Below are 55,469 nucleotides of genomic sequence, written 5' to 3' on the forward strand. Positions count from 1 at the left end.
ATCGAGACTGTCTATGAAGACCCGGAAAGCCGGGTCTTCAAGGGCGGGGGGCGACGACGGATCCATCGCTCTCGACCGCCCGCATCGTCAGGCCTGACCGCGATTGAGGACTTCCAGGCCAATCTTGCCGAGAGCCAGTTCGCGCAGGGCGATGACCGTCGGCTTGTCCTTTTCGGGGTCGACCAGCGGCGTGGCGCCGTTGGCGAGCTGACGCGCCCGGTAGGTGGCCGCCAGGGTCATCTGGAAGCGGTTGGGAATTCTTTTCAGACAATCGTCGACGGTGATGCGGGCCATGGGGGAAAACCTCACTGCAGCAAGTGTTGAATCAGGGTGGCGTGGCGCTCGCCCTGGACGGCGTAGCGCAGACGAGAAGCACGGACGATAAGAAGCAATTCCTCGCTTGCCCGCTGCAACTCCTTGTTAATGATAGCATAGTCGAACTCACCCACATGCCGCATTTCGGCCTGGGCTGCGGCGAGACGACGGGCGATGACCTCGTCGCTATCGGTCCCCCGCCCGCGCAGGCGGCGCTCCAGTTCCTCCAGCGAGGGGGGCAGGATGAAAATCCCCACCGCTTCCGGGAAGAGGCTGCGCACCTGGCGCGCCCCCTGCCAATCGATTTCCAGCAGCACGTCCCGACCCGCGGCAAGCTCCGCCTGGATCCAGGATTTCGACGTGCCGTAGTAATTGCCGTGCACCTTGGCCCATTCAAGGAACTCCCCCCGCTCGACCATGGCCTTGAAGGCGTCCACATCGGTGAAGCGGTAGTCGCGGCCATCGACCTCGCCGGGACGGGGCGCCCGGGTGGTGGTGGAAACGGAGAGGCCCACGCCCGGATCGGCCTCCAGGAGGCCGCGCACCAGGGTGGTCTTTCCCGCCCCGGACGGTGCCGCGACGACGTAAAGGCTGCCGGCCATGCTCATTCCAGGTTCTGGATCTGCTCGCGCATTTGCTCGATGAGCAGTTTGAGTTCCATGGCAGCCTGGGAAACCTCGGTGAGGGCGGATTTCGATCCCAGGGTATTGGCTTCCCGGTTGAGTTCCTGCATGAGGAAATCGAGACGCTTGCCGCAGGCACCGCCCTGCTTGAGGATGCGATCCACCTCATCCAGGTGGGCAATCAGGCGGGAGAGTTCCTCGGCCACGTCGATGCGGGTGGCGAAGACGGCGACTTCCTGCAACACCCGGTCGTCGTTCGAAGCGCCCAGGGCCTCGTGCAGGCGTTGCTTGAGTTTTTCGGTAAACAGCGCCTGGGCTTCGGGTATGCGGGGGCCGACGGCGGCGACGATGTCGCGCATGCGGGCGACTCGTTCGGCGATCATGGTGGCGAGCTTGGCGCCTTCCCGGCCGCGGGTGGCGGTGAATTCCGCCAGAACGGCTTCGGCCAGCTCCAGAACCTGGGGAGCCATGGCGGCGAAATCGACGCTCTGGTCGCCGAAAATGCAGGGCCAGCGCAACACGTCGCTGACCGTGAGAGGAGCGGCATCGGGCAGACGGTCACGCACCCGGCGGCTCAGGTCGGCCAGGGTATCCACCAGGTCGCTCTTGAGCAGCAGTTGATCGCCGCGACCGGCGGAGCCGTTGTAAGCCAGGCGGCACTCGAGCTTGCCGCGGGCCAGCCGACTGACGAACAGCTCACGCAAGGGGATTTCGACAAAACGAAGTTCCTCGGCGACGCGGAAATGCAGGTCGAGAAAGCGGGAATTGACGCTCTTGAGCTCCAGTTGCAGCGTTCCCCGCTCGACGTCCCGGGTTTTTACGGCATAGCCGGTCATGCTGTAGATCATGGTATCGGGGAATCTCGGCTTTACAGGTCTGGCCCCAGACCCGAAAATGGCTGCAAAAGTGCATCATAACCGGGACTCTGATGGCCCAACAAGCCAACCACGCGCTGCCTAACGGTTTTCAGCTCGAGGAATACACCATTGAACGCCAGCTCTCCCTGGGCGGGTTTTCGATCGTCTATCTCGCGCAGGATCTCGAGGGGCGCCAGGTCGCGATCAAGGAATATCTTCCCAACAGCCTCGCCCTGCGCGGCGAGGGCGAGACCAAGCCCCAGATCTCCCCCGACCATCAGGCAGCCTTCCGCTACGGCATGAAGTGCTTTTTCGAGGAAGGCCGCGCCCTGGCCCGGCTTTCGCACCCCAACGTGATCCGGGTGTTGAATTTCTTCCGCGCCAACGAGACCGTGTACATGGTCATGGAATATGAGCACGGCCGCACCCTGCAGGAATTCATCCAGAAGCACCAGGGTCACATTTCGGAGCGTTTCATGCGCGGCCTGTTCACCCGCATGCTCAACGGCCTGCGCGAAGTGCATTCCAACAAGCTGCTGCACCTGGACTTGAAGCCCTCCAACGTCTACATGCGCACCGACAATTCGCCGGTCCTGATCGATTTCGGCGCGGCGCGTCAGACGCTCGCCTCGGACCAGCCCATGTTGAAGCCCATGTACACCCCCGGCTTCGCCTCGCCCGAACATTACGGTTCGCGCAAGGATCTGGGGCCCTGGAGCGACATCTACAGCGTGGGCGCCTCGATGTACGCCTGCCTGGCCGGCTGCGCGCCCCAGGCAGCGGACGACCGCATCAAGAAGGACTCCCTCACCCCGGCGATGGTGCGCTGGGACGGGCAGTACTCGGATCGGCTCCTGGAGATCATCGACTGGTGCCTCAACCTCAATCACCTCTACCGCCCGCAGAGCGTGTTCGCGCTCCAGAAGGCCCTGGTTGAGGAGATCACGCCCCCCACCGAAAGAAAAGCACCGGGATGGCTTAACCGCGTCGTCGGCAAAATCAAGGGAGCAGCGAAACGATGAGATTCACCATTTATCAGGAGTCGCGCCAGGGAGGCCGGGCAAACAACGAGGATCGCGTGGCTTACTGCTATTCCCGCGACGCGCTGCTCATGGTCGTGGCCGACGGCATGGGGGGGCACTTCTACGGTGAGATCGCCGCGCAGATCGCGGTCCAGACCATGACCGACAGCTTCCAGCAGGAAGCCCATCCCAACATCGGCGATCCCTTCCGCTTCCTGCAGAAGGCCATGACCAACGCCCACCACGCCATCCTCGACTACTCGGCCAAGCACCACCTCAGCGATTCGCCCCGCACCACTTGCGTCGCCTGCGTCATCCAGGACAGCGTGGCTTATTGGGCCCACGCCGGCGATTCCCGCCTTTTCGTCCTGCGCCGGGGCAAGGTTTTCGCCCAGACCCGCGATCATTCCCGCGTCCGGCTGCTGATCGAGGAAGGCGTCATCTCGGAGGCCCAAGCCGCAGTCCATCCGGAGCGCAACAAGATCTACAGTTGTCTCGGTGGCGGCCAGACTCCGGAAATCGAGTTTTCCCGCAAGACCCCCCTGGAGGACGGCGACATCGTTCTGCTGTGCTCCGACGGCCTGTGGGGTGTCACCTCCGGGGAAGCCATGGCGCTCACGCTCAAGGGCGCCAATCTGCTCCAGGCAGCCCCCATGATCATGGGACAGGCGGAGGTCAAGGGCGGTCCCACGGGGGACAATCTTTCCCTGGTGGCCGTACGCTGGGAGGAAACCTACGTCGAACCCTCGGCGAGTTCCGTGTCGACCCAGACCATGGCCATGGGCGAGGTCACCACCCGCCTGGACGAATTCGGACGCAACCCCGCCGCCAAGACCGACCTCACCGAGCACGAGATCGAGAGGGCCATCGAGGAAATCCGCCTGGCCATCGACAAATACACCCCCAAGAAATAGAGGCCCCCATGCGCCCCAGCCAGCGTCAGCCGGACCAACTGCGTCCCTTGCGCATTACCCGCCGCTTCACCCGCCATGCCGAGGGCTCCGTCCTGATCGAAATGGGCGACACCCGGGTCTTGTGTACCGCCAGCGTCGAGGAGTCGGTGCCCCCTTTCCTGCGCGGCAGGGGCCGGGGCTGGGTCACCGCCGAGTACGGCATGCTGCCCCGCTCGACCCATACCCGCAGCCCGCGGGAAGCGGCCAAGGGCAAGCAGAGCGGGCGCACCCAGGAAATCCAGCGCCTCGTCGGCCGCAGCCTGCGGGCGGTAATCGACCTGGAAGCCCTGGGCGAGCGGCAGATCACCCTGGACTGCGACGTGCTCCAGGCCGACGGCGGCACCCGCTGCGCCGCCATCACGGGCGCCTGGGTGGCCCTGCACGATGCCTGCGACGCCCTGGTCAAGGCAGGAAAGCTGGCGGCGAGCCCCCTGCGCGACCATGTCGCCGCGGTGTCGGTGGGGCTGTACGCGGGCACCGCGGTCCTCGACCTCGACTATCCGGAAGACTCGGATTGCGATACCGACATGAACGTCGTCATGACCGGCCGGGGGGGCCTGGTGGAGGTACAGGGCACCGCCGAAGGCGAACCCTTCACCCGCCCCCAGATGAATGTACTCCTCGATCTCGCCGAAGCCGGCATCCGGCGCCTGATCGCCGCCCAGGAAGCCGCCCTGGCCGCATGAAGCACCTCGTCCTCGCCTCCAACAACGGCAAGAAGCTCACAGAACTGCGGGCGCTTCTTGCCCCCCTGGGCATCGAGGTCACCCCCCAGGATGAACTGGGGGTTAGCGAAGCCGAGGAACCCCACGGCACCTTCGTCGAAAACGCGCTGGCCAAGGCGCGCCACGCTGCCCTCGCCACCGGCCTGCCGGCCCTGGCGGACGATTCCGGACTCTGCGTCGACGCCCTCGGCGGGGCGCCGGGGGTCATTTCCGCACGCTACGCGGGCGAGCCCAAATCCGACGCCCGCAACAACGAAAAGCTGCTCGCCGAACTCGCCGCCTTGCCCGGGGAGCAGGCGCGTGGCGCCCACTTCGCCTGTGTCCTCGTCCTCGTCCGGAGCGCGGATGACCCGCAGCCCCTCATCGCCGAGGGGGAGTGCCCGGGGCGCATCCTCGCCGCGCCCCGCGGCACGGGGGGCTTCGGTTACGACCCCCTGTTCTGGCTGCCCGAGCTGGGCAAGACCATGGCCGAGCTCGATGCCCAGGAAAAAAATGGCATCTCGCATCGCGCGCGGGCCATGGCCCGCCTGCTCGAACGCCTCGCCGACCGTCGCTGATGTCCCGCGTCATCCCCATCACCGCCGCGGCTCCAGCAGCGACGGGGAACCTGGAATTTCGCGTTTCCCCGCCCCTGGCCCTCTACGTCCATGTCCCCTGGTGCGTAAGGAAGTGCCCCTACTGTGACTTCAATTCCCACGAATCCCGGGAGCCCATACCCGAGGAAGCCTACCGCGCCGCCCTCGTCGCCGACCTGGAATCCGCCCTGCCCCTGGTCTGGGGCCGCCCCGTAGTCAGTATCTTCTTCGGCGGGGGCACCCCCAGTCTCTTGAGCCCGGATACGTTCGATCGTCTGCTGGCCGATCTGCGCATGCGCCTCCCGCTGCAAGGGGATGTGGAGGTTACCCTGGAGGCCAACCCCGGCACCGTGGAAGCTGGCCGTCTGGCCGGTTTCCGCGCCGCAGGGGTCAATCGCATTTCCCTGGGCATCCAGAGTTTCGACGACGCCTGCCTCAAGGCCCTGGGGCGCATTCACAGTGCCGCCGAGGCGAAGCAAGCGGTAGAAGCCGCTGCACGGCACTTCGACACCTTCAATCTCGACCTGATGTACGGATTGCCAGGACAATCACCCCCTGGTGCCTTGGAAGACCTCGAAACTGCGCTGAGTTTTGCGCCACCCCACCTGTCCTGCTACCAACTCACCCTGGAACCCAACACCGCCTTCGCCGCACGACCGCCAGCCGATCTCCCGCACGGCGATGCCTGCGCGGACATGCAGGAAGCCATCGAAGCACGGCTTGCCGCGGCCGGCTACGACCACTATGAAACCTCAGCCTTTGCGCAAACTCGCCATCACTGCCGTCACAACCTGAACTACTGGCATTTTGGCGACTACCTCGGGATCGGAGCAGGGGCTCATTCCAAGCTGACCCTTCACGACCGCGTCTTGCGACAGATGCGCTGGAAACATCCGGAGGCGTATCTGGAAAAAATATCGGCAGGGCAGCCCATTCAGGAAGAGACGGTGATTGCCGCGGACCAGTTGCCGATTGAATTCCTGATGAACGCCCTGCGCCTGGCCCAAGGTTTTACGGTGAGCCAGTACGAAGCCCGCACCGGCACCCCCTTCGCGCCCCTGCTATCCCAGGTTCGCCGCCTGACCGACGAGGGCCTGCTTTTTGTGGAGGGCGACCGGATTGCCCCCACCCCGCGCGGGCGCCGCTTTCTCAACGTTCTGCTGGAAAAATTCCTGCCCGACGCTTGAGAGCCCGGGAAACGCTCCGGGCGCTCCCCGGGGCTATTGCCCGCGGTGCCGCGTTCGTCCCCAGGCGAAGCCACGCCCGGACGCAATCCAGTCCTTCACCGTCGCGCCGCCGAGGTTGAGGATGCGCCGCTGCAGGATCATCCGGCGGTCATTGAGGCCCGCCGGGGGACCGAGGTTGGTGCAGCGGCGGTCGGAGCCGGCACGACGTTCGACAAAGTTCTGCATGGCTGATATTCCAAGATGGCGGTGGTGGCCCGAGGTCAGACGGAAGCAAGCGCGCCCCGCAACCCTACGCAGCGCAGCAAACTTCAGCAACAGGGGGATTTTACGAAGTGCGCCGAATGCCGTAAATGCCCAGCGGAGTCGAGCCCGCCATCAGGCCTCACGATGGCCATCGATGTAAAGCCAGCCGCTGGCGGTCTTGGCGAAGCGGCTGACTTCGTGCAGCCGATGTCCGCGCCCCGCCACCCGGTAGCGGGCGACGAATTCGACGGTAGCATGCTCTGCATCCTGCACCTCGTGGCGTCGCACCTCCAGGCCCAGCCATTTGGTCGCGCCGTCCTCGGCGAGGTCGAGGCTGGCCGGCCGGGTGTCCGGGTGCCAGGTGGACAGCAGGTAGTCGGCAAGCCCCAGCACGTAGGCGCTATAGCGGGCGCGCATCAAGGCCTCGGCCGTAGCGGCCGGGGTGCCGGCGTGGCAGGGGCCGCAGCAGGCGGTGTAGGGGCGGCCGCTGCCGCAGGGGCAGGGGTCGCCCTTGGCGCTCATTTTTCCTCTTTGACCTCGCCGCCCAGGGCGTCGACCAGTTGCGGCAGGAAGCGGGCGAGTTCGCCGGTCATCAGGGCGAAGTCGGCGTCGAACTGCTCGGCGGCGTTCTCGACGCTCTGCTCGGCCTCTTCCCTGAGCAGGTCGAGGAAGGTGAGGCGCTTGATTTCCAGCTTTTCGGTGAGCACGAAGGAAACGCGGTCGTTCCAGGTCAGCGCCAGGCGCGTGGGCAGCTTGCCGCCGGACAGATGGGATTTGATGTCCTCGCCTTCCAGGGGGTGGCGCACGTAGCGCACGGCGGCCTTTTCCTCGCCCACGGCCTTCAGCTCGCAGTCGCGGTCGATGGTGAAGCCGGCCGGGGCGTCGCCGCCAGCCAGCCAGTCGGCCATGGCGGAGGTGGGGGAGAGCTGGGTGTGGAGAAGCTGGAGGGGAAACTCGTCCAGGGACCAGCGCAGATGCTCGATGACCTCCTCGGCCTTGGCCGGGCTGCCGGCATCGACGCAGAACCAGCCGGCCTGGGGGTCGATCCAGACAAAGGTGGTGCGGCGCTTGGTGAAGGCCCGGGGCATCAGCTCCTCGGTGACGCGCTCCTTCAGCTCCCGCAATTGTTTGCGGCCAGGTTTGTAGCCCTGCTGCGCCTCGATGGCTTCGGCCCGTTCCTTGACCTCGTCGTTGATGACCGAGGAGGGCAGCAGACGCTGCTCGACGCGCAGGGCGATGAGCCACTGGCGATCGAGGGCATGGACGAGGGCGCCGTCACCGCGCGGGGAGACCCAGCCGCGACTCATGGCCTCGTGGCTGGGACAGCGCTGGAAGGGCCCGCGGGCGAGTTGTTCTTCGAGTTTGGCCAGTTCGATGCCCCAGGGCACCGGCAGGCGGTAGAGCTGCAGGTTCTTGAACCACATGGTCGGGTTTCTTAGAAGAGGTTGTTGACGACCCAGCGGTCCCGCTGGGCCAGGGTTTCCAGGCCCTTGAGGGCTTCGACCGTGGCGCCCTGCTGATGGGCATGGTCGAGGAAGGAGGCCAGGGCCTGTTCCAGGGGATAGTCGTATTGCCGCCACTCGGCGTCGAATTTGGCCCGGGTGGTGCGGGTCACCGTCAGGCGGCCGGACTTCATGGGCACCAGGCGGACGTTGGCGCCGTCGTGGCGGATGACGATGGCGGTGGTGCGGTGGGCATTCAGGACGATCATGGCAGACTCCTCAACGCTTCTTGAAAATCACGTCCCAGACGCCGTGACCAAGCCGCAACCCGCGGTTCTCGAACTTGGTCAGGGGCCGGTAGTCGGGGCGCGGCGCGAAACCTGTCCTGAGCTCAGTCGAAGGGCCTGTCCTGAGCTCAGTCGAAGGGCCATCGGCGCTGTTGACCAGGGTCGATTCGCCGGAGAGCACTTCCAGCATCTGGGCGCCGTATTCCTCCCAGTCCGTGGCGCAATGGAAGTAGCCGCCGGGCTTGAGACGCGAGGCCAGCAGCGCGACGAAGGGCGGCTGGATGAGGCGGCGCTTGTTGTGGCGCTTCTTGTGCCAGGGATCGGGAAAGAAGACGTGGACGCCGTCCAGGCTGCCCTCGGGCAGCATGTCGCGGACGACCTCGACGGCGTCGTGCTGGCAGATGCGCAGGTTGCCGAGGTCTTGGGTGGCGATGAGCTTGCACAGGGCGCCGACGCCGGGCACATGGACCTCGACGCCAAGGAAATCCCGGTCCGGGCAGGCGGCGGCGATCCTGGCGGTGGTCTCGCCCATGCCGAAGCCGATTTCGAGAATCTTCGGCGCCTGACGGCCGAAGACAGCGGTCAGATCGAGGGGGGCGGCAGCATAGGGAATGCCGATCCGGGGCATCATGTCCGCGTAGTAACGTTCCTGGGCCTCCGACATGCGGCCGGCCCGGCGCACAAAGCTACGGATATGGCCGTGATCCTCACCGGCGCGGCCGTCGGTGTAGATGCCTTCACTCATGAACCGATGAGCCCGCTGGTGGGGGAGGACGGATCGGCCGAGTAAAGCTTGCGCGGCATGCGCCCGGCCAGGAGGGCCTCGCGGCCAGCCTCGACGCCCTTCTTCATGGCGCTGGCCATGAGCACCGGATCCTTCGCATGGGCGATGGCGGTGTTCATGAGCACCCCGTCGCAGCCCAGTTCCATGGCGATGGCGGCGTCCGAGGCGGTGCCGACGCCGGCGTCCACGATGATGGGCACCTTGGCGTTGTCGATGAGGAGGCGCAGGTTCCAGGGGTTGAGGATGCCCATGCCGGAACCGATGAGGGAAGCCAGGGGCATCACCGCCACGCAGCCGATCTCTTCCAGCATCTTCGCCTGGATGGGGTCGTCGGAGCAGTAGACCATGACGTGAAAGCCGTCCTTGACCAGGGTTGCGGCGGCTTTCAGGGTCTCCGGCATGTTGGGGAAGAGGCTCTTGGGGTCGCCCAGGACTTCCAGTTTGCACAGGGGGTGGCCATCCAGCAGTTCCCGGGCCAGGCGCAGGGTGCGCACGGCGTCGTCGGCGGTGTAGCAGCCAGCGGTGTTGGGCAGGAGGGTGAAGCGCGACGGCGGCAGGGCGTCCAGCAGATTGGGCTGGGACGGGTCCTGGCCGATGTTGGTGCGGCGGATGGCGACGGTGACGATGGCGGCGCCGGAGGCATCGATGGCGGCCCGGGTCTCGGCGAAATCCCTGTACTTGCCGGTGCCGACTAGGAGGCGGGAGGCATAGGGGGTGCCGGCGATGGTGAGTTGATCCATGGCGATACTGAGAAGGGGAAAAGAGGGAAGGGAGAAGGGGTGGGGAATGCCTCCCCACACTTACCCTTCACAGAATATTCAAAATTCATCCACCGCCGACGGCGACGACGATTTCCAGGGCGTCACCATCGGCGAGCGGGGTCGTGTCATGCTGGCTCCGGGGCACGATCTCGCCATTTTTCTCGACGGCGATGCGCTTGCCGGCCAAACCAAGGGCGTCTACCAGCGCCGCGACGGTCAGGGCCTCGGCAAACCGGCGCACCGCGCCATTGACTGTCAGTTCGATCATCCGCCGGATTTTATCAGGCCCCGCGGCTTCCTCGGCGCGTTGGTGAAGAGGCGGTCGTAGAGCCAGTTGGGCATCAGGCGCAGGGCCTTGGCGACGAGGCCCATCTGCCAGGGGATGACGGTATAGCTGACGCCCCGGTCGATGGCCCGGATGAAGCGGCGGGCGGCCTCGTCGGCGGGGAGCAGGAAGGGCATGGAGTAGGGATTGACGGCGGTCATCGGGGTGGCGATGTAGCCCGGGGTGATGGTCACCACCGGGATGCCGTAAGGGCGCATTTCCAGGCGCAGGCTTTCCAGGTAGGCGATGGCGGCAGCCTTGGAGGCCGAATAGGCTTCCGCCCCCGGCAGCCCGCGGATGCCCGAAACCGAGGCGATTCCTGCCAGGCGACGCCGCCCACCGGCAGCCTTCATGGCGGGGATGAAGGGCGCGAAGGTGGCGGCCATGCCGAACACATTGGTATCCATGACCCGGCGGAAGACGGCCAGATCCTCGGCGTATTCGGTCAGGGTGCCCACCGACACGCCGGCGCAGGCGACAACGACGTCCGGAACGCCGTGGCGGCCCATGAAGTCCTCCGCTGCAGCAGCCAGAGCCGCTGCATCGGTGACGTCCAGGGCGTAACAGGCATGGCCGCCGCCGAGGCGCTGGTTCAGGGCTTGCAGAACCTCGCTGCGGCGCCCGGTGAGGCCGAGGCGGGCGCCCTGCCCCGCATAGCGCACGGCCAGGGCCTCGCCGATACCCGAGGAGGCACCGGTGAGGAAGACGGCTGCCGGCTTCATCGGGATGGGTCAGGGCCGGTGCGTCGCCGCGTCCGGATTATTCCAGGATCACTTCTTGTGGCCGCGGATTTCGGCGATCAGACGGTCGACGGTAGCCAGATTTTCAGCAGGCTGCCGCTCACCGACCAGATAGCGCCCCTGCACGCCCAAGGCCGGAACGCCCTGAATGCGATAGGCCTGGGCCATCTGGTCACCGCGCTTCACCTTGCTTTGCACGCCGAAGGAAGCGAAGGCGTCGGCGAATTTCTTGGGATCGACGCCCTTCTTGGCCACCCACTCGTTGATACCGCGCTCCTCGAAGAGGTTCTGGCGCTCGGCATGGATGGCCTTGAACACGTCGGCATCCAGACGGGCGAGGTCGCCGGTCGTCTCCAGCGCGTAGAAAAGGCGGGCGATATTGCTCCAGGCGGCGCGCCCGAAAGTGACGGGAACCTTGCGCACCACCACATCCGCAGCTTGCTTGGCGATCCAGGCGCTGAGGAGCGGGTGGAAGTCGCTGCAATGGGGGCAGCCGTAGCTGAAGAACTCGACGACCTCGATCTTGCCCGGGTTGTCGGTGGGCTGAGGCGGTTCGATCAGGACGTACTCCCGGCCCTGGCCCTGGGCAAAGGCAGGCAGGCTGGCGGCTAGGGCGCTTCCGAGCATGACGCGCACGGCGTCGCGGCGGGACAGGTTCATCATCACTCCTTGTTCTTGACGAGAGAGACTTCGATGCCCGACTTGGCAAGGTCGGAACGGATTTTGTTCACGTCCTCGGGACGGGCGAAGGGGCCGAGGCGGACACGGAAGTAGGTCTTGTCCTGGACCATGACCTGCTGCACCGTCGCCTCAAGGCCCATTAACGCGAGATTGGCTTTCTGGTTGTCCGCATCCTGGGCGGTACTGAAGGAACCGGCCTGGAGGAAGAGGGAAGGCTTGCTCTCCTTGGCGGCATCCTTCGCGGCGTCCTTGGGCTCTTCCTTCTTGACCTCGGGCGGTTTGGCGGCGGCCTTGTCCGGCACGGCCTCGGCCTTGCCGGGAAGGATGTCGTAGAACTGGAAGCGCTTCTCCGGCGGGGGGTCGCCCGGCTTGCCCGGCAGGGCAATGGGCTGGGCCGGCTTGCCGTCCGGCCCCACCGAAGCCTCGGGCCGGGGCGGCTGGGGCTTGGCGTTCTGGAAGGGCATGGGCGATTTGTTGAGGTACCAGACCACCCCGGCGGCGATGCCGACACCGAGGACCAGGCCGATGAACATGCCGACCAGGGTTCCTCCGCCAGACTTCCTGGCGACGGACTTGGTCCGCCGGGGCTTGGCGGCGCGGCTCATGCCGGCGCCCCGGGCCGGACGCGGCGGGCGGGGTTGGGGTGAATGACGTTCATGGACCATCCTTACATCGATTCGGGGCAGGAGACGCCCAGCAGCGCCATGCCGTTGCGGATCACCTGACGCACGGCGGCGGCCAGGGCCACCCGGGCATCGCGCAGGGCGGCATCGTCCACCAGCATGCGCTCGGCGTTGTACCAGCCGTGGAATTCGCCGGCCAGCTCCTTCAGGTAGAAGGCAATCTGGTGCGGGGCAAGCTCCTTGGCGGCCGCATCGATGATATCGGCAAACTCAGCCAGCTTGTTGGCGAGGGCCAGCTCCCTGGGATTTTCCAGGCGTGCCAGGTCGGCGCTGCCCAGATCGGCGAGATCGCCCCCCCACTGGGAGACGACGGAACAGATGCGGGCGTGGGCGTACTGGATGTAATAGACCGGGTTTTCGTTGGTCTGGCTCTTGGCGAGATCGAGATCGAAATCCAGATGCTGGTCGGATTTGCGCAGGGCGTAGAAGAAACGGCAGGCATCGTTGCCCACTTCGCCGCGCAGCTCGCGCAGGGTGACGAATTCACCCGAGCGCGTGGACATGGAGGCCTTCTGGCCGTTGCGGTAAAGCACGGCAAACTGGACCAGGGCCACGTGCAGCCGGGCGGGATCGAGTTCCAGGGCGGCGATGGCGCCCTTCACCCGGGGGATGTAGCCGTGGTGGTCGGCGCCCCAGATATTGATGATCTGATCGAAGCCCCGCTCGTACTTGTTCAGGTGGTAGGCGATGTCGGAGGCGAAATAGGTATAGAGGCCGTTCTCGCGCTGCACGACGCGGTCCTTCTCGTCGCCGAAGGCGGTGGACTTGAACCACTTGGCGCCGTCCTGCTCGTAGAGGTGCCCCTTCTTTTCCAGCAGATCGACGCAGCGGGCGACCAGTCCGGTGTCGTAGAGGGCCTTTTCGGAAAACCAGACGTCGAACTCGACGCCGAATTCTTCCAGGTCGTTGCGGCAGTCGGCCAGTTGTTCAGAAAGCGCGTGGCCATGGACGTAGGACCAGTCGGGACCGAGAAGCTCCTTGGCGCGGGCGATCAGGGCGTCGAGATGGAGTTCGCGCTGCTGTTTGGCCTCGTCATCCGCCCGGTCGGCGGCGGGCAGCCCGGGAGTGCCCGCCAGGACGGCCTCGCCAGGGCGCAGGAACTGGGTACCATGGGCCGATTGCATCTGGCGCGCCATGTCCCGCACGTAGTCGCCCTGGTAGGCATTGGGCGGAAAGGGAACGGCGACCCCCAGGAGATCGAGGTAGCGCAGCCAGGTGGACAGCCCCAGGATGTCCATCTGCCGGCCGGCGTCATTGACGTAATACTCGCGGGTCACGTCCCAGCCGGCGAAGGCCAGCAGGGCGGAAAGGGAAGCCCCGTAGGCGGCGCCGCGGCCGTGGCCGACGTGCAGCGGCCCGGTGGGGTTGGCCGAGACGAATTCCACCTGAATCTTGCGCCCGCCCCCTTGGGCCGAACGGCCGTAGGCGGCACCCGCGGCAAGAACGGCCTCCACCGCCGCCGTCTTGGCATCGGTTGCAAGGCGGAAATTGATGAAGCCGGCACCGGCGATTTCCGCCGCCTGAACCAGGGAAGTCGGCGGCAATTCGCGCACCAGTTGCTGGGCGATTTCCCGCGGGTTCTTCTTGAGGGCCTTGGCCAGCTGCATGGCCAGATTGGTGGCGAAATCCCCGTGGGAGGGATCCCGGGGGCGTTCCAGATGAATGGGGGTATCGGCGGCGGCCGGTGCCACGCTGGCCAGGGCCTGCCTGAGCAGTTCGGTCAGCTGGGTCTTGACGTCTTGAGCCATTGATTATTGGCGAAAAAGCAAAGGGGCGATTATACGATGCGCTTTTCCCCCCCGGCGATTCTGTGTACATTCGGGCGTCCTGATTCAACGCCCCGCCCGCCGTGCGCCTCTTTCGCCTCCTCAAGATCATCTCCGTCGCCAGCCGCTATGGCCTGGACGAGATGGTCCTCGAACACGAGCCCACGGGCTATCTCGTCCGCTTCACCAACGCCTTGCAATTCTGGCGCCGCCTCACTGCACCGCGGGCGGTGCGCCTGCGTCTGGCCCTGGAGTCCCTGGGGCCCATTTTCGTCAAGTTCGGCCAGGTGCTCTCCACCCGCCGCGACCTGATGCCGACGGACATCGCCGACGAACTGGCCAAGCTGCAGGACCGGGTGCCGCCCTTCGACTCCCAGCTCGCCCTGAAGGAAATCGAAAAGGCCTACGGCCGGCCCGCCAGCGAGGTCTTCGCCGAGTTCGACCCGACGCCCACCGCCTCCGCCTCCATCGCCCAGGTCCATTTCGCCCGCCTCAAGCCCGAAGATGGCGGCCACGAGGTGGCAGTCAAGATCCTGCGCCCCAACATGCTTTCGGTCATCGAGCACGACCTGGGCCTCATGGACACCCTGGCCCTGCTGCTGGAAAAGCTGTGGTCCGACGGCAAGCGCCTGAAACCCCGGGAAGTGGTCGCCGAGTTCGCCAAATACCTGCACGACGAACTGGACCTCATGCGGGAAGCGGCCAACGCTTCGCAACTGCGGCGCAATTTCACCGATTCGAACCTCCTCATCGTGCCCGAGGTGCATTGGGATTTCTGCACCTCCACGGTGATGGTCATGGAGCGCATGGTCGGCACGCCCATCTCGCAGACCGACCGCCTGCGGGAACAGGGCATCGACATGGAAAAGCTCTCCGCCGCCGGCGTCGAGATCTTCTTCACCCAGGTCTTCCGCGACGGTTTCTTCCATGCCGACATGCACCCCGGCAACATCTTCGTCGCCCCCGACGGCCGCTACATCGCCCTGGATTTCGGCATCGTCGGCACCCTCACCGACTCCGACAAGAACTATCTGGCCCAGAACTTCCTCGCCTTCTTCCGCCGCGACTACAAGCGGGTGGCCGAGGCCCACATCGAATCCGGCTGGGCCCCTAAGGACACCCGCGTCGACGAGTTCGAGGCCGCCATCCGCGCCGTCTGCGAGCCCATCTTCGACCGGCCCCTCAAGGAAATCTCCTTCGGCCGCGTGCTGCTGCGCCTGTTCCAGACCTCGCGCCGCTTCAACGTGGAAATCCAGCCGCAACTGGTGATGCTGCAGAAAACCCTGCTCAACATCGAGGGCCTGGGCCGCCAGCTGGACCCCGACCTCGATCTGTGGAAAACCGCCAAGCCTTTCCTCGAACGCTGGATGAGCGAGCAGGTGGGCTGGCGCGGGCTGTTGCGCACCTTCAAGCAGGAGGCGCCCTATCTGGCCCGCACCCTGCCCCAGCTGCCGCGCCTGGTGCACCAGGCCCTGGCCCAGCCGGCCAAGGCCGACCTGCAACCACAACTGGAAAAGCTCATCGCCGAGCAGCAGCGGCAGAACCGCTGGCTGACCATCATCGCCATTCTGCTGGCGGTGGTGGCGGGGGTGCTCCTGTCGCGGGTCGTAGGCTAGAAGAGGAACGGCTCCCGCGCCGGCGTCTGGCCGGCGACTTCCCGGGCCTGGCCGTCGGCGTCGAAGACCCGTACCTGGCGCGGGCGGAACCAGATGGCCTGGCCGATTTCCAGGTTCAGGGCCTCGTGGCGCTCCCGGGAGAGCTCCACTTCCACCACTTCGCTCTCGTGCAGCAGTTCGATACGCACCACCGGCCCGATGGGATGGACGTGGGAAACCGTCGCCGGCAGGGCGTTGTCCAGGGGCTGCTGCGAAAGGTCGATGTCGTGGGGACGCACGAAGGCGGTGGTGCCCTCGCCGGGGTTGCGCTCCACTGCGGCGAAGCCGCCCTGGACGCGGCTGTGGAAGACATTGACGTTGCCCAGGAACTGATAGACGAAGGGCGTCGCCGGCGCCGAATAGACCTCGTCCGGCGAGCCGATCTGCTCGATGCGGCCGTGGTTCATCACCACCACCCGGTCGGCGACTTCCAGGGCCTCCTCCTGGTCGTGGGTGACGAAAACCGAGGAGATGTGCATGTCGTCGTGGAGGCGCCGCAGCCAGCGGCGCAATTCCTTGCGTACCTTGGTGTCCAGGGCGCCGAAGGGCTCGTCGAGAAGCAGCACCTTGGGCTCGACGGCCAGCGCCCGGGCCAGGGCGATGCGCTGGCGTTGGCCGCCGGAAAGCTGCGACGGGTAGCGGTCGGCCAGCCAGTCGAGCTGGACGAGGCCGAGCAATTCCATGACCCGGCGCTTGATCTCCGCCTCGGCCGGACGCTCCTTGCGCGGCTTGACCCGCAGGCCGAAGGCCACGTTCTCGAACACCGTCATGTGGCGGAACAGGGCGTAGTGCTGGAAGACGAAACCGACGTTGCGCTCCCGGGCGTGCAGGTGGGTCGCCTCGGCACCGGAGAAGAGAATCTCGCCCTGATCGGCGGTCTCCATGCCGGCGATGATGCGCAGCAGGGTGGTCTTGCCGCAGCCGGAGGGGCCGAGCAGGGCGACCAGTTCACCGGTGGGGATGTCGAGATTGATGTTGTCGAGCGCCACGAAGTTGCCGAAGCGCTTGGAGATATTGCGGATTTCGATGCTCATGAGGTTTTCTCGCCGGGGAGTTCAGCGTTCAGCATGTCGGTCTCGGCCTTCATGCGCCATTCGACGACGGTCTTGGCCACCAGGGTGACCAGCGCCAGCAGGGCCAGGACCGAAGCGGCGGCGAAGGCGCCGATGGCGTTGTATTCGTTGTAGAGAATCTCGACGTGCAGGGGCAGCGTATTGGTCTCGCCGCGGATGTGACCGGACACCACGCTCACCGCACCGAATTCCCCCATGGCCCGGGCGTTGGAGAGGATCACGCCGTAGAGCAGGCCCCACTTGATGTTGGGCAGGGTCACCCGCCAGAACATCTGCCAGCCGGAGGCGCCGAGGGACACCGCCGCCTCTTCCTCGTCCTTGCCCTGGGACTGCATCAGGGGGATCAGTTCCCGGGCGATGAAGGGGAAGGTGATGAACAGGGTAGCGATGATCATCCCCGGCACGGCGAAGATGATCTTCACGTCGTGGTCGGCCAGCCAGGGGCCCATCCAGCCCTGGGCGCCGAAAATGAGGATGAAGATGAGGCCCGCCACCACCGGCGACACGGCAAAGGGCAGGTCGATCAGGGTAATGAGCAGGCTCTTGCCCTTGAAGTCGAATTTGGCGATGGCCCAGGCCGCCGCCACGCCGAAGAGGATGTTGAAGGGCAGCACCGCGAGGGCGATGACGACCGTGAGCCAGATGGCCGAGCGGGTTTCCGGCTCCTTGAGCGCCTCCAGATAGGCGGGCAGGCCCTGGGCCAGGGCCTCGACGAAGACCGCCACCAACGGCAGGCCGAGGAAGAAAAACAGGAAGCCGAGGCCGATGGTCAGCAGCGCAACACGCACCCAGGCCGGTTCCTGGGTGGCGCGGGTGAGCTTGTCGGTACTCATGCCGACACCCCTTGCGCCTTGCCGGCGGCCACTTCCAGGGGCTCGCTGTTGCGGTATCGATTCGCGGCCCACCATTGCAGCAGGTTGATGGTCAGCAGCAGCACGAAGGAAATGGCCAGCATCATCACCGCCAGCGCCGTGGCGCCCAGCACGTCGTACTGCTCCAGCTTGGAGATGATGAGCAGGGGCACGATTTCCGACACCAGGGGCAGGTTGCCGGCGATGAAGATGACCGAGCCGAATTCCCCCAAGGCCCGGGCGAAGGCCAGGGCGAAGCCGGTGAGCAGGGCCGGGCCGATAGCCGGGAAGATGACGCGGGCAAAGGTCTGCCAGCGGGAAGCGCCGAGGGAAGCAGCGGCTTCCTCGACCTCGGTCTCGATATCCTCGATCACCGGCTGCAGGGTACGCACGACGAAGGGCAGCGTGACGAAAGTCAGTGCCACGACGATGCCCAGGGGCGTGTAGGCCACCTTGAGGCCCAGGGGTTCGAGATGGCTGCCGAGCCAGCCGTTGCCGGCGTAGAGCGTGGCCAGGGTGATGCCGGCCACGGCGGTGGGCAGGGCGAAAGGCAGGTCGACGAGGGCATCGACGAAGCGCTTGCCGGGGAAGGAGTAGCGCACCAGCATCCAGGCCGTGATCAGCCCGAAGAAGGCGTTGATCGAGGCCGCCAGCAGCGAGGAGACGAAGGTGACGCGAAAGGCGGCCAGGGAGCGCTCACCCAGGGCGATGTCGAGAATCTGGCCCCAGCCGAGCTGGGAGGCTTTCAGCACCATGCCGCCCAGGGGCAACAGGACCAGCAGCGAAAGGTAGACGAGCGTGTAGCCCAGAGCGAGGCCGAAGCCGGGCAGGACGCGGCGGGAAGGAGAAGGCATGGGAGCGGTGGGGCTGAATGGGCCGCAGGGGGGGGAACAGGGCCGGGGGTGATCCCGGCCCGTCGATCCAGCGGCAGGCTTACTTGGCGACGTAGATCTGGTCGAAACTGCCGCCGTCCTTGAAATGGGCCGCGAAGGCCTTGTTGGCACCGCCGAAGACTTCATCCACGGTGAAGGTCTTCACCGGCGGAAAGAAGGGGGCGTACTTCTTCAGCAGCTCGGCATCCCGCGGCCGCAGATAGTTCTGGGCGGCGTTCTCCTGGCCTTCCTTGGACCACAGGTATTCCAGGTAGGCCTCGGCCTGCTTGCGGGTGCCCTTCTTGTCCACCACCTTCTCCACCACCGCCACCGGGAATTCGGTCTGCAGGGTCAGGCTTGGATAGACCACCTCGAAATTGCCCTTGCCGAATTCCTTGGCGATGAGTTCCGCTTCGCATTCGAAGGTGATGAGCACGTCACCCATGCCCCGTTGCATGAAGGTGGTGGTGGCATCCCGCCCGCCGGCGGCGAAGAGGGGCGCATTCTTGAGCAAATTGCCGAGGAACTCCTGGGCGCTCTTGTCGCTGCTGCCGGGCTGCTTCAACGCCCAGGCCCAGGCGGAGAGATAGGTGTTGCGGCCATTCCCCGTATTTTTGGGGTGGGGGATGATGATCTGCACACCGGGCGCCGCCAGGTCGCCCCAGTCCTTGAAGCCCTTGGGGTTGCCCTTCTTCACGATGAAGACCATGGCCGAGGTATAGGGCGAGGCGTTGTTGGGGAATTTCTTCGCCCAGTCCTTGGCCACCAGGCCCTTCTCGGCCAGGAACTCGATGTCGTTGGCCTGGTTCATGGTCACCACGTCGGCCTCCAGGCCATCCGCCACCGCGCGCACCTGCTTGCTGGAACCGCCGTGGGACTGCTTCAGTTCCAGGCTCTCGCCGGTCTTGGCCTTCCAGTGCTTCTGGAACAGCGGGTTGTAGTCCTTATACACGTCGCGGGCAACGTCGTAGGAGGCGTTGAGCAACACCGTATCGGCTGCGGCGCCGAAGGCGCTGCCAGCCAGGCACAGGGCAGCGAGCAATTTGGAAAAAGCGGACATGGCGAGCCTCAGGTCAGGAGAGACCAGAAACTTTAGCGGATGCTGTTATAACAACAAAGACAAAATAGTGATTTGGATATATCCGTTGCCATGGGTTGGGGCGGCCGGATGCCCCTGCCGCCCCCGCTTCACTTCTTCGTATAAATCCGGTCGAAGGTGCCGCCATCGGCGAAGTGCTGCTGTTGTGCCTTGCGCCAGCCGCCGAAGACGCCGTCGATAGTGATCAGCTTGAGCTTGGGAAAGCTGGCGGCGTAGCGGGCGGCCACCTTCGCATTGGTGGGTCGGTAGTAATGGCGGGCGGCGATCTCCTGCCCCTCCTCGGAATACAGGTAGTCCAGGTAGGCCTGGGCGGTGAGCCGGGTGCCGTGTTTATCTACCACCTTGTCCACCACCGCCACCGGCGGTTCGGCAAGGATGGACTGGCCGGGAGCGACGATCTCGAACTTGTCCTTGCCCAGTTCCTTTACCGCCAGCAGCGCCTCGTTCTCCCAGGCGATGAGCACGTCGCCCAGGCCTCGTTCGACGAAGGTCGTGGTGGCGCCCCGGGCGCCGGAATCGAGGACGGGCACGTTCTTGAACAGGGCAGTGACGAAGTCGAAAGCCTTCTGCTCGTTACCCCCCGGCTGCTTCAGGGCCCAGGCCCAGGCGGCCAGGTAGTTCCAGCGGGCGCCGCCGGAAGTCTTCGGGTTGGGGGTGATGACGCCGACACCGGGCTTGGCCAGATCGCCCCAATCCTTGATGCCCTTGGGGTTGCCCTTCCTCACCAGAAAGACGATGGTCGAGGTGTAGGGCGAGGCGTTGTTCGGAAAGCGGCTTTGCCAATTGGGCACCACCAACCCCTTGTCGGCCAGGGTGTCGATGTCGTAACCCAGGGCGAGGGTCACCACATCGGCTTCCAGCCCATCCCACACCGACCGCGCCTGCTTGCCGGACCCGCCGTGGGACTGCCTGATCTGCACGTTCTGGCCCGTCTTGGCTTGCCAGTGCTTGGCAAAAGCGGCGTTGAAATCCTTGTACAACTCCCGGGTCGGGTCGTAGGAGACGTTGAGGAGAGTGATGTCGGCAGCAGCCGGGCCGGCGAGGCCCAGGCCCAGGGCGAGTGCGGCGGCAATGCGGCGGCAATGCGGCGAAGGGAGCGGGGAAGCATGGCGTGAATTCCTGTCGTTGCGGGAAAGGCCACTGTACGTGGGCGGTTGGCCGGGCTGAACGAAGGAATTCTTCTTTGGATATATGGGATACAAGGGGCTACGGGGAAGTCTGCGGCAGGCGGCGTAGTCAATGTCGCCTTCCCCGAAGGAAAGAAAACTTTAGCGACAAACGCTAACGTGTATAAAAAATGACGATTTCTATTCACTTCGTCCGTGATCTGTATAAAAATGTCGATTCCTTAAACATGTCCAGACTGGCGTATATAGAAGATCCGTTTTTCTATACACGGCGGTTCTTTCCGATTGCCGTCATGCCCACTCTGCCGCCCCTGGAATCACTGAACCCTGCCCGCTTTGACACGGCGCCGATCCTGAAGCGGCTGGCCAGTGCCAGCCGGGCCTTGGCCGAGTTGAAGGGCGTGGCGGGGTCGATTCCGAACCAGAGCATCCTGATCAACACGCTGGGCTTGCAGGAAGCCAAGGACAGTTCGGAAATCGAGAACATCGTCACCACCCACGACGAGCTGTTCAAGGACGACGTGCTGCCGGAATCCTTTGCCAATCCGGCCGCCAAGGAAGTGCTGCGCTACCGGCAGGCGCTGCATCTCGGCTATCGCCTGGTCCGCGATACGGGCCTGATTACCGCCAACCACATTGTCGAGATGCAGGCCGAGCTGGAGCGTAACAACGCCGGTTTTCGCAAGCTACCCGGCACGGCGCTGAAAACCGCGGCAGGCGAAACGGTCTATACCCCGCCGCAGAACCCGGCGGAAATCGTCGCGCTGATGAGCGACCTGGAGCGCTTCATCAACGACGGCGAGCGTTTCCCGGCCGATCCGCTGATCCGCATGGCCCTCATCCACCACCAGTTCGAGAGCATCCACCCGTTCTACGACGGCAACGGCCGCACCGGGCGCATCCTGAATGTGCTTTATCTGGTCAAGGAAGGGCTGCTCGATGTGCCGGTTCTTTACCTCTCGCGCCATATCGTGCGCACCAAGGCGGATTACTACCGCCTGCTGCAGGCCGTGCGCGATGCCGATGCCTGGGAAGAATGGGTGCTGTACATGCTGGAAGCCGTGGAGCAGACCGCCGGCCAGACCATCCGGACGATCCACGCGATCAAGGCGGCGCTGTTTGACTACAAGCACCGCATCCGCGAGGAATACAAGTTCTACAGCCAGGACCTGATCAACAACCTGTTCATGCACCCCTACACCAAGATCGAGTTCGTCGAGCGCGACCTCGGCGTCTCCCGCCTGACCGCCAGCAAGTATCTGGATGCGCTGGTCGCCGGCGGCTTCGTGCAGAAAAACAAGATCGGGCGCAGCAACTACTACGTCAATCTGGCGCTGAATCAGATTCTGCTGGCCTAGTCGCAACGGCGACGCTGCCCGCTGATGGCTTGCCCCGTCGGTGCCTCACTCCCCGCCATTCCCCTTCTGAATCGCCGCCCGCAGGAATTCCTCCCCCACATCCGGGCATACCTTCTCGATGAAGGCATAGGCGTAGCTGCGTAGGTAGGTGCCACGGCGCACTGCAAGGCGGGTGGTGCTCTCCGGGAACAGGTGGGGGACGGGGATCAGGGTCAGGCCGCGGTCCTTGTCCGGGTCGTAGGCCATGGAGGCGATGATGCCGACGCCCAGGTCCAGGTCCACGTAGGTCTTGATCACGTCGGCGTCGATGGCGGAGAGCACGATGTCGGGCACCACGCCGGCGTCGGCGAAGGCCTTGTCGATGTGGGCGCGGCCGGTAAAGCCCTCGTGGTAGGTGATGATGGGGTATTCGCCCAGCACTTCCAGCGTCAGGTTCTCCACTGCCAGCAGGGGATGGCCCAGGGGAACGATGACGGCATGGTGCCAGGAGTAGAAGGGGAAGCTCGCCAGTTCGGGCACGTTATCCAGGGCTTCGGTGGCGATGCCGACATCCGCCTCGCCGGAAATCACCAGGTTGGCGATCTCGCTGGGGCTGCCCTGGTGCAGGGCGAGATGAACCTTGGGGTAATCGGTCTTGAACCACTTGATGATCCTGGGCAGGGCATAGCGCGCCTGGGTGTGGGTCGTCGCCACCGTGAAGTGCCCGGTCTCCCGGCTGGCGAAATGGTCGGCGATGCGGCGCAGGTTCTGGGTGTCGAGGAGGATGCGATCCACCACCCCGGCCAGCTCCTTGCCCGGCTCGGTCAGGCCCAGGAGGCGCTTGCCGCGGCGGACGAAAATCTCGATCCCCAGTTCGTCCTCCAGATCCTTGATGTGCTTGCTGACCCCGGGCTGAGAGGTATAGAGGGCGCTGGCCACTTCGGTCAGGTTGAAGTCCTGGCGCAGGGTTTCGCGGATGATGCGCAGTTGCTGGAAGTTCATCGCCATTTCCTTGATGCCGGGAGGCACGGGGCGTCAGCCCGCAAGGGCCTGCCAGGGGCGGCAGGCAAAGGCGCGAGTCTATGGGAGTCGCTTTATGCGCAGAAATACAATTTTGCGAAAAAGAAATTCACTTTTCTTATAAGCCACTCTCCCCCGAGGGCCGTGAGCGGGCTGTCACAGGGCCGTGGCGGCATGATGCAGCCGGCCCGCGGCCATCGCGCCGGTAAAGCTGAAATTGCCGGAGTCCGGATCGTAGATTTCCGCGCTGGACAGTCCTTCCCCCTGGGCGCCCAATCCGCCCACGATGAGGATGCGGCCATCGCCCAGGGGCGTCGCCGTGTGGTACGCGCGGGGAGCGCGTAGATTGCCCGCCGGGCTGAACTGACCCGTCGCGGGATCGTAGAGTTCGGCGGAGCGCAGGATCGCCGCATTGCTCCCGAATCCGCCGGCGACGAGGACGCGGCCGTCGTTGAGCAGGGTTGCCGTGGCCCGATCCCGGGCCGTCGCCATCGATCCCGTGGTGGAAAAGCTCATGCTTGCGGGGTCGAAGAGTTCGGCGCTGCGTTGCAGACCGCCTCCGCCATTGCGGGTGGAGCCCCCCGCCAGCAAGACTTTTCCATCGCCCAGAAGAACCGCGGCGTGGGCAAGGCGGGGCTGGAGCAGGGCGGAATCCAGCGGTAGAAATGTGCGGCTCTGGTGATCGTAGATTTCGGCGGAGCGCAAGGCGACATCCCCAGACCCCGGGTAGCCGCCGGCCACCAGCGCCCAGGGCCGGCGCTTGAGGGCCGTGAGGCTATGGCCGTTGCGGTTATCCATCATCGCCCCGGCGGTGCGGACGAACTCGTAGCGGAATTCGCTGGCGCACAGGGGATTGAGAAACTCGGCACCGGAGAGGGTGAAGTCATCGGGCTCGGCAGGATCGGCGCCGACGCCTCCCGCCAGCAGGACCGTGCCGCCGTACAGCGCCACCGCCCGGTGCCCGGCCCGCCGGGCAACCATGCCGGAGATGGCGCGAAAGCTTCCGCCGGCGAAGATTTCGGCGCTGTCGGTGTAGCGGCTCGAATTTCCCGCCGCGCTCAGTCCCCCAGCCACGATCACCCGCTCTTGCCCCAGGGCCACGGCGACATGACTGGCCCGCGCCGCCATCATGGCTCCGGTAGCGGCGAAGCGACCGGTGGCCGGATCGTAGATTTCCGCGCCGGCAAGAATATGTTCCGGAGCGCCGTCCTGGAAGACCGTTCCCCCGGTGATCAACACCCGCCGCGGGGGAAAGAGGTTGCGCAGCCCATCGATCTGCTTGCGATCTTCCAGCCAGGGCACCTGCCGCCGATCAGTCAGTTTCGTCGCCATGTCTTGATCTCCTTGTGTAGGTTGGGAACGCGCACCGCGGGGGCGGTCCGCAGACGATGCCAAAAAGATAGCGCCCGCGCAAGGCGGATCGCCGTCTTCCCCTCTCCCGCAGCAAGCCGAACCGGCCCGGGCTTTCGGTGGGCTTACCCCGGTTCGGCACCGCGCTCAGGCCGGACGCCGCAATCCGGGAGTGAGGTAAAGAACCGCCGCGGCGAGGGCGCCGATCGCTGCCGCGCAGGCGAAGGCGAAGCCGCCGCCGGCCCACTGCCACAGGCCGCCGATCAAAAGGCCGCTGGGCAGGGCGGCGGCGCCGGTGACCAGGTTGTACCAGCCGAAGGCGGTGCCCCGTTGCGCGCTGCCGGCCAACTGGCCGATGAGGGCACGCTCGGCGCCCTCGCCCACGCCGGCGAGAATGCCGTAGGCGATACCGGCGATCCACAGGCTGGTGAGGCTGCCGACGGTGGCCAGCCCGGCGAAGCCCGCGGCGAAGGCGAACCAGGCGAAGATCGTCATGGTGCGATGGCCCAGGCGGTCGGAGAGGCCGCCTCCCAGCCAGGCGGTCAGCGCCTTCATGGCGCTCATGGCAGCCCACAGGAGCAGCAGCCCGGCGACGCCGACTCCCAGTTCGTGGCCACGCAGGACGATGAAGGTCTCCGAGGCCCGGGCCAGGGTGAACAGGCCGATCACCGGCAGCACCCGGCGCAGGTCCGGCGACAGACCCCGCCACAGGAGCGGCGGTGCGACTGCCGCCGGGACGGTGGCATGGGGCGGGTCTTGCAGGCCGAAGAGCACCAGCAGGGCAACCAGGGTCCCAGGGATGGCGGAATAGAGAATCACCTCAGCCAGGGAAAGCGGCGTCCAGGCCAGACAGGCGGCGGCCAGCAGGGCGCCCGCCATGGCGCCGCCGTTATCCATGGCCCGGTGGAAGCCGTAGGCCAGGCCCCGCAGTTCGGCCGGCGTGGCGTCGGCCAGCAGGGCGTCCCGGGGGGCGGTGCGCAGGCCCTTGCCGATGCGGTCCACCCCGCGCAGGGCGGCCACCACGGGCCAACTGCCGGCGAGGCCGAAGAGCGGGCGCACGGCATTGGAGAGCAGGTAGCCCCCCACCACGTAGGGTTTGCGCCGCCCGCCCCAGAGGTCGGAATGGCGGCCGGCCCAGAGCTTGAGCAGGGCGGCGAGGGTTTCCGCCGTGCCTTCGATGATGCCCAGGGCCACCGGCCCGGCGCCGAGAACGGCGGCCAGCAGCACCGGGATGAGGGGTGTCACCATCTCGGAAGCCAGGTCATTGCAGAAGCTGATGGCCCCGAGGACCAGGACGGCCCGGGGCAGGCGGCGGGGATTCATGGGCGGCGCCCCGCGCCCCGCGCCTGCCACGCGGGAGGGGGGCCGGGGGAGGGGGCTCCGGAGCGGGGCGTGGCGATCACCGGGAGCCTGCCCGTCAAGCCCTTAGCGTTGCGCCATCAAGGCGCTCCAGCAGGCCTCGCAGGGCGTGGCGCACGGACTGGGCCCGCACCGCCTCGCGGTCACCCACGAAAAGGCAGGTCTGGGCTTCGCAGCCGCCGTCCTTTTGTGCCCAGGCGAAGCACACGGTGCCCACGGGCTTGTCTGGCGAGCCGCCACCGGGGCCGGCGATGCCGGTGATGGCCAGGGACCAGTCGGCGCCGCTTTTGTGCAGCACCCCCTGGGCCATGGCCCGGGCAGTGGCTTCCGACACGGCGCCATGGCGTTCCAGGGTGGTGGGCGGCACCCCCAGTTGCTCTTCCTTGGCGGCGTTGGAGTAGGTGACGAAGCCCCGGTCGAACCAGGCGGAACTGCCGGCGATGGCCGTCACCGCCTGGGCCACCCAGCCGCCGGTGCAGGATTCGGCGGTGGCCAGCCATTCGCCCCGTTGCAGCAGGCGGCGGCCGGCCTCGGCGGCCAGGGCTTCCAGGTCCGCCTGGGCGGCCATTCAAGACAAGCGACGCAAGGCGTCGCTGATAGCGCCCCTCGCCCCTCCTGCGAGAGAGGGGCTGGGGGTGAGGGTAAGGGGCATGGCGAATTCCTTCATGATTTGGGGCTGCCGTGGTCCGTGCCCGCTACAGCAGCCCCTCGAACAACTGCACCTCCACCGTATCCCCCGGCGCGACGTTGCCGGATTCCTCGGGCAGGACGATGAAGCAGTTGGCTTCCGACATGGAGCGCAGGACGCCGGACCCCTGGTAGGAGAAGGGCTTCACCTGCCAGCCGCCGTCCACCAGCGCCGCCCGTCCGCGCAGGAATTCGCGCCGCCCCGGAGCCTTCCTGATGGCTTCGCTGCAGGCCACCTTGAGCAGGGGGCGCTCGGGGAGCGGGTCCAGCCCGGCGAGACGCAACAGGGCGTCGAGGGCGAACTGGGTGTAGCTCACCATCACCGCCACCGGGTTGCCGGGGAGGCCGAAGAGCCAGGCGTCGCCCACCTTGCCGAAGGCCATGGGGCGGCCGGGCTTGATGTCCAGCTTCCAGAACTTCACTTCCCCCAGGCGGGCGAGAATTTCCCGCACGAAATCGGCCTCGCCCACCGAAACGCCGCCGCTGGTGATGATGGCGTCCGCCGCGCCGGCGGCTTCGCGCAGGGCGGCCTCCAGGTCTTCCGGCCGGTCGCGCACCACGCCCAGGTCGATGATTTCCGCCCCCAGTGCGCTGAGCAGCCCGAAGATCGTATAGCGGTTGCTGTCGTAAATCTGCCCCGGCGCCAGGGGCTGGCCGATGGAAGCGATTTCGTCGCCGGTGGAAAAGAAGGCCACCTTCAGGCGCCGGCGCACGGTCACCTCGGCAAAGCCCAGGGAGCCGATGAGGCCCAGTTCCGCTGCGCCGATGCGCTTGCCCGCCGCCACCGCCACCTGGCCCCGGGCCAGATCCTCGCCGGCGCGGCGGGTGTTGTTGCCCTTCTTCTGGCCGGCGGGGATGACCACCCGGCCGCCTTCGACCCGCACCGCTTCCTGCACTGCCACGGTGTCGGCCCCGGCCGGCAGCACCGCCCCGGTCATGATGCGCACCGCCTGCCCGGCGCCGACGATGCCGGAGAAGGCGTTCCCGGCGAAGGCCGTACCAACCACGGTGAGCGTGGTCTCGCCACTCGCTTCCAGGCAGTCGTGGCGCAGGGCGTAGCCGTCCATGGCCGAATTGTCGTGGGCCGGCACGTCGTGGGGGGCGACGATGTCCACGGCCAGGATGCGCCCCAGGGCCTCCCGCAGGGGCAGCACCTCGCGGCCGGTGACGGGGGCGACGGCGGCAAGCAGTTGGGCGCGGGCCTGGGCCGTGGTGAGGGAAACGGAGGGAGATGGCGTCATGGGGCTTCCTTGCGGGTGCACACCCGGCCGGCTTGCGGGCGAAGCGGGCTTAGAGGGTGGGGGAATCGTAAACAATCCTGGGGGGGTCGTGGGGGCGCAGAGGGGATCATAGCGGCTCGAAGTCGGCCTGAATGGCGGCACTGGCCCGCTCGCCCAGGCCGGCTTGGCGGGCAAAGCCGGACCACTGGTCGAGGGCGGCGCGGATATCGGTCAGCGCATCCCGGGGGCGGCGGACGCCGAAGCGGTCGGCTTCCGCCAGCAGATCGGCGCGGGTGATGCCGGCGAAGCGGCCATTGACGCTCATCAGGTGCTGGTAGGTCCATTCCCCTCGCGGGTTGTAGGCGTGGGTCACGTCGTAGGCGGGCGCCAGCTCCCAGTCACCGCCTTGGCGGAGGAGGAAGGCGAAGTTCTTGCTGTGGTCGTCGCAATTTCTCGCCATGACGTTGAAGGCCATGCGGCGGAAGACCTGGCCGACGGCCTCGTCGCCCAGACCGAGCCGGGCGACGGTCATGAAGAGCTGGGCGTAGGCATGGGTGGCGCGCTGCCGGTAATCGAGGTGGCGCAGGGCGCAGAGCGTCTGCACATGGTGCTTGAGGGTCTGGCCGTCGGCCCCGTCACGGTCGAAGCGGCGGGTCATGAAGTGGGCGCGCCCGCCCTCCAGGAGCAGCCGGCAGGGGGACATGTGGATGCCAGCGGCCTGCGCCATGAGGTGATAGGCGTATTCGATGCGGCCGTAGTCGGCACCGGCGCCCAGTTCGGCGTCCTGGCCCACGCCATCGAACTTGAGGAGCCAGTGCTCGAAGCCGGGGGCGGCGTCGAACTGGCCGCTGCGAATTTCCTCGCTCTGCGGGTTCCAGGCGACGACGGCCTTGGCGCGGGCCCCCCCGGCGCTGGTGCCGACCCGGATGATGTTGGCGAGGGCGGCCTGGGCCTGGACATCGCCGGAGAGTTCGCCCTGCACGATGCGGCGGGCGGCTTCGACCAGGTGTTTCATCTCCAGCGGTTCGGCGCTCTCGCGATGGGCTCCCCGGGACGGCTTGAACTCCAGCGCGCCCATGCCGCGCTTGCCCATGTAGGCCAGGCGATCGAGCGGGGTGATGGCCGATTTGTCCACGCCCCGGGCGCTCATCCAGGCGTCGATCAGGGCATTGCCGAAATCATCCGGGAGGGCATCGGCAAGCAGCCCCGGCAGGCGTTTGTAGCTGGGCTCGGCCAGCTCCGGGAAGGCGAAGCTCTGGCGGGTGTCGTCCAGGGGCATGGTCAGCGGAGCCACCTCGATGCCGCTTTTCGTCCAGGCCGGTTCGTAGGCGAACACGTAGCAGCCCAGGCGCGGATCGGGCGCCACGGCACCGACCCGCTGGCCCCAGAGCCGCACCTCGATGACCGGAGTGTCCATGGCTCAGCGCGGCAGGCGCGGGGTTGCCCGGAGGCGCGCCTTGGGCTTGCGCAGCAGGTCGAGAGGATTGACGCTGATTTCGGGGGCGAGCATGTCCAGTCCCTGCAAGTGATCGAGGGCCTTCAAGACGCGCAGCAGCGTCTCGACCGTGGACCCGCGGCCGGATTCCAGGTTGCGCAGGGCCTTCTCGGAAACGCCGGCCTTCTCTGCGGTGCTGCGCTGATCCAGGTTGCGGTTCAGGCGAAGGCGCCTGAGGCGCTCCCCCAGGAGTTCCTGAAGTTCCTTCGGGGCGAGGAAAGAGGAGGCTTTCATATAATCCATAAAACGGTACAAATAAGCCTATTGATCAGACAAACGATACTAATCGGTCAGTTTGTGCCGTTATAGCACACCAAAACAAGTAGGGCTCGCCCGGGGACGCTCTTCAGCGGTCGAAAGCGATGCGCCAAGGCAGTTCGCCTTCCAGGTAGGCCCGGGCCGCCGCCGAGCGGGGGCGGGCGAAGAAGGCGTTGGCGGCTTCGTGCTCCTGCACCCGGCCCTCGGCGATGAAGACGATGTCGTCGGCCAGCCGCGTGGCCTGTCCCAGGTTGTGGGTGGTCATGAGAATCTTGGTTCCGTCGGTGCGGATTTCGCGAATGATGCGCTCCACCGCCTCGGTGGCGCCGGGATCGAGGCTGGCGGTGGGTTCGTCGAGCATCAGGAAGCGCGGCCGGGTGGCCCAGGCCCGGGCCAGGGCCAGGCGCTGGCGCTCGCCGCCGGAGAGCAGACGGGCACTATCCCCCGCCCGCCCGCCGAGGCCGACCCGCTCCAGGACCGCCGTGGTGCGGCGGCGGATTTCCGCCTCCGGCAGGGCCTGGGGGCCCAGGGCGAAGGCGACGTTGGCGAAGACGGAGAGGCGCAACACCATGGGCTGCTGGAAGACCATGGCCAGACGCTCCGGCGGCCGCGCCGCGCCGCCCCAGTCGATGCGCCCGGTGCTGGGGGGCAGCAGCCCGGCCAGGAGGCGCAGGAGGACGGTCTTGCCGGCCCCGTTGGGGCCCAGGATGACGGTGATGCCTTCCCCCGCGAGATCGAGGTCGAGTCCTTCCAGGACCGTCTTCCCGTTGCTGCCGAAGCCGAGACCGTGCAGGGCGAGGGGAAACATCAGCCGTACCTCCGGGCCGCCCAGGAGCGCAGCCCGTGCGCCAGGGCGTTGAGCACCAGGATGAGGGTCATCAGGACGAGGCCCAGGGCGATGGACAGGGCGAGGTCACCCTTGCTGGTCTCCAGGGCGATGGCCGTGGTCATGACCCGGGTGAAACCGTCGATATTGCCGCCGACGATCATCACCGCCCCCACTTCCGACATGGCCCGCCCCACCCCGGCCAGGGTGGCGACGACCAGCGAGAAGCGGCAGTCGAGCAGCAGCAGCCGGGCCGAGGCCCAGCGCGAAAGCCCGATGAGGCGCATTTCCGGCGCGTACTCACGCCAGGCATCCTCGACGATCTGGCGGCTCACCGCGGCCACCAGGGGCATGACCAGGACGGTCTGGGCGACGATCATGGCCGGCGGTGAAAAGAGCAGCCCGAGGCTGCCGAAGGGCCCGGAACGGGAAAGCAGCAGATAGACGATCACCCCCACCACCACCGAGGGCAGGCCCATCAGGGCGTTGATGCCGACGATGACGGCCCCCCGGCCGGGAAAGCGGGACACCGCGAGCCAGGCCCCCAGAGGAAGCCCCAGCAGGGTACCGACGAGCACGGCGGAAAGGCTGACGCGCAGCGACAGCCCGACGATCCGCAGGAGTTGGGAATCGAGGGTGCCGAGGAGGGAAAACGCTTCGAGCAGGGTGGAGCCCATGGGGCGGGGAGGATAGCATCGGCGAGGGAGTGCGTCAGCGGGCGGCCGTTTGCCCGACCCGCGGATTGGGCTAGGATGCGGGCATGGAACGCTTCACCTTTTCCCTCGACGAATCCCTGGCCTCCCAGTTCGACGAACTGATCGCCCGCCGCGGCTACGGCAACCGCTCCGAAGCGGTGCGCGATCTGATCCGCGGCGCCATCGAAGCCGAGCACGGGAACAAGCCCGAGGGAACCTGCGTGGCCTGCCTGTCCTACGTCTATAACCACCACGAGCGGGAACTGGCCGAGCGCCTCACCGCGCTGCAACACGACCACCACGACCTCACCGTGGCTGCCATGCACAGCCATCTCGATCACGAAAACTGCCTGGAGACCTTGATCCTGCGCGGCCCCGCCGCCGAGGTGCGCACCTTCGCCGACCGCCTGATCGCCGAGCGGGGCGTGCGCCACGGCCGCCTCAACGTCATCGCCCTGGAAGCCGACCACGGCCACACCCACGGCGCCGGCCACCGCCATGTCCACTACCGTCCCGCCCGCTGACCGGCCGCCGCCTCCGGGCGGGGAGGAACTCGGGGAGCAGGCCTGGATCGAGGTCATCCGCAAGATGGACGAGGTCTATAACGACCTCCTCCAGTACGAAGTGGCCCTGGAAGAAAAGAACGCCGCCCTGGAGGAATCGCACCAGTTCATCGAGAGCGTCCTGGCTTCCATGTCGGACATCCTCATCGTCTGCGACCGCAACGGCACCATCGAGGAGGTCAATGCCTCCCTGCAGCACTTTTGCGGCAAACCCGCCGCCCATCTGGAGCGCACCCCCCTCTTCGACCTCTTCGCCGACGAGGGCGAACGGACCAAGGCCAAGGCCCTCTTCGCCCGCCAGGGGCAGGACGGCGTCCACGACGCCGAACTCTACCTGCGCTCCGGCGACGGCTCTTCGGTGCCCGTGTCGATCAATTGCACGCCGCGCATTTCCCAGACCGGCAAGCTCATGGGCATGGTGGTCACGGGGCGGCCGGTGGGGGAATTGCGCCGGGCCTATCAAGCCCTGCGCCAGGCCCACGAGGATCTCAAGCGCACCCAGAGCCAGCTCCTGCACGCCGAGAAGATGGTCTCCCTGGGCCGTCTGGTGGCCGGCGTGGCCCACGAGCTCAACAACCCCATCAGCTTCGTGCTGGGCAATGTGCTCTCCCTGCAACGCTACGCCGGGCGTCTGGCCCGCTATCTCGACGCCGTCCATGCTTCCCCCGCCGCCGCCGACCCCGCTCTGGCGGCGCAGCGCGCGGAACTGCGCATCGACCGCATCGCGCTCGACCTCGCCCCCCTCATCACCGGCATGATCGAAGGGGCCGAACGCACCCGGGACATCGTCGATGCCCTCAAGCGCTTTTCCGCCCTGGACAAATCGACCCCCGAGCGCGTCAGCCTCAACGACGTCGTCGAACGCTCGGTGCGCTGGGTGGCCCAGAGCGCCCCCACCCGCTTCACGGTCAGCGTCGACCTGCCCCCGGACCTCGGCTGCTCCGGCCACTCCGGCCAGTTGCAGCAGGTGGTCATGAATCTGGTGCAGAACGCCTGCGACGCCACCGCCGCCCGCAGCGCCGGACACCTGGCCGTGAGCGGCGAGCAGGACGGCCGCCAGGTGCGCCTCTGCTTCGCCGACGACGGCCCCGGCATTGCGGCGGAGCACCTGCCCCGCCTCTTTGAGCCCTTTTTCACCACCAAGCCCGTCGGCCAGGGCACCGGCCTGGGCCTTTCCATCAGTTACGGCATCGTCGAGCGCCACGGCGGCCACCTCGAAGCGGGCAATCGGCCCGAGGGCGGCGCGCTGTTCACCCTGACCCTGCCGGTGGAAACTCCCTGAGCATTGCGCAAAGGGAGTGATCGCCAGTTTCTGCCGTCATCCCGCTGTGCCGGACAGCGGATCCCCGATTGGCAAGGGTTTGGCTTTCTGGCACGCTCCTTGTATGAAGAGATTTCCCATTCTTCCTACAACGCCATGGAAACCCTGCCCAGCGACTGGCTGTCCCTGCTCATCCTGACCTTCGTGCTGGGCATGAAGCACGGCTTCGACGCCGACCACCTGGCCACCATCGACGGGCTCACCCGCCACAACAGCCGTGCCAACCCGGCCATGGCGCGCTATTGCGGCACCTTCTTTTCCCTGGGCCACGGCGCCGTGGTCGTCGCCATCGCCCTGGGCGTTTCCGCCCTGGCCGGCCGCTGGGAGGTGCCGCAGTGGTTCGGCACCCTGGGCGCGGTCATTTCCATCGCTTTCCTCTTCGCCCTGGGCAGCCTCAACCTGGCCGCCGTGTTGCAAGCCGAACCCCACGAAGTCGTCCAGCCGGTGGGTCTGAAGGGCCGCCTCCTGGGCCGCCTGCGCCACGCCGGCCATCCGCTCCTCATCGCCGGCGTGGGCGCCCTCTTCGCCCTTTCCTTCGACACGCTTTCGCAGGCGGCTTTCTTCGCGCTCACCGCCACCCAATTCGGCGGCTGGCAGCACGCGCTGGTCCTGGCGCTCCTCTTCCTCCTCGGCATGCTGATCACCGACGGCATCAACGGCCTGTGGATCGCCCGCCTCATCGCCCGGGCCGACCAGGTCGCCCTGGTCGCCTCCCGCGTCATGGGGCTCGTCGTTTCCGGCGTCAGCCTGCTGGTGGCGGCCTTCGGCCTGGCCAAACTGGCCCTGCCAGCGGTGGATGCCTGGAGCGACGGCAAGGAACTGATGTTCGGGGCCGCCCTGATGGCCATCATCGCCAGCAGTTTCTTGCTGGCGATCCGGCTGACCCGCCCTCCCCTCGCCCAGGGCCTCTGAGCGCCTGCGGAATCCGGTCGGTGTCGGCGGGTTAGCGCGACGCGGCCAAGTTCGCTTAGACTTCCCCCACTGCCCAACACCGGGATTTTCGGCGGGGGAACCGCGTGGCAAGCGAAGACAGCCTGCAGGAAGACGCGACGGCGCGCTGGGTCGGGGCCTTTGCCGACCTCGCCCGCACGGTTTTCGTGCCCACCGATACCCAGTTGCGCATCCTCCACTGGCCCCCCGCGGCGGAGGCCCTGCTGGGCTGGTCCGCCGAGCGGGCCGTCGGCTTCGGCCTGCCCTCGGTCCTCAGCCTGGCCCGCAGCACCCAGATCGACCTGCGCGCCGCCCTCGATGCCGGGGCCAATCTGGACGACATCCTGCTCCCGGCGCGCCGTCAGGGCGGCGGCCTCTGCCCGCTGCGGGCGGCGGCCCGGGTGGTGCGGGACGAGAACGGCAGCGTGCAGGGCATCGCCTGGTCCTTGCGCCCCGAGGCGTCCCGGGCGCAGGAACCCGAGCATGATCGCGCCGTCCTCGACCTGGCCCTGGCCCGCTGGAGCGCCGCGTTCGACAAACTCCCCTTCCCCGTCGCCCTGGTCGATACGGTGGGCAGCGTGCGCATGGCCAACCGCCAGGCCCACGACCTGCTGGGCATGAAGGTCGGCCGTCCCTGCTGCTCCACCCTGTGCGGCCCAGCCGGCGCCAACTGCCGCAACAGCCGGGCGACGCGCACCCTGGTTCCGGCCTACTGGGAGCTGGAATCCCGGGGCCGCCGCCTGGACATGAGCGCCCTCCCCCTGGCGGTCAATGACGAGAAGCCGGATTTCGTCGTCTGCTTCGGCACGCCGGCCGACCCCAACCTTTCCGCCGAGTTGCGCAAGTTCTACCGGGCGGTGGACGAGAACCTCGTCGGGGTGGTCATCACCGACCGCGATGCCCGCGTCGAGTACGCCAACCCCCGGGCCTGCGAAATCCTGGGCTGCTCTCCCGTGCAACTGGTCAACCGGGACGTGCGCAGCTTCTATGCCCCCCCCGCCCACGGCGTACCGGCCGAGGCCGGCCCCCTGCTCCAGGGCACCCTGGAAGTCCATATCCAGCGACAGGATGGAGAGATCCGCGCGGTACGGGCGGCGATTTCCGACATTCCGGGCGACGACGGCCATATCGCCAACTGGGTCATCCTTCTGGACGACATTTCCGAACGCCGCGCCCTGGAAGCGCGGGAACGCAATCTGCGCGAGCAGGTCGCCCATGTGGCCCGCCTGGCGGCGGTGGGCGAAATCGCCACCATGATCGCCCACGAGATCAACCAGCCCCTGTCCAATATCGCCAATTTCAGCCGGGGCCTGCTGCATCGCCTGGCCCGCGGCAAGGTCGAGGAGGAGGCGCTGACCGAAACCCTGGAGGAGGTGGTACGCCAGGTGGAGCGGGCCGATACCGTGGTACGCAACGTGCGCACCCTGGCCCGCCCGCGGGGCGCCCGCGCGGCACCGACGGACCTCAACCACCTGGTCAGCGCCAGCCTGCCGACCTTCCATCTGCTCGCCCGCAGCGCCGGTGTGCGCGTGCTTCTCGACCTGGCTCCGGAACTCCCCGGCCTGCGCGCCAACTGGAGCCAGATCGAGCAGGTGCTGGTCAATCTGGTCAAGAATGCGGTGGAGGCCTGCGAAGCCCTGCCGGCCAAGGAGCGTCTGGTGACCATCCGCTCCCGCCCCGGCAGCGGCCAGGGGATCGTGGTCGAAGTGGAAGACCCGGCCCCCATGCTGGCGCCGGAAGTTCTCAAGCGCATCGGCGAACCCTTCTTTACCACCAAGACCGACGGCCTTGGCCTGGGGCTTTCCATCAGCCGCACCCTGCTGGAAAATCACGGCAGCCGTCTTTCCGTCCTCCCTTTGTCCAATGGGGGCAAGGCTTTCCACTTCGAACTCGCTCCGCCCCATGAACTCGATTGAACCGCAAGCAATCCCCCTGCCCGTCCCCGTGGTCTACGTGGTCGATGACGACCCGGTGGCGCGCAAATCCGTGGGCTTCCTGGTCGGCATCCTGGAGGTCGAGGTCTGTGCCCTGGAATCGGCGGAGTCCTTTCTCGCGGCCTACCGCCCGGGCCTGCCGAGCTGCCTCATTCTCGACGTGCGCATGCCCGGCATGAGCGGCATGGAATTGCAGACCGAATTGCAGCGCCGCAATATCGACATCCCCATCATCTTCGTTTCCGGCCACGGCGACATTCCCATGGCCGTCCGCGCCATGCAGGCGGGTGCCCTCGATTTCCTGCCCAAACCCTACGGCGACCAGGATTTGCTCGAGCGCGTGCAGAAGGCCCTGCGCCTGGATCGGGAACGCAAGCAGCGACGCCGCCATCAGGCGGCCCTCCAGGCGCGCATAGCGCTGCTCACCCAGCGGGAACTCGACGTTCTGCGCCTGGTGGTGCGCGGCCAGACCAACAAGGAAATCGCCCAGGCGCTGGAAATCAGCGTCAAGACGGTGGAAACCCACCGGGCACGGGTGATGGAAAAAATGCGCGCCGACAGCCTCGCCGGACTCTGCGCCGCGGTGCAGGCCACCCAGGAAACCCCCCTCTGAGCGTTGCGTCTGCTTCCCGCGGGCAGGCCCGCAAGACGCACCGGCTCTGACTTCGTCAGCCCCCGCGTCCGCCCCGCCCGCTGCCGCGGGCATCCCGGGGGATGCGGATCGCGCCGGCCCCTCCCTGTGCGGAAATCGGGGTTAACCCGTACCCCGCCCCTGTCTTTCCCGAATTTTCCGCCGCATCCCGAGCGACTAGACTCTGGCCAAAATAAGGGATCGTGCCGCACCTCAGACCTTGGGCGCGATCCGAACAGAGGAGTAGCACACCATGGATATTCTCTTACTGGACTCCGATCAGGAGCGGCGCAAGCGCCTCCTGGAGGCCATCGACCTGCTGGGCTGCGTGCGGTCGATCCGCCTGTGCGGCACCCTCGCCGAAACCCGCACCATGGCCCGCCACGGCAGTTTCACCGTCGCTCTGGTCGGTCCCGAGGTGCCCGAGCACTCGCTGGCGGCCATCACCTTTCTGCGCGGCCTTTTGCCCTCGACGCTGCTGATCGCCTACGACGGCTTCGATCGCTACGACGCCAGCAAGCAGCAACGCATCCTGGATGCCGGCGCCAATGCCGTCTTCGACATCCGGTTTTCGGCCATGAAGATCGCCATGCTGCTTCGCCCCCTCTTGCAGGGATCGGTGGACGAAATGGAATCTACGGTGCAGTCCGTGGCTGCCTGAGGCAGTCCACACAGCCCCCACGGTTTGGTGTGCTCGGGCGGGTAGGGAACGCGCTTCCCCCCGCCCGGTTTTTTTGCCCCGACGGCGACGGCCGCGCGGAGGCCCGCCGGTCGCCTCACTCGCCCTGGGGCAGGAACCCGGTCAGCGCGTCGGCCTCCTGCGGGCGACCCAAGAGGTAGCCCTGCACAGAATCACAGCCGAGTTCCGTCAGCGCGGCCAGTTGCCTTTCGGTTTCCACCCCTTCGGCCATGGCCGTCATGTCCAGGGAGTGGGCCATGAGGATCACGGTGCGGGCGATTTCCAGATCGTTCACATTGTCCGGATCGTCCAGACCGTGGATGAAGGAGCGGTCAATCTTCAGGGTGGTGAGGGGCAGGCGCGAGAGGCGGGAGAGTGAGGAATAACCGGTGCCGAAGTCGTCCAGACTGCTGGCGATTCCCATGCCCTTGAGTTGCAGCAGGGTCGCGGCGACGGCATCCGGGCTGTGACCCATGGCGCTCTCGGTGACTTCGACGGTGATGGCCTTGGGGGACAGGTCGTAGTAGTGCAGGAGGCGCATGAGGGCCTCGCCGATGCCGGGGCCGTGGATGTGCAAGGGCGAGACGTTGAGCGCCACCGGCGGGGGCAGGCGCCTGACGGCACGCCAGGCCTTGATCTGGCGCATGGCAGCCTGGAAAACCCACTCGGTCAGGGGCAGGATGAGCCCCGATTCCTCGGCCAGGGGAATGAAGCGGCTGGGCGGCACTTCGCCCAGGACCGGTGAGTTCCAGCGCAGGAGCGCTTCCAGGCCGATGAGACTTCTGTCCGGCAGGCTGTACTGAGGCTGAAAGACGAGGCGCAGTTCATTGCCGTCCGAAAGCGCCTGGCGCAGGCCATTGATGAGCCCCAGGCGCTCCGCGGGGGCGCGGCGGATTTCGGCAGAGGAATAGCAATAGGTGTTGCGGCCGCTCTCCTTGGCCCGATACATGGCGGCATCGGCACTTTGCAGCAGCGCCCCGACGTCCTCGCCGTCGGCGGGATAGAAGGCGATGCCCATGCTCGCCGAGACGCGCTGGCTGAACCCCGTGGTGGAGAGCGGCGTATCGAGGGCCTGCCGGCAACGCTCGACCAGGGGCTCGATTTCGCCATCTCCGAGTTCGTCCACCAGGACGACGAATTCGTCGCCCCCCAGACGGGCCACCGTATCCTGCTCCCGCACGGCATGGGTCAGGCGCTCGGCCACGCTGCGCAGGACGTCGTCTCCGTACTCGTGCCCCAGGCTGTCGTTGATGTCCTTGAAATTGTCCAGGTCGATGAAGATGAGCGCAAAGCGGTGCTGATGGCGCTGGGCCCGCACCACCGCCCGCCGCACCCGGTCGTTGAACAGGGCGCGATTGGGGAGCCGGGTCACGAGGTCGTGCATGGCCTGGAATTCCAGATTGCGCCGGGCTTCGCGCAGACTGGTGATGTCGGAGAAGATGGCGACGTAGTTGCACAGATTGCCCTGCTCGTCGCGGATGGCATTGATGGTCAGCCATTCGGTGAAGAGTTGCCCCGCCTTGTTGCGGTTCTCCATCTCGCCCTGCCACAGCCCCGTGCGATTGAGCTGTTCCCACATGGCGCGGTAGAAATCGGCGTCGTTGCGCTCGCTGCGCAGGATACGGGGCGTCTGGCCGACGACTTCCGCCGGGCCGTAGCCGGTGATCTTGGTGAAGGCTTCGTTCACGGTCACGATGCGCTGCTGGGCATCGGTGATCATGACCGCCTCGGCGGCCCCGCTGATAACCCGGGCAGCAAGCCGCAACTGTTCGTCGGCGCGGCGCTTCTCCGTCACGTCCGTGATCTGGATGCACAGGGCGTAAACCTCGCCGGCACTGTCGTTGAGGGGAAAGCGCACCTGGTGCAGCCAGCGGGATCCACGCTGGGTGTCCACCAGTTCTTCGACCTCGACCAGTTCGCTGCGCCGCAGGGCGATGAGTTCCTCGTCCCGGAAGCGCTTGGCCAGGGGTCGCGAGAGTAGCTGAGTATCGCTGCGCCCGGCGCAGTCCTTTTCGCCTTCGGCGAAGAAGTAACTGCGGAACCCGGCATTGGCGTAGAGATACTTGCCCGACACATCCTTGATGGCAATGAGGAAGCGCGTGTGCTCCATGACCGCCCGCAGGCGGCTTTCGCTTTCATTGAGCAGCCGGGTGGCCCGCAGGACCTCGGTCTGTTCCAGGAGGATGACGATGGCCCCGGCCACACGGTCGTCGGGGCCGAAGATCAGGGTGATGCGCAGCAGGTACTCGTGGCCATCGCCGGAGACGTGGACTTCCTTGGGCTGGCGGCGGTCGACCGCCTCCAGCACCAGGGGCCCGAAGGCGGGCATGTCCTTGGGGAGCAGGAGATTGCCGATTTCCGTCCCGAGAATGCCGCGGTGCATCTTGAACTGGACTTCGGCGGCGGCGTTGAAGCGGGTGATGCGCATTTCCGCATCCAGGACGATGATGGGCATGCCCACGTTGTTCTGGATGGACTCCAGATCGGAATTGGTCTTGATGAGGTCGCTGGACTTGACCTGCAACTCCTCGTTGATGGTGAGCAGTTCCTCATTGGTGGACTGGAGCTCTTCGTTGGCGGCTTCCAGCTCTTCGTTGGTGGCCTGCAATTCCTCGTTGGCAGCCTGCACTTCCTCATTGAGGGCCTGCATCTCCTCGTTGGAGGTCTCCAGTTCCTCGACCAGGGTCTGCATGTGCTCCCGGGTGGCGACCAGTTCGTCTTCCAGCTCCTTCTGACCCAAGTCGTGCGGGTCGCCGGATTTCGCCACTTCAGGCGGATCTTCGGAGGGGACGAAGGCCACCAGGTAGAGGCGCTCCCCGCCCTCGACCGAAAGCGGATGGACGTTGAGGCGGATCATGGGCCCGCTCTTGCCCCGCAAGGGCAGGCGACGACGCCCCTCGACGCTGGTCTTCTTCTGCTCCGCCGCCCGCAGCAGAGACTGGGCTTCGACCTTCAACTCTCGTACCAGAAGGCTGGAGAGATCGAGGGAAGGACGGCCGGCCGGAATCTGGAGATAGCTGGAAGCGTCCCCCAGCACATGCTGGATCTGCATGTCGGCATTGACCACCACGCTGGGGGGAACATAGAACTGGCTGGCCGCCTTGACGATGGCCTGCTCCCGGGAAGCAGGCCGGGGACCGGCAGGAGCGGCGACGGACTCGACGGAGGGAAAGGCCGTCGCGCTGTTGCCCGCTGCGGCGGGAAGGCTGCGGACGCCCTCGGCCCGCCGCCGGAAGATGCGCGATTCCTTGGCTTCCGGGACGAAGAGCAAATCCTGCTGGGCGACGCTTTCCGATTTGCCCAGAAAAAGATGGCCGTCGGGCAGCAGCGCGTAATGGAAAAGCGAGAGGATGCGGGCCTGGAGCTGGGGCTGAAGGTAGATCAGCACATTGCGGCAACTGATGAGGTCCAGGCGCAGAAAGGGCGGGTCGAGCACCAGATCCTGGCGGGCGAAGATGACCATGTCGCGGATGGTCTTGGAAATCTCGTAGCGGTCGGCGATGGGGCGGAAGTAGCGCTGCATCACGTCAGGACCGAGTTCGCTGAGCAACGAGGCGCTGTAGACACCGCGCCGGGCGACCTGCATGGCCTCCATGTCGACATCGGTGGCGAAAATCTGCACCCGGTACTGGTCGAAACTGCCGCCCAGGAGCTTGTGCAACTGGATGGCGATACTGTAGGCCTCCTCCCCGGTGGCGCAGCCGGGAACCCAGACCCGCACTTCGTCCCCCGGCTCCTTGCGGCGCAGGAGCCTGCGCTGCACTTCTTCGAGGGCCTGGAAAGGTTCCCGGTCGCGGAAGAAGGAGGTGACGGAGATGAGAATGTCCCGCGCCAGCCGCTCCAGCTCATCCGGGTGCTCGTCGACGAATTCCAGGTAGCTGTCCAGGCTGCTCTTGCGATTGGCAAACAGGCGGCGCTCGACGCGGCGCCACAGGGTGGATTCCTTGTAACCGGAGAAATCGAGCTTGGTGCGCGTGCGGACCTTGGCCAACAGCCGCTTGAGGGCCGTGAGAGGGAGTTCCTGGATGTCGGTGGTGGGCAGCACCGGCCGGGCCTCGGCCAGCCGGGCAAGCTCGGCGGCAATTTCCTCGGGGCTCTGGATCCAGTCGACACAGCCGGTGTCGATGGCCGACTGGGGCATGCCGTCGTAGCGGGCGGTCTTGGGATCCTGGGCAAAACTGAAGCCCCCCGACGCCTTGATGGCCCGGATGCCGCTGGAGCCATCGGACCCTGTGCCCGAAAGAATGATGCCGATGGCGTCTTCCTTGCGTTCCTCGGCCAGGGAAGAAAGGAAGAGATTGACCGAGGGTTTGGGGCTGATTTCCCGGGGCGACTGGATGAGTTGCAGGATGCCGTCCCGCAGCACGACGTTGCGGTTGGGGGGGGTGATGTAGATGGTGTCCGGCACCGGCGCCTGACCGTCCACCGCCTCGATGACCGGCAGTTCGGTTTCCCGGGCGAGCAACTGCGGCAGCATGCTCTTGTAGGAGGGCGACAGATGCTGCACCACCACGTAGGACATCCCGGCGCCCTTCCTGAGGTTGGACACCAGGGCGGTCAGGGCTTCCAGCCCCCCCGCCGAGGCGCCGATGCCGACGACGTAGTGGTGGTGGTGGCCGGCGCTCTTCTCGCCGGGCGCTGCAGGTAAGGAGAGCGGAGCCTGAACGGCATCCGGGGTGGCTTTTGTCGTCTTGCTGCCAGGGCGTCTGGGCATGGTGGCGTGGCCTCTAAGCGATGGCGTGCATTGTAGTGTTCCCGCGCGCGAATACCGAACTGCCCCGGCAGTTTACGCCAGACGATGCGCGGTTCGAAGACCGCCGCCGGCGGAAGCCGACCGTCTGCTTCCCGCGCAATTCGGGAGTCCCGGACAAGGCAAAGGCGACGAACCCCAAATGCATGGCGGCCGGATGATAACCCGCAGCGCTGCAAGGAAACAGCGCAAGGCGGCTGGGGTATACCCCGACTGTCCACGCCCCCCGGCGGCGAAGGCACATCGCGCGGGACGGCGTGCGTTCGCGGGCGGTTTGCGGTAGCCTTCCGCCCTTCCCCCACAGTATTTCCAAGGAGTTTTCGTGGAAAAGGATTTGCGCGAAGCCGCGCTCGAGTACCATCGCCTGCCCACCCCCGGCAAGATTTCCGTGCGCCCGACCAAGGGCCTCACCAACCAGCGCGACCTTGCCCTGGCCTATTCCCCCGGCGTCGCCGCGGCCTGCGACGCCATCGTCGAAGACCCGACCAGCGCCGCCGAATTGACCAGCCGGGCCAACCTGGTGGGCGTCGTCACCAACGGCACCGCCGTCCTCGGCCTGGGCAACATCGGCCCCCTGGCCGCCAAGCCGGTGATGGAGGGCAAGGGTTGCCTGTTCAAGAAATTCGCCGGCATCGACGTTTTCGACATCGAACTGGCCGAGAACGACCCCGACAAGCTGATCGACATGATCGCCGCCCTGGAGCCGACCCTGGGCGGGGTGAATCTGGAGGACATCAAGGCGCCGGAGTGCTTCTACATCGAGAAGAAGCTCAAGGAGCGCATGAACATCCCCGTCTTCCACGACGATCAGCATGGCACGGCGATCATTTCCGCCGCCGCCATGCTCAATGGCCTGAAGGTGATCGGCAAGGCCATTGCCGACATCAAGGTGGTCTGCTCCGGCGCGGGAGCCGCGGCCATTTCCTGCCTGGATCTCTGGTGCCAATTGGGCGTCAGGCGCGAAAACGTTCTGGTCTGTGATTCGAAGGGGGTCATCTACGTCGGCCGGGAGGCCAACATGGAAGCCAACAAGGCGCGCTACGCCCGCGACACCTCGGCCCGCACCCTGGGCGAGGCCATCGTCGGCGCCGACGTCTTCCTGGGACTGTCCACCGCCGGGGTGCTCAAGCCCGAAATGGTGAGCGCCATGGCCCCCAGCCCCATGGTCTTCGCCCTCTCGAATCCGATTCCGGAAATCATGCCTGAACTGGCCAAGGCCGCCCGGCCCGACGCCATCATCGCCACCGGGCGCTCGGACTATGCCAATCAGGTCAATAACGTCCTCTGCTTCCCTTTCATCTTCCGCGGTGCCCTGGATGTGGGCGCCACCCGCATCACCGAGGAGATGAAGATGGCCAGCGTGCGCGCCATCGCCGAACTGGCCGAGGCCGAGGTGAGCGACGAGGTCGCCATGGCCTACCCCGGCGAAGAGTTGGCCTTCGGCCGTGACTACCTGATCCCCAAGCCCTTCGACCCCCGCCTGATCGTCAAGATCGCCCCCGCCGTCGCCCAGGCGGCCATGGATTCGGGCGTCGCCACGCGGCCCATTGCCGATTTCGACGCCTACCGCGCCAAGCTGTCGGAATTCGTCTATCACACCGGCGCCGGCATGCGGGTCATCTACAGCGCCGCCCGCAAGGCCCGGGGCAAGCGCATCGTTTACGCTGAAGGCGAGGACGAGCGGGTGCTGCGCGCAGCCCAGATCGTCATCGAGGAGAACATGGCGCGGCCCATCCTCATCGGCCGTCCGCCCGTCATCCAGCATCGGCTCGAAAAGGCCCAGTTGCGCATCCGTGCCGGCGTCGACTTCGACGTGGTGAATCCCGATTCCGACGAGCGCTACCGCGAGTGCTGGACGGCCTACCATCAACTCCTCGTCCGCCGCGGCGTCACGCCCGCCATCGCCAAGAAGGCCCTGCGCCGCAATACCACGGTGATCGGCGCCATGCTGCTGCGCCTGGGCCACGCCGACGGGCTGATCTGCGGCGTGGACGGCCAGTACGGCGAGCACCTCAGGGTGGTGGAAGAAGTGATTGGCAAGCGCGCAGGCGGCAGCATCCTGGCGGCCATGAACTACCTCATGCTGCCGGGCCGCTCGCTGTTCATCAGCGACACCCATGTCAACGAGTGCCCCAGCGCAGAGGAAATCGCCGAAATCGCCCTGATGGGCGCAGAGCAGGTCAAGCGCTTCGGCATCCATCCCAAGATCGCTCTCCTGTCCCACTCCAACTACGGCTCGGGCCAGTCGGCCTCGGCACGCAAGATGAGCGCCGCCACGGCCCTGGTGGCAGAAAGGGTGAAGGATGACATCGAGGTGGACGGCGAAATGCACGGCGACTCGGCGCTGTCGGAGGAGATCCGCAGCGTCGCCAATCCCGGCTCCCAGATGAAGGGCGAGGCCAACCTGCTGGTGATGCCCAATATCGACGCCGCCAACATCGCCTACAACCTGCTCAAGATCACCGGCGGAGAGGGGGTCACCATCGGCCCCATCCTGCTCGGCGCCGCCCGGCCGGTACACGTCATGACCGCGACCTGCACGGTACGCCGGCTGGTCAATATGTCGGCCCTGGCGGTGGTCGAATCCCTGGAGCACTGAGAGGCTGTGGAAATCCGATACACCCCTGCTTTTCGCGCCCAATTGCGCAGGCTCTGAGCGAGGCCGCCCCCCGGGGCGGCTTCGTGCTTTAATGCAGACACAATCACAACACCCGGAGACAACCATGCCCGATGCTCAATACCGCCTGGTCACCCGCAGCGACTTCGATGGACTGGTCTGCGCCGTCCTCCTGAAGGAACTCGACCTCATCGACGACATCAAGTTCGTCCACCCGAAGGACATGCAGGACGGCAAGATCGCCATCGGCGCGCGGGACATCACGACCAACCTGCCCTACGTCGCCAGCGCCCACCTGGCCTTCGATCACCACCTGTCGGAGACGGTGCGCAACACCGGCGAGCGCAGCAACCACATCATCGACGCCAACGCGCCCTCGGCGGCGCGGGTGGTCTATGACTACTACGGCGGCAAGAAGGCTTTCCCGCGGGTTTCAGACGCCATGATGGACGCCGTGGACAAGGCGGATTCAGCCCAGTTCACCCGGGACGAAATTCTCGATCCCCAGGGCTGGGTGCTGCTCAATTACCTGATGGACGCCCGCACCGGCCTGGGACGCTTCCGGGATTTCCGCATCAGCAACTACGCCCTGATGATGGATCTCATCACCTACTGCCGCGACCACGGCATCGAGGACATCCTGGCCCTGCCCGACGTGCGGGAACGCGTCGAGCTTTACCTGGAGCACGCCGAAAAGGCCAAGGAGCAGATCCAGCGGTGCACCACGGTGCGGGGCAATCTGGTCATCCTCGACTTGCGGCGCGAGGAAACCATCTGGGCCACCAACCGCTTCATGATTTACGCCCTCTTCCCCCAGTGCAACATCTCCATCCACATCCTGTGGGGCGTGCAGCAACAGAACACGGTCTTTGCCACCGGCAAGTCCATTCTCGACCGTTCCAGCCGCACCAATGTGGGTGAATTGATGTTGCAGTACGGCGGCGGCGGCCACCAGGCCGCTGGCACCTGCCAGGTGGATAACGACCGGGCGGAAGCGGTCCTGGCCGAACTGACGACACGCATCAACGCCGACGGCTGACGCGCCGCCCGACCACCCCCGGCAGCTTGTGCCCGGGGTGGCCTTGGGCGACACTAAGGACACCCAGGCCTTTCAGGAACACGTCATGGCTCGTCTCCAGCTTCCCCCGCCGGCCCCTGCGCCGGCGCTGCTCTTTTCGGATTCCGCCGGAGCCCGGGACTGGATCGCCGGCCAGCCGCTGGTGACCCCCGAGCAGATGGGCGACCTCCTGGGACAGATTCGGGCCGTGGACGCCGATGCCTCCCTCGCCCTGGGCGAACGCTTTCTCATCCTGGCCGTGCTGCGTTCGGCGGTCATCCGGGCCCAGAGCGGCCTGGAGGCCCGCTATACCCACAAGGCGCTGCCGCCGGGAAGCGACGCCGCAGAATCTTTCGCGCTCTCGCGGGATCTCTGGCGTGCCCTGTCCATCGCCCATCTGCGCATGGTCCCCGGCCTGCCTCCCAACAAGGCCGTCGTTCCGCTGCACCGGGCCGCGGTTACCCTGCGCCTGGAACATTTCGCCCACGTCCTGGCCCGGCACGACATTCCCGCCGCCCTCAACCGCCTGCTCTACGACGTCCTGACCTCCGCCGAAGCGTTCTCGGTTCTGCGCACCCCGGTCAGCGACCCGGATTTCGACTACCTGGGCGAATCCGTCCTGGCCGGGCACGTCGCCTGGGCTTGGCTGCTGGCGGCGGTCGACCCCTACGGACTCAGCCTGCCCCAATTGACCGTCGCCAATCGCGCCTTTTCGCGCTGGAAGGATCTGGCGGGATTCCAGGGCATGCAGGACGACGATCCCAAGGCGCGCATCATCGCCCTGCACAGCCTGCTGCCCGGCGTTCCGCTGGCCGAAGACGGTCCGCGCTGGATCGAGACGCGTGCGGTGGTGCGCAAGATTCGCCGCCGCGTCGAGGCGCTGGAGGGGGGCGAATCGCCGGAATCCCTCAAGCTCGGTCGCGACCTCGCCGCCCCCGCCTGCATCGATCTCCTGCGTCGGCTCGATCTCGGCCTCAAGAAGTCGGGCATCGGCGGCTTCCCGGAGTCCCGCCCGGTCACCCTGGCCTTCGGGCCCGAAAATGTCTACGTGGCCCTGGAGCGGCGGCCCCTCAATCCCTCCGGCCTCGATGCCGGCAGCTCGGCCAAGAACCATGAGCGCATGGCCATCTTCGGTTTCGACAATGTCGCCAACCTGAATGGCGCGGTCGCCCGCGCCGAGGTGGCCGGCGAAACCTGGCAACTGGCCGGCGACCGCGTGGTGCGCCTCCCCGGGGGAGCCTCCCGCCACCAGCCTCCCTGCCTCGTCGCCCTTGCGGCAGACAATCCCGCCGCCGTGCAGATCGGCGTCCTGCATAGCCTCAAGCTGACTGAGGATGGCTGCCTGAGCGGTGCTATCCGCTGGTATCCCGAGCAGGCCTTGGCCGCGCGACTGCGACGGGCGGGCCCCATGGCCGCCAAGGCTCCCCGGGTATCGGCCTTCGTGCTGCCGGACGAGACCTCCGGCACCTTCAGCCTCATCCTGCCCCCCACCGCCGGGGTGCGCAGCGATTCGGCCATCGCCCTGGACGACTCCCCCGTAGAACACGTGCGGGTCGGAGAAGTGCTCGAGCGGGGCAGCGATTTCGTGCGCTACGCCTGCCAGACCAACTGATTGCCGTAGCCGTCCGGTCTTGTTAGCACTCGTGCTAAACGAGTGCTAAAATAAGTTCGAGTCCTTTACCGAGACCCAATCGGCCATGTCCCTTTCCCTGGCGCTTCCCATCCCTGCCGCGGTCGGCAATATCGATGCCTTCATCGCCACCGCAAACCGCTACCCCATGCTTTCGGAAGCGGAGGAGTTCGCCCTCGCCCGCCGCCTGCGGGATGAAGGGGATGTGGACGCGGCGCGGCAATTGGTGTTGAGCCATCTGCGTCTGGTCATTTCCATCGCCCGCGGCTACCTGGGCTACGGGCTGCCCCACGCCGACCTCATTCAGGAAGGCAATATCGGTCTGATGAAGGCCGTGAAGCGCTTCGACCCGGATCGGGGCGTGCGTCTGGTTTCCTTTGCCATGCACTGGATCAAGGCGGAGATTCACGAATACATCCTGAAGAATTGGCGCCTGGTCAAAGTGGCCACCACCAAGGCCCAGAGGAAGCTGTTCTTCAACCTCCGCAGCCTCAAGAGCGACTACGAGGGCAGCGACACCCTGACGGCCACCCAGGCCGGCGAGGTCGCCCGGCGTCTCGACGTCAAGGCGGAAGAAGTCGTCGAGATGGAGACCCGTCTTGCGGGGCGCGATCTGGCCCTGGAAGGCTCCCCCGACGATGGCGAGGACACCTTCGCCCCCATCGACTATCTGGCCGATAGCCGCTACGAACCTACCCGGGTGATCGAAGGCAAGGCCGTCGCGCTCCTGGAGAGCGAGGGCCTCGCATCAGCCCTCGCGGCCCTGGACTCCCGCAGCCGGCGCATCGTCGAGGCCCGCTGGCTGCACGACGGCGATGCCGCCACCCTGCACGAACTGGCTGACGAGTTCCAGGTCTCCGCCGAACGCATCCGGCAGATCGAGGTCAAGGCCCTGCAGAAAATGAAGGGCGTCCTTTCTCTCAGCGCCCCGCCAGCAGCAGCCTGATATCCGCCACCACATCCGGAACGGGTGCGCCGTCCCGCACGTAGAGCCGCAAGCGCCCCGCCGGGTCGAAGACGTAGCTGCCCGCCGAATGGTCCAGAACGTAGCCCAGACCGCCCCCCACCTCTTTCACCACGCTGTGGACCAGAAATTCCTTGGCCACGGCGGCTGTCTGCGCCGCATCGCCGTAGAGCCCGAGAAAAGAGGGGTGAAACCAGGGCACGAAGGCCTTGAGCCGGGCAGCATCGTCCCGCTGCGGATCCAGGGTCACGAAAAGCACCTGCACCTTTTCCGCCTCCGCGCCCAGGGCCTGCATCGCCTCGGCGTAGCGGGCCAAGGTTCCGGGACAGATGTCAGGGCACGAGGTATAGCCGAAGAAAAGCACCACGGCCTTGCCACGAAAATCCTCCAGGCTGCGGGACCGCCCCTCGTGGTCGGTGAGCGCCAGAGACTTTCCGAAACTGGCCCCGCTGATGTCGGTCGCCTTGAAGGCCGGCGGTTCGGGCTGGCACCCCGCCAGCCCGAGGAGCAGAAAAGAGAGCAATACAAAACGGAGCATGGGAAATTTCCAGGAACTTTTTTGGGAACTTAGTGTCAGCAACTGACTCACAAGATCAATTAAAGTTCTCACAAGGGGAGGGAACAACAAATGGCGGGATATGCCATGGATCATCACGCGACCGTTCGCTGGGCCACCCGCCCCGGCGGCTCCGCAGCCGGCAAGGACATCGCGGCGCCATTGTTCCTGGCGGCCCTGGCGGTTTGCAGCCTGATCGCTATCGGCTTCTCCCTTCTGGGCGCCTGGCCGGTGCTGCCTTTCGCCGGCCTTGAACTGGGCGCCCTCGGCTTTGCCCTCGCCTATTTCCGCCGCCACAGCGCCGACCACGAAAAAATCGTTCGCGACGAGCACCGTCTGGTCGTCGAACGCCGCTCCGGATCCCGTCTAGAAACCGTCGAACTCAACCCCCGCTGGGCGCGCCTGCGTCTGGACACGCCGCCGGGGGGCGGCGCGGGGCGTTTGCTCATCGGCTCCCATGGCCGTGAGATCGAGCTCGCGCGGGGTTTGGACGAGGCACAGAAGCGAGCGCTCGCCGCAGAACTGAAAAAGACGCTCGCGCTATAAGCATCTCAGGTAGGTCCATCCAACGGAGGGTTAGTTGAAAGTGTTTGCACGTCATTTACGCAGGCTGCCGCCCTGGCTGCTTGCCTTGCCGGCCATTTGCCGGGCGGATTATTCCTGGAACTTCCCCGAGCCGGTCACCCCGATCGCCCGGGATACCTTGAAGATCCACAACGAGTTCATGCTCATCATCACGGCGCTGTTCGTGGTGGTCTTCGCCATCATGATCTATTCCATGGTGAAGCACCGGAAGAGCATCGGCCACCAGCCGGCCAAGTTCACCGGCCCCAAGGGCGGCCTGCAGTGGTTCTGGGCGATTTTTCCCTTCGGCATCCTGCTCTTCATCGACTTCATCCTCATGGGCATTCCGGCGGTGCACGCCATCATCGACATGGAGGACACCAAGACCAAGGCCGACATGGTGCTCAAGGTCACCGGCATGCAGTGGAAGTGGCAGTATGAATACCCGGATTCCGGGGTGAAATTCATCAGCACCATGTCCACACCGCGGGAGCAGATCGGCAATGCCGAGCAGAAGGGCGAGCACTACCTGCTGGAGGTCGACAACCCGGTGGTCCTGCCGGTGGGCAAGAAGGTACGGGTTCTGCTGACCTCCACCGACGTCATCCACACCTGGTGGGTGCCCCAATTCGGGGTCAAGCGCGACGCCATTCCCGGTTTCCTGCGCGAAACCTGGGTCAAGATCGAGAAGCCCGGCATCTACCGCGGCCAGTGCGCCGAACTGTGCGGCAAGGATCACGGCTTCATGCCCGTAGTGGTCCATGCCGTGCCGGAGACCGAATACCTGGCCTGGCTGGACAAGAAGAAGACCGAGTCGGCCGCAGCCGCTGGCGCGGCAGACCGGACCTGGAGCAAGGACGAACTGATCGCCCACGGCAAACCGGTCTACGAGAAGAATTGCGCCGTGTGCCACCAGGCCGACGGCAAGGGCATTCCCAATGCCTTCCCGGCCCTCTCCGGCAGCAAGCTGTGCAACAGCGAGTGGCTCTCCAAGGACGGCAAGCTGATTCCCGACAGCCACGTGGACCGGGTGATGAACGGCAAGGCCAACACGGCCATGCAGGCCTTCAAGGGCACCCTGTCCGATACCGACATCGCCGCCGTCATCACCTACGAGCGGAACAGTTTCGGCAACACCATGGGCGACATGATCCAACCCGCCCAGATCAAGGCCTTGCGCTAGGAGACGAGACATGAGCATCGCCACCACCCATCCCGCGGAACACCACGGCGAACACCACCCCAGCGGCATCCTGCGCTGGCTGACGACGACGAACCACAAGGACATCGGCACGATGTACCTGACCTTCGCCCTCATCATGTTCTTCGTCGGCGGCATCATGATCCTGGCCGTGCGGGCCGAGCTGTTCTCGCCCGGTCTGCAACTGATGAAGCCGGAATTCTTCAACCAGCTGATCGGGGTTCACGCCCTGGTGATGATCTTCGCCGCCCTCATGCCGGCGGCGACGGGCTTCGCCAACTGGCAGCTTCCGCTCATGATCGGCGCCCCCGACATGGCCCTGCCCCGACTCAACAACTGGGGCTTCTGGCTGCTGCCGCCGGCCGCCATCCTGCTCACCCTGCCCTTCACCCTGGCCCTTTTCGGCATCGGTGACGGGGCCATCGCCACGGGCTGGACCTTCTACGCGCCCCTCTCGGTGCAGGGCGGCATCGGCGTCGATTTCGCCATCTTCGCCGTGCATATCCTGGGCGTCAGCTCGATCATGGGGTCGATCAACATCATCGTCACCATCTTCAACCTGCGCGCCCCGGGCATGACCATGATGAAGCTGCCCCTCTTCGCCTGGGGCTGGCTGATCACGGCCTTCCTGCTCATCGCCACCATCCCGGTGCTGGCCGGCGCGGTCACCATGCTGCTCACCGACCGCCACTTCGGCACCCACTTCTTCGATGCGGCGGGCGGCGGCGACCCCATCCTCTTCCAGCACCTGTTCTGGTTCTTCGGCCACCCCGAGGTCTACATCCTGCTGTTGCCGGTGTGGGGTCTCATGCCGCACGTGCTATCCACCTTCAGCCGCAAGCCCACCTACGGCTACAAGGCCCAGGTCTATAGCTTCATCGCTATCGGCGTGCTGTCAGTGATCGTCTGGGCCCACCACTTCTTCACCGTGGGCATGCCGGTGCCGGCGCTGATCTACTTCATGTTCAGCACCATGTCGATCTCCCTGCCCCTGGCCGTGCTGTTCTTCTGCTGGGTCGCCACCATGTGGCGCGGTGCCATGAGTTTCGAGACGCCCATGCTCTTCGCCCAGGGTTTCATCGTCCTCTTCGGCATGGCCGGCCTCACCGGCCTGGTGCTGGCCGACGTGGCGGCGGACGCCCAGTACCACCACAGCTACTTCGTGGTGGCTCACTTCCATTACGCCCTCTTCGCCGGCGGCATCATGGGGGTGATGACCGGGGTCTATTACTGGCTGCCCAAGTGGACCGGCCACATGTACAGCGAAACCCTGGGCAAGTGGCATTTCTGGCTGACGGTGGTGTCCTTCAACCTGACCTTCATCCCGCAGTTCTTCCTCGGTCTGGCCGGCATGCCGCGGCGCATTCCCGATTACGCCCTGCAATTCTCGGAATTCAACGCCATCTCGACGGTGGGCGCTTTCATCCTGGGCCTCAGCCAGTTGCTCTTCGCCTACAACATCTGGCGTTGCGTGAAGGGTGGCCCCAAGGCCGAAGGCCGCGTCTGGGAAGGTGCCGAGGGCCTGGAATGGGAGCTGCCCTCGCCGCCGCCGCACCATAGCTGGGAAACCCAGCCGGTGGTGAAGTGATGGAAGCCACCCTCACCCCCGCCGAAATGGCCCGCCGCCAGGCCGCCGCCCGCCGGACGGCCTGGGCCCTGGGTGCGGCCGCTCTGGCCCTGTACCTGATCGGCTTTCTGATCCAGCGCTAGCATGGAATCCGTGCATCCCGCCCCTCCCAACCACGGCCGCCTGGTCGGCCGCCTGGTGTTGGTGGTGGCTGCCGCCTTCGCCTTCGGCTTCGCCCTGGTGCCGCTCTACGACGTGCTGTGCGAAGCCACCGGCTTCAACGGCAAGACGGGGGATCGGCGGGTGGTACGCGAAGGCATCGGGGTCGGCGGCCTGGTGGCCTCCTCCGCCGCGCCGTCGCGGGTGGTCACCGGCCGCACGGTGACGGTGGAATTCACCGGAACGGTCATGCCCGGTCTGCCCTGGGACATGCGCCCCCTGACGCTGTCCCTCGACCTCCACCCGGGCGAGCTCCAACAGGTCAAGTACCTGGTGCGCAACACCTCCGACCGCACCATCGTCGGCCAGGCGGTGCCCAGCGTGACGCCGGGTCAAGCGGCCCAGCACTTCGAGAAGCTGGACTGCTTCTGCTTCGCCCAGCAGACCTTTGCCCCCGGCGAAGCGCGGGAACTGCCGCTGACCTTCATCGTCAAGCCCGAACTGGACGAAGACATCCGTCACATCACGCTTTCTTACGCATTTTTCAGCGTCGACGCCCCGCGTGCGGCGCCCAACAATATTCGGGAGGCCCAATGAGTTCTACCGCAGCACACCCCGCCCACGACCACCACTATTTCGTTCCGCAGCCTTCGCTCTACCCCTTCATCCTCGCCACCGGCATGTTCCTGCTGGCCCTGGGCTTCATCCTCAAGATGAACACCTACGCGCTGGGCCCCTGGGTCATGCTGGGGGGCGCGGCGGTCATCATCTACGTGCTCTTCGGCTGGTTCGGCAAAGTGATCGCCGAATCCCAGAGCGGCGCCTACCGGGACTGGGAGGACAAGAGCTTCCGCTACGGCATGATCTGGTTCATCGCTTCCGAGGTCATGTTCTTTGCCGCCTTCTTCGGCGCCCTCTACTACATGCGCATCCTCTCCGTGCCTGAATTGGGCAACATGGTGGCCGAACACGGCGTCACCCTGTACCCGGACTTCACTGGCGCCTGGCCCTCCAGCGGCCCCAAGGGGCCGCAATTCACCCCCATGGGCGCCTGGGGCATCCCGGCCATCAACACCGCCCTGCTGCTCTCCTCGGGCGTGACGGTGACCTGGGCCCACTGGGCGCTGCTCAAGGACAACCGGGCACAGCTCGTCCTGGGCCTCCTCGCCACCGTGGTTCTGGGCTTCACCTTCCTCGGCTTCCAGGCCTACGAATACCACCACGCCTACAGCGAACTCGGCCTGACCCTGGGCGCCGGTGCCTACGGGGCCACCTTCTACATGCTCACCGGCTTCCACGGCTTCCACGTGACCCTGGGCGCCATCATGCTGACCGTGATCCTGCTGCGCTCCATGAAGGGCCATTTCGATTCCAAGCGCCACTTCGCCTTTGAAGGCGTCGCCTGGTACTGGCACTTCGTCGATGTGGTGTGGTTGCTGCTCTTCGTCTTCGTCTACTGGCTGTAACCCGGGATCAAACCCAACCTCAGCCCCAACAAGAGAAGCAGAAAAACCGTGACCGAAAGCCCGATCCGCAGCGTCAGCGCCCGCACCGTGCGGGTGCCGGCGCCGCGGTCGCGGTACAGATAGAAGAGTCCGGAAAACAGGCTGCCGACTATGGCCAACAGCATCAACACCACCAACAGCTTGAACATGGCGACTTCTCCGGAGGGTAGAACCAAGCCCGAGTATGCCCGGCCTGTCGGTGCCGGAGCAATGACCGGCCGGCGGAGCATCCTCATCTGGGGTGGACTGCTGACGGCCGTGCTGGTTTCCCTGTTCGTCAATCTTGGCCTGTGGCAGTGGAACAAATACGACGTCAAGAGCCGCCTCCAGGCCGATCTGGATACCCGCAGCCAGGGCGCCCTGGTGACCCTGCCGGCTGCCCCCGCCGACGCCGAGGCCCTGCGTCACCGGCATTTCGTCGCCCACGGCGAATACGACGCCACGCGCCAGGTACTGATCGACAACCGGGTCCATGAAGACCGCGCCGGTTACCACGTCCTCACCCCCCTGCGGCTCGCCGGCAGCGAACTGTACGTCCTGGTGAACCGGGGCTGGGTGCCGGCCCTTGCCGATCACCAGCAACTCCCGCCGGCGCCGGTTCCCCCTGGGAGCGTCGAGATCACCGGCATCGCCGTCGTCCCCGGCAACCGCTTCTTCACCCTCGGCGAACCGCAAGCCTCTGATGCCTGGGAGCCGGTCTGGCAGAACCCGGACCTGGAGCGTTTCCGCCGGGCCGTGCCCTACCCGCTGCACCCGGTCATCCTCCAGCTCGACCCCGCGGCAGCCGACGGTTTCGTCCGCGCCTGGCCCCGTCCCGACGAACGCGCCGACAAGCATCTTTCCTACGCCCTGCAATGGTTCGGTTTCGCCGCCAGTACCGTCGGCATCTGGGCCTGGTTTCTTTTCCGCCGCCGCCCATGACCGCCGTGACCGCCCCCGCCGAACCCACCCCCGCGCAAATCGCCGCCGGCCGCCGCACCCTGCTGCTGGCCACCGGGGCGCTCATGCTGCCCTTCGTCCTCGGCGCCGGCCTCTACCTTACCGGCTGGCGCCCCGGCCAGACCGGCAACCGGGGCGAGCTGCTGCAACCTCCCGTGCCCTTCCCCGCCGAACAATTCGTGGGTGAGAGCGGCAAGCCCCTGGCCCCCGCCGACCTGGCCGGCAAGTGGACCCTGGTCCTGGCCGGCCACGGCGCCTGTGGGGCCGCCTGCACCGGGCGCATCGACGAGATGCGCCGCGTCCAGGTGTCCCTCAACAAGGAGATGGGGCGTCTGCGCCGCCTGGTGCTGAGCGACGATGCGTCCCAGCCCGCCCTCGCCGCCGCCCGCGCCGCCCAGCCGGACCTGCTCGTCGCCGCCCGCACCGATCCCTGGCCCGCGCCCTTTGCCGCCGGGCCGGACTACCGCCTCTACGTCATCGACCCTCAGGGCAACCTGATGCTGCGCTACGCCCCGGACGCCCCCGGCCAGGACGTGCGCAAAGACCTCGAACGCCTGCTCAAATTCGCCTGGACCGGATAGGAAATCCCATGCACACCGCCATCGCCCAACCGCTGACCCTGGTCCAGCGCCTCAAGGCCTTCTCCCACCTGTGCAAGCCTCGGGTGAACAGCCTCATCGTGTTCACCGCCATGATCGGCATGTTCCTGGCGACGCCGGGATTCCCGCCGCTTCTGCGCTTCCTGGTCGCCTCCCTGGGCATCGCCCTGGTGGCCTTTTCCGCCGCCGCCCTCAACTGCCTGGTCGAACGCACCGTGGACGCCCGCATGGCCCGCACCAGTTGGCGCGCCACCGCCCGGGGCGAGCTTTCCGCTCTGGAAACCATCACTCTGGCCACGCTCCTGGGCGCCGCCGGCCTCTGGCTCCTGCACAGCTTCATCAACGACCTCACCATGTGGCTCACCCTGGCCACCTTCCTCGGTTACGCGGTCATCTACACCCTGGTCCTG

General features: G+C 66.3%; 57 protein-coding genes (2 of these 57 running past the window's edge). 25 read left to right on the top strand and 32 right to left on the bottom strand.

Annotated elements, in window-relative coordinates; translation table 11 throughout:
- The 4 genes in view from IPM73_14770 to IPM73_14785 are tightly spaced (at most 21 nt apart) and all read right to left on the bottom strand, a layout consistent with a single transcriptional unit that may run on beyond the window.
- Positions 1-66: the beginning of a bifunctional (p)ppGpp synthetase/guanosine-3',5'-bis(diphosphate) 3'-pyrophosphohydrolase gene (locus IPM73_14770; GenBank protein ID MBK8919264.1), read on the bottom strand. It extends 2,076 nt beyond the left edge of the window; only the first 66 of its 2,142 coding nucleotides appear in the window; it begins with the start codon at positions 64-66; the stop codon falls past the left edge of the window.
- Between the two features lie 21 nt (positions 67-87).
- A complete protein-coding gene (locus IPM73_14775) occupies positions 88-294 on the bottom strand; it encodes a DNA-directed RNA polymerase subunit omega (GenBank protein MBK8919265.1) in 207 nt (68 codons plus the stop codon).
- 11 nt (positions 295-305) lie between these two features.
- Positions 306-917 (bottom strand): guanylate kinase, encoded by a 612-nt coding sequence (gene gmk / locus IPM73_14780; GenBank protein MBK8919266.1) that lies wholly within the window; start codon positions 915-917, stop codon positions 306-308.
- A 2-nt stretch (positions 918-919) separates the two neighbouring features.
- The gene (locus tag IPM73_14785; GenBank protein ID MBK8919267.1) at positions 920-1,786 is read right to left on the bottom strand and encodes a YicC family protein; all 867 of its coding nucleotides are present in this window, start codon (positions 1,784-1,786) and stop codon (positions 920-922) included.
- 80 nt (positions 1,787-1,866) lie between these two features.
- On the opposite strand from IPM73_14785, the gene IPM73_14790 reads away from it, so the two are divergent.
- Genes IPM73_14790 through IPM73_14810 form a run of 5 tightly spaced genes read left to right on the top strand, consistent with a single transcriptional unit; the run spans position 1,867 to position 6,257 of the window.
- A complete protein-coding gene (locus tag IPM73_14790) occupies positions 1,867-2,817 on the top strand; it encodes a serine/threonine protein kinase (protein MBK8919268.1) in 951 nt (316 codons plus the stop codon).
- Positions 2,814-3,731, top strand: a complete 918-nt coding sequence (locus tag IPM73_14795; GenBank protein MBK8919269.1) for a serine/threonine-protein phosphatase — start codon at positions 2,814-2,816, stop codon at positions 3,729-3,731. The genes IPM73_14790 and IPM73_14795 overlap by 4 nt, the downstream gene beginning before the upstream one ends.
- 8 nt (positions 3,732-3,739) lie before the next feature.
- Positions 3,740-4,456, top strand: a complete 717-nt coding sequence (gene rph / locus IPM73_14800) for a ribonuclease PH (protein ID MBK8919270.1) — start codon at positions 3,740-3,742, stop codon at positions 4,454-4,456.
- Positions 4,453-5,052, top strand: coding sequence for an RdgB/HAM1 family non-canonical purine NTP pyrophosphatase (rdgB, locus tag IPM73_14805; GenBank protein MBK8919271.1), 600 nt, complete (start codon positions 4,453-4,455; stop codon positions 5,050-5,052). The genes rph and rdgB overlap by 4 nt, the downstream gene beginning before the upstream one ends.
- Complete coding sequence (locus tag IPM73_14810) at positions 5,052-6,257, top strand: oxygen-independent coproporphyrinogen III oxidase-like protein (GenBank protein ID MBK8919272.1); 1,206 nt, start codon at positions 5,052-5,054, stop codon at positions 6,255-6,257. The genes rdgB and IPM73_14810 overlap by 1 nt, the downstream gene beginning before the upstream one ends.
- Positions 6,258-6,290: 33 nt before the next feature.
- Here the strand turns inward: IPM73_14810 and IPM73_14815 are convergent, their stop codons facing one another.
- From IPM73_14815 to IPM73_14865, 11 genes are all read right to left on the bottom strand, one after another.
- Complete coding sequence (locus IPM73_14815) at positions 6,291-6,482, bottom strand: hypothetical protein (protein ID MBK8919273.1); 192 nt, start codon at positions 6,480-6,482, stop codon at positions 6,291-6,293.
- A 150-nt stretch (positions 6,483-6,632) separates the two neighbouring features.
- Positions 6,633-7,022, bottom strand: coding sequence for an SEC-C domain-containing protein (locus tag IPM73_14820; GenBank protein ID MBK8919274.1), 390 nt, complete (start codon positions 7,020-7,022; stop codon positions 6,633-6,635).
- Positions 7,019-7,924 carry a recombination-associated protein RdgC gene (locus IPM73_14825; GenBank protein MBK8919275.1) on the bottom strand — a complete coding sequence of 302 codons (906 nt, stop codon included), beginning with the start codon at positions 7,922-7,924 and terminating at the stop codon, positions 7,019-7,021. The genes IPM73_14820 and IPM73_14825 overlap by 4 nt, the downstream gene beginning before the upstream one ends.
- Before the next feature lie 11 nt (positions 7,925-7,935).
- Positions 7,936-8,211 (bottom strand): hypothetical protein, encoded by a 276-nt coding sequence (locus IPM73_14830; GenBank protein MBK8919276.1) that lies wholly within the window; start codon positions 8,209-8,211, stop codon positions 7,936-7,938.
- A 10-nt stretch (positions 8,212-8,221) separates the two neighbouring features.
- The gene (gene trmB, locus IPM73_14835; protein MBK8919277.1) at positions 8,222-8,974 is read right to left on the bottom strand and encodes a tRNA (guanosine(46)-N7)-methyltransferase TrmB; all 753 of its coding nucleotides are present in this window, start codon (positions 8,972-8,974) and stop codon (positions 8,222-8,224) included.
- Positions 8,971-9,753, bottom strand: a complete 783-nt coding sequence (locus IPM73_14840) for a thiazole synthase (GenBank protein MBK8919278.1) — start codon at positions 9,751-9,753, stop codon at positions 8,971-8,973. Before IPM73_14840 ends, trmB begins: the two co-directional genes overlap by 4 nt.
- A gap of 85 nt (positions 9,754-9,838) precedes the next feature.
- On the bottom strand, positions 9,839-10,042 hold the full coding sequence (gene thiS, locus IPM73_14845; protein ID MBK8919279.1) for a sulfur carrier protein ThiS: 204 nt from the start codon (positions 10,040-10,042) through the stop codon (positions 9,839-9,841).
- Positions 10,039-10,821 (bottom strand): SDR family oxidoreductase, encoded by a 783-nt coding sequence (locus tag IPM73_14850; protein MBK8919280.1) that lies wholly within the window; start codon positions 10,819-10,821, stop codon positions 10,039-10,041. The genes thiS and IPM73_14850 overlap by 4 nt, the downstream gene beginning before the upstream one ends.
- A 48-nt stretch (positions 10,822-10,869) precedes the next feature.
- Complete coding sequence (locus IPM73_14855) at positions 10,870-11,499, bottom strand: thiol:disulfide interchange protein DsbA/DsbL (GenBank protein ID MBK8919281.1); 630 nt, start codon at positions 11,497-11,499, stop codon at positions 10,870-10,872.
- A gap of 2 nt (positions 11,500-11,501) precedes the next feature.
- Entirely contained in the window at positions 11,502-12,125 is a 624-nt protein-coding gene (locus tag IPM73_14860) for an SPOR domain-containing protein (protein ID MBK8919282.1), read from the bottom strand.
- 62 nt (positions 12,126-12,187) lie between these two features.
- A complete protein-coding gene (locus IPM73_14865; protein MBK8919283.1) occupies positions 12,188-13,951 on the bottom strand; it encodes an arginine--tRNA ligase in 1,764 nt (587 codons plus the stop codon).
- Between the two features lie 101 nt (positions 13,952-14,052).
- Here IPM73_14865 and ubiB point away from each other — a divergent pair, with 101 nt between their 5' ends.
- Positions 14,053-15,585: a ubiquinone biosynthesis regulatory protein kinase UbiB gene (gene ubiB / locus IPM73_14870; protein MBK8919284.1), complete on the top strand. Its 1,533-nt coding sequence runs from the start codon at positions 14,053-14,055 to the stop codon at positions 15,583-15,585.
- On the opposite strand, the gene IPM73_14875 is transcribed toward ubiB, so the two are convergent.
- From IPM73_14875 to IPM73_14895, 5 genes are all read right to left on the bottom strand, one after another.
- Entirely contained in the window at positions 15,582-16,658 is a 1,077-nt protein-coding gene (locus IPM73_14875; protein MBK8919285.1) for a sulfate ABC transporter ATP-binding protein, read from the bottom strand. The genes ubiB and IPM73_14875 overlap by 4 nt on opposite strands.
- Positions 16,655-17,530 (bottom strand): sulfate ABC transporter permease subunit CysW, encoded by an 876-nt coding sequence (gene cysW, locus IPM73_14880; protein MBK8919286.1) that lies wholly within the window; start codon positions 17,528-17,530, stop codon positions 16,655-16,657. Before cysW ends, IPM73_14875 begins: the two co-directional genes overlap by 4 nt.
- Positions 17,527-18,402, bottom strand: a complete 876-nt coding sequence (gene cysT / locus IPM73_14885) for a sulfate ABC transporter permease subunit CysT (GenBank protein MBK8919287.1) — start codon at positions 18,400-18,402, stop codon at positions 17,527-17,529. Before cysT ends, cysW begins: the two co-directional genes overlap by 4 nt.
- 79 nt (positions 18,403-18,481) lie before the next feature.
- Positions 18,482-19,480, bottom strand: a complete 999-nt coding sequence (locus IPM73_14890; GenBank protein ID MBK8919288.1) for a sulfate ABC transporter substrate-binding protein — start codon at positions 19,478-19,480, stop codon at positions 18,482-18,484.
- Between the two features lie 128 nt (positions 19,481-19,608).
- On the bottom strand, positions 19,609-20,592 hold the full coding sequence (locus tag IPM73_14895; GenBank protein MBK8919289.1) for a sulfate ABC transporter substrate-binding protein: 984 nt from the start codon (positions 20,590-20,592) through the stop codon (positions 19,609-19,611).
- 347 nt (positions 20,593-20,939) lie between these two features.
- On the opposite strand from IPM73_14895, the gene IPM73_14900 reads away from it, so the two are divergent.
- Positions 20,940-22,004: a Fic family protein gene (locus tag IPM73_14900; protein ID MBK8919290.1), complete on the top strand. Its 1,065-nt coding sequence runs from the start codon at positions 20,940-20,942 to the stop codon at positions 22,002-22,004.
- A gap of 45 nt (positions 22,005-22,049) precedes the next feature.
- Here IPM73_14900 and IPM73_14905 read toward each other — a convergent pair whose 3' ends face one another.
- The 9 genes from IPM73_14905 to IPM73_14945 form a co-directional block, all read right to left on the bottom strand.
- Positions 22,050-22,985, bottom strand: a complete 936-nt coding sequence (locus IPM73_14905) for a CysB family HTH-type transcriptional regulator (protein ID MBK8919291.1) — start codon at positions 22,983-22,985, stop codon at positions 22,050-22,052.
- A gap of 174 nt (positions 22,986-23,159) precedes the next feature.
- Positions 23,160-24,335: a hypothetical protein gene (locus IPM73_14910; GenBank protein ID MBK8919292.1), complete on the bottom strand. Its 1,176-nt coding sequence runs from the start codon at positions 24,333-24,335 to the stop codon at positions 23,160-23,162.
- A gap of 165 nt (positions 24,336-24,500) precedes the next feature.
- Positions 24,501-25,676, bottom strand: a complete 1,176-nt coding sequence (locus tag IPM73_14915) for an MFS transporter (GenBank protein MBK8919293.1) — start codon at positions 25,674-25,676, stop codon at positions 24,501-24,503.
- 94 nt (positions 25,677-25,770) lie between these two features.
- A complete protein-coding gene (locus IPM73_14920) occupies positions 25,771-26,280 on the bottom strand; it encodes a CinA family protein (GenBank protein MBK8919294.1) in 510 nt (169 codons plus the stop codon).
- Between the two features lie 127 nt (positions 26,281-26,407).
- Positions 26,408-27,640 (bottom strand): molybdopterin molybdotransferase MoeA, encoded by a 1,233-nt coding sequence (locus IPM73_14925; GenBank protein MBK8919295.1) that lies wholly within the window; start codon positions 27,638-27,640, stop codon positions 26,408-26,410.
- Positions 27,641-27,746: 106 nt separating this feature from the next.
- On the bottom strand, positions 27,747-29,036 hold the full coding sequence (locus tag IPM73_14930) for a type II toxin-antitoxin system HipA family toxin (protein ID MBK8919296.1): 1,290 nt from the start codon (positions 29,034-29,036) through the stop codon (positions 27,747-27,749).
- Positions 29,037-29,039: 3 nt separating this feature from the next.
- Positions 29,040-29,348 (bottom strand): helix-turn-helix domain-containing protein, encoded by a 309-nt coding sequence (locus tag IPM73_14935; protein ID MBK8919297.1) that lies wholly within the window; start codon positions 29,346-29,348, stop codon positions 29,040-29,042.
- Positions 29,349-29,460: 112 nt separating this feature from the next.
- The gene (locus IPM73_14940) at positions 29,461-30,180 is read right to left on the bottom strand and encodes an ATP-binding cassette domain-containing protein (GenBank protein ID MBK8919298.1); all 720 of its coding nucleotides are present in this window, start codon (positions 30,178-30,180) and stop codon (positions 29,461-29,463) included.
- Entirely contained in the window at positions 30,180-30,875 is a 696-nt protein-coding gene (locus tag IPM73_14945; GenBank protein MBK8919299.1) for an ABC transporter permease, read from the bottom strand. The genes IPM73_14940 and IPM73_14945 overlap by 1 nt, the downstream gene beginning before the upstream one ends.
- A gap of 83 nt (positions 30,876-30,958) precedes the next feature.
- On the opposite strand from IPM73_14945, the gene nikR reads away from it, so the two are divergent.
- The 6 genes from nikR (at position 30,959) to IPM73_14975 (ending at position 36,933) form a co-directional block, all read left to right on the top strand.
- The gene (nikR, locus tag IPM73_14950; protein MBK8919300.1) at positions 30,959-31,417 is read left to right on the top strand and encodes a nickel-responsive transcriptional regulator NikR; all 459 of its coding nucleotides are present in this window, start codon (positions 30,959-30,961) and stop codon (positions 31,415-31,417) included.
- Complete coding sequence (locus tag IPM73_14955; protein MBK8919301.1) at positions 31,392-32,738, top strand: PAS domain-containing protein; 1,347 nt, start codon at positions 31,392-31,394, stop codon at positions 32,736-32,738. Before nikR ends, IPM73_14955 begins: the two co-directional genes overlap by 26 nt.
- Positions 32,739-32,873: 135 nt before the next feature.
- The gene (locus IPM73_14960) at positions 32,874-33,689 is read left to right on the top strand and encodes a nickel transporter (GenBank protein ID MBK8919302.1); all 816 of its coding nucleotides are present in this window, start codon (positions 32,874-32,876) and stop codon (positions 33,687-33,689) included.
- 104 nt (positions 33,690-33,793) lie between these two features.
- Positions 33,794-35,623, top strand: a complete 1,830-nt coding sequence (locus tag IPM73_14965; protein MBK8919303.1) for a PAS domain S-box protein — start codon at positions 33,794-33,796, stop codon at positions 35,621-35,623.
- On the top strand, positions 35,610-36,254 hold the full coding sequence (locus IPM73_14970) for a response regulator transcription factor (protein ID MBK8919304.1): 645 nt from the start codon (positions 35,610-35,612) through the stop codon (positions 36,252-36,254). The genes IPM73_14965 and IPM73_14970 overlap by 14 nt, the downstream gene beginning before the upstream one ends.
- A 271-nt stretch (positions 36,255-36,525) precedes the next feature.
- Positions 36,526-36,933, top strand: a complete 408-nt coding sequence (locus tag IPM73_14975; GenBank protein ID MBK8919305.1) for a hypothetical protein — start codon at positions 36,526-36,528, stop codon at positions 36,931-36,933.
- 115 nt (positions 36,934-37,048) lie between these two features.
- Here the strand turns inward: IPM73_14975 and IPM73_14980 are convergent, their stop codons facing one another.
- Positions 37,049-41,665: an EAL domain-containing protein gene (locus IPM73_14980; protein MBK8919306.1), complete on the bottom strand. Its 4,617-nt coding sequence runs from the start codon at positions 41,663-41,665 to the stop codon at positions 37,049-37,051.
- A gap of 358 nt (positions 41,666-42,023) precedes the next feature.
- Between IPM73_14980 and IPM73_14985 the strand changes: the two genes are divergently transcribed.
- The 4 genes from IPM73_14985 (at position 42,024) to rpoH (ending at position 47,951) form a co-directional block, all read left to right on the top strand.
- Entirely contained in the window at positions 42,024-44,300 is a 2,277-nt protein-coding gene (locus IPM73_14985) for an NADP-dependent malic enzyme (protein ID MBK8919307.1), read from the top strand.
- A 124-nt stretch (positions 44,301-44,424) separates the two neighbouring features.
- Positions 44,425-45,357, top strand: coding sequence for an exopolyphosphatase (locus IPM73_14990; GenBank protein ID MBK8919308.1), 933 nt, complete (start codon positions 44,425-44,427; stop codon positions 45,355-45,357).
- Positions 45,358-45,400: 43 nt separating this feature from the next.
- Complete coding sequence (locus IPM73_14995) at positions 45,401-46,987, top strand: hypothetical protein (protein ID MBK8919309.1); 1,587 nt, start codon at positions 45,401-45,403, stop codon at positions 46,985-46,987.
- An 85-nt stretch (positions 46,988-47,072) separates the two neighbouring features.
- Complete coding sequence (gene rpoH, locus IPM73_15000) at positions 47,073-47,951, top strand: RNA polymerase sigma factor RpoH (protein MBK8919310.1); 879 nt, start codon at positions 47,073-47,075, stop codon at positions 47,949-47,951.
- Here the strand turns inward: rpoH and IPM73_15005 are convergent.
- Positions 47,926-48,507 carry an SCO family protein gene (locus IPM73_15005; protein MBK8919311.1) on the bottom strand — a complete coding sequence of 194 codons (582 nt, stop codon included), beginning with the start codon at positions 48,505-48,507 and terminating at the stop codon, positions 47,926-47,928. The two genes, rpoH and IPM73_15005, sit on opposite strands and share 26 nt — an antisense overlap.
- A 105-nt stretch (positions 48,508-48,612) precedes the next feature.
- Here IPM73_15005 and IPM73_15010 point away from each other — a divergent pair, with 105 nt between their 5' ends.
- The 5 genes from IPM73_15010 to IPM73_15030 all read left to right on the top strand — a co-directional run bounded on the left by IPM73_15010 (position 48,613) and on the right by IPM73_15030 (position 53,482).
- Complete coding sequence (locus IPM73_15010) at positions 48,613-49,071, top strand: DUF2244 domain-containing protein (protein MBK8919312.1); 459 nt, start codon at positions 48,613-48,615, stop codon at positions 49,069-49,071.
- Positions 49,072-49,111: 40 nt separating this feature from the next.
- Complete coding sequence (gene coxB, locus IPM73_15015) at positions 49,112-50,272, top strand: cytochrome c oxidase subunit II (GenBank protein ID MBK8919313.1); 1,161 nt, start codon at positions 49,112-49,114, stop codon at positions 50,270-50,272.
- A gap of 10 nt (positions 50,273-50,282) precedes the next feature.
- Positions 50,283-51,878 (top strand): cytochrome c oxidase subunit I, encoded by a 1,596-nt coding sequence (ctaD, locus tag IPM73_15020; protein MBK8919314.1) that lies wholly within the window; start codon positions 50,283-50,285, stop codon positions 51,876-51,878.
- A gap of 123 nt (positions 51,879-52,001) precedes the next feature.
- Entirely contained in the window at positions 52,002-52,613 is a 612-nt protein-coding gene (locus tag IPM73_15025; protein ID MBK8919315.1) for a cytochrome c oxidase assembly protein, read from the top strand.
- On the top strand, positions 52,610-53,482 hold the full coding sequence (locus IPM73_15030) for a cytochrome c oxidase subunit 3 (protein ID MBK8919316.1): 873 nt from the start codon (positions 52,610-52,612) through the stop codon (positions 53,480-53,482). Before IPM73_15025 ends, IPM73_15030 begins: the two co-directional genes overlap by 4 nt.
- Here IPM73_15030 and IPM73_15035 read toward each other — a convergent pair.
- On the bottom strand, positions 53,470-53,670 hold the full coding sequence (locus tag IPM73_15035) for a twin transmembrane helix small protein (protein MBK8919317.1): 201 nt from the start codon (positions 53,668-53,670) through the stop codon (positions 53,470-53,472). The genes IPM73_15030 and IPM73_15035 overlap by 13 nt on opposite strands.
- A gap of 79 nt (positions 53,671-53,749) precedes the next feature.
- Between IPM73_15035 and IPM73_15040 the strand changes: the two genes are divergently transcribed.
- The 3 genes in view from IPM73_15040 to IPM73_15050 are tightly spaced (at most 8 nt apart) and all read left to right on the top strand, a layout consistent with a single transcriptional unit that may run on beyond the window.
- A complete protein-coding gene (locus tag IPM73_15040; protein MBK8919318.1) occupies positions 53,750-54,442 on the top strand; it encodes an SURF1 family protein in 693 nt (230 codons plus the stop codon).
- A complete protein-coding gene (locus tag IPM73_15045) occupies positions 54,439-55,041 on the top strand; it encodes a hypothetical protein (protein MBK8919319.1) in 603 nt (200 codons plus the stop codon). The genes IPM73_15040 and IPM73_15045 overlap by 4 nt, the downstream gene beginning before the upstream one ends.
- A gap of 8 nt (positions 55,042-55,049) precedes the next feature.
- Positions 55,050-55,469 carry the 5' end (the start) of a protoheme IX farnesyltransferase gene (locus tag IPM73_15050; GenBank protein MBK8919320.1) on the top strand. The gene runs 474 nt beyond the window's last position, so 420 of the gene's 894 nt are visible here — the first part of the coding sequence; its start codon is at positions 55,050-55,052; the stop codon falls past the right edge of the window.

It is taken from the genome of Betaproteobacteria bacterium (assembly GCA_016720065.1).
In the GTDB taxonomy this organism is placed as follows: Bacteria; Pseudomonadota; Gammaproteobacteria; order Burkholderiales; family Rhodocyclaceae; genus SSSZ01.

Excerpts from the sequence above, each read along its gene's own strand:
- IPM73_14795 (MBK8919269.1), top strand. The coding sequence starts at position 2,814 with ATGAGATTCACCATTTATCAGGAGTCGCGCCAGGGAGGCCGGGCAAAC.
- IPM73_14910 (MBK8919292.1), bottom strand. The coding sequence starts at position 24,335 with ATGGCGACGAAACTGACTGATCGGCGGCAGGTGCCCTGGCTGGAAGAT.
- IPM73_14825 (MBK8919275.1), bottom strand. The coding sequence starts at position 7,924 with ATGTGGTTCAAGAACCTGCAGCTCTACCGCCTGCCGGTGCCCTGGGGC.
- IPM73_14790 (MBK8919268.1), top strand. The coding sequence starts at position 1,867 with ATGGCCCAACAAGCCAACCACGCGCTGCCTAACGGTTTTCAGCTCGAG.
- IPM73_14855 (MBK8919281.1), bottom strand. The coding sequence starts at position 11,499 with ATGAACCTGTCCCGCCGCGACGCCGTGCGCGTCATGCTCGGAAGCGCC.
- IPM73_14830 (MBK8919276.1), bottom strand. The coding sequence starts at position 8,211 with ATGATCGTCCTGAATGCCCACCGCACCACCGCCATCGTCATCCGCCAC.
- IPM73_14980 (MBK8919306.1), bottom strand. The coding sequence starts at position 41,665 with ATGCCCAGACGCCCTGGCAGCAAGACGACAAAAGCCACCCCGGATGCC.
- IPM73_15045 (MBK8919319.1), top strand. The coding sequence starts at position 54,439 with ATGACCGCCGTGACCGCCCCCGCCGAACCCACCCCCGCGCAAATCGCC.
- IPM73_14915 (MBK8919293.1), bottom strand. The coding sequence starts at position 25,676 with ATGAATCCCCGCCGCCTGCCCCGGGCCGTCCTGGTCCTCGGGGCCATC.
- cysT (MBK8919287.1), bottom strand. The coding sequence starts at position 18,402 with ATGCCTTCTCCTTCCCGCCGCGTCCTGCCCGGCTTCGGCCTCGCTCTG.
- IPM73_14955 (MBK8919301.1), top strand. The coding sequence starts at position 31,392 with ATGTCCACTACCGTCCCGCCCGCTGACCGGCCGCCGCCTCCGGGCGGG.
- nikR (MBK8919300.1), top strand. The coding sequence starts at position 30,959 with ATGGAACGCTTCACCTTTTCCCTCGACGAATCCCTGGCCTCCCAGTTC.
- ctaD (MBK8919314.1), top strand. The coding sequence starts at position 50,283 with ATGAGCATCGCCACCACCCATCCCGCGGAACACCACGGCGAACACCAC.
- IPM73_14945 (MBK8919299.1), bottom strand. The coding sequence starts at position 30,875 with ATGGGCTCCACCCTGCTCGAAGCGTTTTCCCTCCTCGGCACCCTCGAT.
- IPM73_14775 (MBK8919265.1), bottom strand. The coding sequence starts at position 294 with ATGGCCCGCATCACCGTCGACGATTGTCTGAAAAGAATTCCCAACCGC.
- thiS (MBK8919279.1), bottom strand. The coding sequence starts at position 10,042 with ATGATCGAACTGACAGTCAATGGCGCGGTGCGCCGGTTTGCCGAGGCC.
- IPM73_14935 (MBK8919297.1), bottom strand. The coding sequence starts at position 29,348 with ATGAAAGCCTCCTCTTTCCTCGCCCCGAAGGAACTTCAGGAACTCCTG.
- IPM73_14900 (MBK8919290.1), top strand. The coding sequence starts at position 20,940 with ATGCCCACTCTGCCGCCCCTGGAATCACTGAACCCTGCCCGCTTTGAC.
- IPM73_14815 (MBK8919273.1), bottom strand. The coding sequence starts at position 6,482 with ATGCAGAACTTTGTCGAACGTCGTGCCGGCTCCGACCGCCGCTGCACC.
- IPM73_15030 (MBK8919316.1), top strand. The coding sequence starts at position 52,610 with ATGAGTTCTACCGCAGCACACCCCGCCCACGACCACCACTATTTCGTT.
- IPM73_14875 (MBK8919285.1), bottom strand. The coding sequence starts at position 16,658 with ATGAGCATCGAAATCCGCAATATCTCCAAGCGCTTCGGCAACTTCGTG.
- IPM73_14840 (MBK8919278.1), bottom strand. The coding sequence starts at position 9,753 with ATGGATCAACTCACCATCGCCGGCACCCCCTATGCCTCCCGCCTCCTA.
- IPM73_14940 (MBK8919298.1), bottom strand. The coding sequence starts at position 30,180 with ATGTTTCCCCTCGCCCTGCACGGTCTCGGCTTCGGCAGCAACGGGAAG.
- IPM73_14820 (MBK8919274.1), bottom strand. The coding sequence starts at position 7,022 with ATGAGCGCCAAGGGCGACCCCTGCCCCTGCGGCAGCGGCCGCCCCTAC.
- IPM73_14930 (MBK8919296.1), bottom strand. The coding sequence starts at position 29,036 with ATGGACACTCCGGTCATCGAGGTGCGGCTCTGGGGCCAGCGGGTCGGT.
- IPM73_14860 (MBK8919282.1), bottom strand. The coding sequence starts at position 12,125 with ATGAGCCGCGCCGCCAAGCCCCGGCGGACCAAGTCCGTCGCCAGGAAG.
- IPM73_14920 (MBK8919294.1), bottom strand. The coding sequence starts at position 26,280 with ATGGCCGCCCAGGCGGACCTGGAAGCCCTGGCCGCCGAGGCCGGCCGC.
- IPM73_14970 (MBK8919304.1), top strand. The coding sequence starts at position 35,610 with ATGAACTCGATTGAACCGCAAGCAATCCCCCTGCCCGTCCCCGTGGTC.
- IPM73_14810 (MBK8919272.1), top strand. The coding sequence starts at position 5,052 with ATGTCCCGCGTCATCCCCATCACCGCCGCGGCTCCAGCAGCGACGGGG.
- IPM73_15025 (MBK8919315.1), top strand. The coding sequence starts at position 52,002 with ATGGAATCCGTGCATCCCGCCCCTCCCAACCACGGCCGCCTGGTCGGC.
- IPM73_15035 (MBK8919317.1), bottom strand. The coding sequence starts at position 53,670 with ATGTTCAAGCTGTTGGTGGTGTTGATGCTGTTGGCCATAGTCGGCAGC.
- gmk (MBK8919266.1), bottom strand. The coding sequence starts at position 917 with ATGGCCGGCAGCCTTTACGTCGTCGCGGCACCGTCCGGGGCGGGAAAG.
- IPM73_14975 (MBK8919305.1), top strand. The coding sequence starts at position 36,526 with ATGGATATTCTCTTACTGGACTCCGATCAGGAGCGGCGCAAGCGCCTC.
- IPM73_14960 (MBK8919302.1), top strand. The coding sequence starts at position 32,874 with ATGGAAACCCTGCCCAGCGACTGGCTGTCCCTGCTCATCCTGACCTTC.
- rdgB (MBK8919271.1), top strand. The coding sequence starts at position 4,453 with ATGAAGCACCTCGTCCTCGCCTCCAACAACGGCAAGAAGCTCACAGAA.
- IPM73_14890 (MBK8919288.1), bottom strand. The coding sequence starts at position 19,480 with ATGTCCGCTTTTTCCAAATTGCTCGCTGCCCTGTGCCTGGCTGGCAGC.
- IPM73_14785 (MBK8919267.1), bottom strand. The coding sequence starts at position 1,786 with ATGATCTACAGCATGACCGGCTATGCCGTAAAAACCCGGGACGTCGAG.
- cysW (MBK8919286.1), bottom strand. The coding sequence starts at position 17,530 with ATGAGTACCGACAAGCTCACCCGCGCCACCCAGGAACCGGCCTGGGTG.
- rpoH (MBK8919310.1), top strand. The coding sequence starts at position 47,073 with ATGTCCCTTTCCCTGGCGCTTCCCATCCCTGCCGCGGTCGGCAATATC.
- IPM73_14850 (MBK8919280.1), bottom strand. The coding sequence starts at position 10,821 with ATGAAGCCGGCAGCCGTCTTCCTCACCGGTGCCTCCTCGGGTATCGGC.
- trmB (MBK8919277.1), bottom strand. The coding sequence starts at position 8,974 with ATGAGTGAAGGCATCTACACCGACGGCCGCGCCGGTGAGGATCACGGC.
- IPM73_14925 (MBK8919295.1), bottom strand. The coding sequence starts at position 27,640 with ATGACGCCATCTCCCTCCGTTTCCCTCACCACGGCCCAGGCCCGCGCC.
- IPM73_14905 (MBK8919291.1), bottom strand. The coding sequence starts at position 22,985 with ATGAACTTCCAGCAACTGCGCATCATCCGCGAAACCCTGCGCCAGGAC.
- IPM73_14990 (MBK8919308.1), top strand. The coding sequence starts at position 44,425 with ATGCCCGATGCTCAATACCGCCTGGTCACCCGCAGCGACTTCGATGGA.
- IPM73_15010 (MBK8919312.1), top strand. The coding sequence starts at position 48,613 with ATGGATCATCACGCGACCGTTCGCTGGGCCACCCGCCCCGGCGGCTCC.
- IPM73_15005 (MBK8919311.1), bottom strand. The coding sequence starts at position 48,507 with ATGCTCCGTTTTGTATTGCTCTCTTTTCTGCTCCTCGGGCTGGCGGGG.
- rph (MBK8919270.1), top strand. The coding sequence starts at position 3,740 with ATGCGCCCCAGCCAGCGTCAGCCGGACCAACTGCGTCCCTTGCGCATT.
- IPM73_14865 (MBK8919283.1), bottom strand. The coding sequence starts at position 13,951 with ATGGCTCAAGACGTCAAGACCCAGCTGACCGAACTGCTCAGGCAGGCC.